Raw genomic sequence first — 56,893 nt, 5'->3', positions numbered from 1 at the left:
ATAAGGTTTGCCGCAACCGAATCTCCGAACAGCGCCTCGGCGTAGTGGTTTGCATCAAAGCCGAAATATTCTCCAGCCACAGAGCGGATACTGTCCGCGGTGGCGTCCGCAGGAAACGCCAGCTCATTGTTACGCACAAATGCAGCCACCGGAACTTCGGCGGTATTAACCAGTGCTTTCATGCTGCCACTGGCAAACTTGTGGCGCTGCGCCGCCGCGGTCACCATATCGAAAGCGAGCAGCAGGTCGGCGGCACCATCGCGAATGCGCGCGGTGGTGATGTCTTCCGGCGTGTTCCCCACTTTCACATGCGCCACGACCGCGCCATTTTTCTGCGACAGCCCGGTGAAATACAGAGTGGTACTGCCCTTCTGTTCCAGGTGCGCAGCCATGCCCAGCAGCGCGGCCACGGTAAGTACACCGCTACCACCGATACCGGCAACCAAAATGCTCAGTGGCTGCTCGAGTTCTGGCGCCGGGGCATCCCGCAGATTTTCTGTGGCACGGTCAATGGCCTCAGCCAGCGTATCCAGTGCCGGTTTTTTCAGTTCGCCGCCTTCCACACTGACAAAACTCGGGCAGAAGCCGTCGGCACAGCGCATATCCTTGTTACAACTCGACTGGTTCACCTGGCGCTTGCGGCCAAACCCGGTTTCAAGCGGTTCCACGGCAATACAGCTCGACTGCACGCTGCAATCGCCGCACCCCTCGCAAACGCGATGGTTAATCAGCAGGCGTTTTGCCGGGTCCTGCATCTGCCCCTTTTTGCGGCGGCGGCGCTTTTCCGCCGCGCACACCTGCTCGTAAATGATCGCGGTGACCCCGGCCGTATCGCGCAACCGGCGCTGCACCTGATCCAGTTCGTCGCGATGGAATATCTGCAGGTCCGCCGGCAACAGATCGCGATGCTGCCGCCAGTGATCGGGGTTTTCACTGACCAGACACACCTGCCCCACTCCTTCCGCCAGCAGCTGCCGGGAGAGTGTGGGTACGGTGACTTCACCATCGGCAGGCTGGCCACCGGTCATGGCCACCGCGTCGTTCAACAGGATCTTGTAGGTGATGTTGATCCTGCTCGCCACCGCCTGGCGGATCGCCAGCAAGCCGGAGTGGTTGTAGGTACCATCGCCCATATTCTGGAAAATATGCTTGTCACTGGAAAAGCGATGCAAGCCCACCCAGTGCGCGCCCTCGCCTCCCATATGGGAATAGGTATCCGTGCGCAATCCCTTGCCAAGCGCCATGATGTGGCAGCCGATACCGGCACTGCCGGTGCTGCCTTCCGGTAATTTGGTCGAACTGTTGTGGGGACAGCCGGCGCAGAAAATCGGTTCACGGGCGAGCAACCCGCTGGCTTTCTGCACCACATCTTTTCCGAGTTTTTCTGCCAATGGCGACAGGCGCGTCGCGAGTTCGGTATCCGCCAGCCAGCGCGCAATGGCCTTCGCCACTTGGTCTGGACCAAAACCCCAGACGGCCGGCAGCAGGTCATTGCCGTCGAGGTCTTTTTTGCCCACCACTCTCGGGCGCTGCTGATCCGGCCAGCCGTAGAAGAGGTTTTTCATCTGGTCTTCCACCAGCGGACGCTTTTCTTCCACTACCAGAATCCGCTCCATGCCGCGGGCGAATTCCGACATACCGCGGGGCTCCAGCGGCCAGCTCATGGCGACCTTGTGGATGGAAATACCCGCGTCCAATAGATGCTGCTCCGTTAGCTGCAGCAACTTGAGCGCTTCCAGCAGGTCGCCATGGGCCTTGCCAACAGTGACGATGCCAAAACGTTTTACCGGCGCTTCGATGATGGTCCGATCGAGCTTATTCGCATAGGCAAAAGCGCGCGCTGCAGGCAGACGCTCTTCCAACATGCGTCGCTCGTACTCGAGGCGCTCGGCGGGCCAGTTGAGGTGTAGATCGTAATTGAGACCGTGGGCCGGAACCGGGAACGAATCCGGCAGTACAAACCGAGGCAATCCCGGCACCACAATGGAAGCTCCGGATTCCACGGTTTCGGTGATGGTCTTGAAACCAACCCAAAGGCCGGAGAAACGGGAAAGCGCGATACCCGCAAGGCCCAGAGTAAGGTATTCGTCGATGGTGGCGGGAAACAGCAGCGGCATCATCACCGACTCGAAAATCTGGTCGGTGTTGTGGGAAAACATGGAGGACTCCGCGGTGTGGTCGTCGCCACAGAGCGCCAGCACACCACCGAGCTTCGAGGTCCCCTGGATGTTGGCCTGGCGGAAAACGTCGGCGCTGCGATCCACGCCGTGCCCCTTGCCATACCAGATAGAAAACACCCCGTCGCGGGTGGCCTGTTGGCGGTAGTGATCCAACAACTGGGTTCCCCAGATGTTGGTCGCACCAAGATCCTCATTGATACCAGGCTCAAAGTGGATATCCCGCTCGGCGAGCAGCTTCTTGTGGCGCCACAGTGCCTGATCGTATCCACCGAGAGGTGAGCCGCGATAACCGGAAATGAAACCGGCCGTGTTCAAGCCCGCCTGTTCATCCAACTGCTTTTGCATCAACGGCAGGCGTACCAGAGCATCGATACCTGTGAGAAACACGCGTCCGGATTCCCGGGTAAACGCCGCCGTCAGGGAGTACTCCCGGTCAAAGCCCAATTCCTGATCAGTTTCGACCATCGCCATGGTGGGGACCTTCTCGCTGTTTCCGGCGCCGGATGCAAAGGGGGGCAAGTCGGCGTAATCCGGTGATAATTTGTTGTTTTCCGTACGCTATCACCGGAAAGACGAGCAGGTCATACCAAATTCACTAGAAAACGCGAGCAAGACGGAAAGAATTCACCACTTCTCTACCGGTTTCTGCAATAATCAACAAGCCGTGGACAATTATTGAGAATCTTTATCAAATTGTGTCCCACCGCCGGTTTCAGTGCCTGCCCGAGCGCGGGTAATTGGCGATTCCCGATTGAACCAGTTCAACAATCCGGTCACGGGAAGTATGCTTTTCAAGACAATGTCCGCGGTGGCAGCTGTCGCATTCGCTACCAGCGCCACCTAATTTGCACCTAGATCAAAAACAGACGGAAACACCAGGACCCTCCTATGGCCTATATGCTGGACGCCATCGACAAGCACATTCTGGAAATTCTTCAGCAGGACGCGACCATTCCCAATATTGAGCTGGCGGAGAAGGTCTGTCTGTCTCCCTCCCCTTGTTCCCGCCGTGTGAAAAACCTGCACGAACAGGGCTTTATCAAGCGCGCCGTCACCTTGCTGGAACCGGATATGGTGGGCCTACCGGTGAGCGTGTTTATTCAGGTAACCCTGAATCACCAGGTAAAGAAAGAATTGCAGCACTTTGAGTCCACCATTGCGCAGTGGCCAGAGGTAATGGAGTGCTATCTGATGACCGGAGATTTTGACTACCTGTTGCGCGTGGTGGTGCCAAATCTGCATGCTTATCAGGAATTTCTTGACAAGAAATTGACCGAGTTGCCCGGTATCGACCATATCAAGAGCAGCTTTTCACTGAAACAGGTGCGCTACAGAACCGAACTGCCACTGGATCAGCTGCTGGAAAAATGAGTCAGCGGCGAAACAAGCTGAACAGTACACTCAACACCACGCTGATAATGATCATTGAGGTAATCGGAAAATAAACCCGGCTGCGCTCGGATTCGATTCGAATATCACCGGGAAGGCGCCCGAACCAACTGAACAGGCTCGGAAAGAAATGCAGCAGCACGCCGACTAATACCAGCGCACAGCCAAGAATGATCAGCCACTTTGACACGCTTCCGCCCCCTTCAAAGATTCCATTCAGTGTAGAAGTTTTTGCGCACTGCCGAGATAAAACAAAAAGGCCGCGATGTTTGCGCATCGCGGCCTTTTTGTTGAGCGGGTCAGCCCCGCAGGTTATTCACCCGCAGAGGCTGTAGCTTCTGCCTTTTCACCAGGGACGGGGAACCCGCGATCGCGCATCAGCGGCTCGATGCCCGCATCACGGCCACGGAACAAACGATAGGCTTCCGCCGGGTCGATGGCATTGCGCGGTGCGAACAGGTATTTCACCAGCTTGCCCGCCACTTCCTTGTCGTAGAAACCACCCTTCGCCTCGGCAAAGGCTTCAGCCGCGTCAGAGGTCAGCACGTCCGCCCACATATAACCGTAGTAGCCGGCGGAATAACCCTCACCGGAAAAGATATGACCGAACTGAGGCGTGCGGTGGCGCATCACCAGTTCGCTCGGCATACCCAGCGCGTCGAGTGTTTCACGCTCAAATTTATCCGGGTCAATACCTTTCGGATCGGTGGTGTGCAGCTTCATATCCACCAGTGCGGATGCCAGATACTCGGTAGTGCTGAAACCCTGGTTGAAGTTTGCGGCCTTCTTGATCTTTGCAACCAACTCCGCCGGAATCGGTTCACCCGTTTTGTAGTGCACAAGATAATTATCGATAACCGGATCCGTGCTCAACCAGCGCTCCAGCAACTGCGACTGGAACTCGGTGTAGTCACGCACACCGCTGTTCAACGTCGGGTAGGCGACGTTGGACGCGAGGAAGTGCAATGCGTGACCGAACTCGTGGAAGAACGTGGTCGCATCATCCCAGCTCACCAATACCGGCTCGCCCGGTGCACCTTTGATGAAGTTGGAGTTGTTGGAAGCAAGTACCGTTTCCTTGCCATCAAAGGTCGTGTGGTCGCGGTACATACTGGCCCAAGCACCGGAGCGTTTGCCGGCGCGGGCAAATGGATCGAGATACCACAGCCCGATGTGTTCGCCGGACGTCTTATCTTTGACTTCCCAAACTTTCACATCCTCGTGGTATACCGGCACAGAGCTCGCCTTCACTGGGGTAAAGCTGAAATTGAAGAGTTCCCCGGCCACATAGAACATGCCCTCGCGCAGCTTATCCAGCTGCAGGTACTGCTTGACCTCATCGGAATCCAGGTCGTACTTCGCTTTGCGTACTTTTTCCGCATAGAAACGATAGTCCCAGGGTTCGATCTTGATGCCGGCCTTTTCCGCATCGGCAACCGCCTGCATATCCGCCACCTCTTCGTGTACACGGGCAACCGCCGCCGGCCACACCGCCTCCATTAGTTCAATGGCATTCTCCGGGGTTTTGGCCATGCGGTTCTGCAGGCGCCACTCGGCGTAGTTATCAAAGCCCAGCAGACCTACACGCTCATCGCGCAGCTGCAGAATCTCAGCAATGATCGCGTTGTTATCGTGTTCACCACCGTTATCGCCACGGCTGTAGTAATTACGCCACACCGTTTCGCGCAGCGCGCGGTCTTCCGAATAGGTAAGGAACGGGTCCATCGACGAGCGGGTATTGGTGATCGCGTACTTGCCTTTCTGCCCCTTCTCCTCCGCCAGCGCAGCTGCCGCTTTGACGAAAGATTCCGGCAGGCCCTTCAACTGATCACTGCGCAGGAAAATATCGTAGCCCTCCTCATCCGCTAGTACATTATTGGCGAATCTGGTGTGCAGTTCTGCAAGACGCTCGTTTATTTCCGCATAGCGCGCCTTGGCTTCACCGGTCAGGGTGGCACCGTTGGTGGCAAACTCGTCATAGACCAGTTCAACCACGCGCTTCTGCTCCGGCGTCAGGTCTGATTCATTGCGCGTATCAAAAACGGTTTTCACACGCTGAAACAGCTTATCGTTTTGAATGATCTTGGAATTGAACGCTGCGAGCTGAGGCGCCATCTCAGCCTGCACAGCGCGGAACTCAGGAGATGACATGTTGCCACTCCAGATGCCCCAGTACGTAAATACCTGATCAAGCGCCTTGCCGCTGCGCTCCATCTCTTCAATGGTATTGGCAAAGGTGGCGGCATCCGGGTTGCCGGCAATCTGTTCAATTTCCGCAAGATTCTGCGCCATCGCGTACTCAAGCGCGGGCTTAAGGTCTTCCACCTTCATTTTGTCGAAGGCCGGCACGCCGCCATAAGGGCCGGCCCATTCCGTTAACAGTGGATTAGCATTGACAGCATCGGCTGCAGTCGCAGCGGAAGCCACCGCTTGCTCCGATGGCTTGGCCACCTGCGCCTGTTCGGAATCTTTACCGCAGCCCGCAAGGGCCGCGAGTGCGGCGGCAATGGACATCGCGATCAATGTTTGACGCATCGACTCGATCCTCTTCTATCTTTGGAAGTTTCTTTGACTATTTTTAAGATTGTTAAAATCCTGACCGGCCCGAGTGTACCCCGAGGCGGCAGATGTCGCTATGACGCACCGACCAGCCCGCGTTTTTGTATGGCGAAGCGAATTTCACACCGAACAACCCCCTGCTCCTGACCAACTTTGCGGAGAAAAGTCTGTGGGAGGAACCATTTCCATAATTTGATAACGGCTTATTAAGTGAATACTTTTAACCTGCTCATAGAAACCGGGCCTAAGCCCGGTTACACAAAAAAGCTCTGATCAGGCCCGGCGGTCGTCCACAATCGACCCGTACATTTCCAATTCGGCTTCGTGATCATGCTCGCGCCAAGTCTCACGAAGTGCGTCGGCAATCCAGGCCTGCAGGCCCGGCAGTGCCAGTATGCGCTCGCAATAAGCCATGGCCTCATCCCCGAGTGAGAGTTGATAGCCCCGCAAGCGTATGGCTACAGGTGCGAAAAATGCATCCACCGCGGTAAACGAAGCCCCTGCGAGGAAAGGACCTCCGAATTGCCTCAAGCCCTGCAGCCACAATTCCTCAATTCTGTCGAGATCCTTGCGGAGAGCGGTACTTACTTCATGCAGCGCCACGGTCACACCACAGTTCATACTGCACTGATTGCGCAATGCAGAAAATCCCGAGTGCATTTCCGCCGCCGCACTGCGTGCCCAGGCCCTCGCCTGCCGGTCCTGCGGCCACACACGGGGGAAAGACTCGTAGAGATATTCCGCGATCGCGAGAGAATCCCACACGGTGGTCTCTCCATCCACCAGGCACGGTACCAGGCCGGTGGGAGAAAACCTGCGGAACTTGCCCCAGCTGCCACCTTCATCAAACGGCACAAGCTCCTCTTCGAAGGGAATATCCAGTTGGGTCGCCAGCAGCCAGGGGCGCAGCGACCATGATGAATAATTCTTGTTGCCGATAAATAACTGATACATCGCACTCTCCCTTTCAAAAAGTTCGGGTTGCCGGGCAATCCGGCACGCTCAGCCTGAAGCCATCGTACCGATGCCCTGCCAGGTTTTCAGTGTTTATACGCCGCCGTTGCGGCCCTCGCGCAGCAACTCGGAAACGCAGAACGCCAGTTCGAGTACCTGGTCTGCATTTAACCGGGGATCGCACTGGGTGCGATAGCAGCTGGCGAGATCCGCATCGGAAATTTTCCAGGCACCGCCTGTACACTCAGTGACGTGTTGGCCGGTCATTTCCAGATGAATACCGCCGGGATGGCTACCCTCGGCGCGATGCACCGCAAAGAAGTCGCGAATTTCCCGCAGGATATTGTCGAAGTTTCGCGTCTTGTAGCCGCTCGATGCTTTCTCCGTATTACCGTGCATCGGATCGGTGCTCCACACCACCGAACGCCCTTCCCGTTCTACCGCGCGCACCAGCGCCGGCAATTTTTCGCCCAAAGTGTTCGCCCCCATACGGGTGATAAGCGTCAGACGCCCGGGCTCGTTGTTCGGATTCAGGCGGTCGATCAGCCGAATCAGTTCATCCGTGGCCATACCCGGCCCGACCTTGACCCCGATCGGGTTCCACACACCCGCGAGGAACTCCACATGTGCCGCGTCAAGCTGGCGGGTACGCTCGCCGATCCACAGCATATGCGCAGAGCAGTCGTACCATCGGCCGGTGAGGCTGTCAGTGCGAGTCAGCGCCTGCTCGTAGTTCAACAGCAGTGCTTCGTGCGAAGTGAACAACGTGGTCTCGCGAATGGCCGGAGTATTGGTGGAATTGATTCCACAGACTGCCATAAACTCCAACGCATCCTGCAAACGCTCAGCCAGTTGCAGATAGCGGTCCCGCTGCGGATTATTCTCCAGGTAGCTCAGATTCCAGGCGTGCACCTGGTGCAAATCTGCGAGCCCGCCCTGGGCAAAAGCACGCAGCAGATTCAGCGTGGCAGCGGACTGGTTGTAGGCCGTCAACATGCGTCGCGGGTCTGGCACCCGCGCCTGTGCGGTAAAGTCAATGCCGTTGATGATGTCGCCGCGATAACTGGGTAGCTCTACCCCACCGATATTTTCCATATCGGCAGAACGGGGTTTGGCATACTGTCCCGCCATGCGCGCAACCTTCACCACCGGCAGATTACCCGCAAACGTCAGCACTACCGCCATCTGCAACAACACCTTGAAGGTGTCGCGAATTCGATTGGCATTGAAATCGGCAAAAGACTCGGCGCAATCCCCACCCTGCAGCAGAAACGCCTTGCCTTGGGCGACTTCCGCCAACTGCCGGCGTAGCTCGCGCGCCTCGGCGGCGAAAACCAGCGGCGGATAGCTGGCGAGCTCACGCTCGACGGATTCGACTTCGGATATGGATTGATATTTCGGCTGCTGGTGTGCGGCAAGCTTGCGCCAGCTCGCCGGATCCCAGGGTTTGACTAAAGGCTCGGACACAGGGGCATCTACCTCAACTTCCATTTTCGGTTTCACTTCAAACGATATGCAGGTGTTGCACGGCGAAACCGCCGCGCAGCTCAATTATTGACGGGGGCTTAACAGGCCGCGCCGGCGGCGCGGCCGACATCCAGCGTCAGGATTCCAGAACTTCAGCAACAGACTGGCAGAAGTAGGCCATGTTGCTCTGGCTTAGACCGGCGATACTGATTCGGCTGGAATCTACCATATAAATGGAATAATCCCGCTGCAGTTTCTGCACCTGTTCTGGATTGATTCCCAGAAATGAGAACATTCCCTTCTGGTTCTGGATAAACCGGAAATCACCTGCTGCCCCTGCGGCCTGTAGACTTTCGACCAACCCTGAGCGCAGGCCGTTAATGCGCTCGCGCATTTCCGCGAGCTCCGCTTCCCAATTCGCGCGCAGACTGGCATCGGTCAGGATGGACTCGACAACGGCGCCACCGTGGTTGGGTGGCATGGAGTAATTGCCGCGCACTACATTCAGCAGCTGGCTCTGGCCACGATCCGCTGCGGCGGCATCGCTGTATATCACCATTGCCAGACCGACACGCTCGCGATAAAGGCCGAAATTTTTTGAGCATGAGGCTGCCACAAGCATTTCCGGTACTGACTCTGCCATCAGACGAAGACCATAGGCATCCGCATCGAGGCTCTCGCCAAAACCCTGGTACGCCATATCCACAAAAGGTGTGAACCCCTGTGTCTGCGCCATTTCTGCCAGTACTTTCCACTGCTCGCGGGAGAGGTCCGCACCGCAGGGGTTGTGGCAGCAAGCGTGGAACAATACCAGATCGCCTTCGCCCACATTCTTAAGGGTTTCCACCATGGCGTCGAACTGCAGACTGCTGGTAGCGCGGTCGTAATACGGATAGCTCTTGATCTGCAAACCCGCGTTGCCAAGTAGCGGAACGTGATTCGCCCAGGTGGGATCGCTCACCCAAATAGTGGCGCCGGCCTTGGCGCGATTGGTGAATTCTGCCAGCACACGCAGTGCACCGCAGCCACCGGGCGTCTGCGCAGAGCGCACACGATTGCCTACCAGCGCGGGGTGGCCCGCACCCAACACCAGCTCCTGCATAGCGCTGTTGAACCCCGGGGTACCGGCCGGGCCAATATAGGATTTGGTTTCTTCGCTTTGCAGCAGACGCGTCTCTGCTTCCTTCACCGCCTGCAGCACCGGTGTATGGCCCGCTTCGTCCTTATATACCCCCACCCCCAGGTCAATTTTGTTGGGGTTTTCATCGGTACGATAGGTGGCCAGCAGGCCGAGAATCGGGTCTGCGGGGAGGCTTGTCAGGTGATCGAACATGGTAGCTCCTGATAATTCATACTGGCGCGTCCAGAGGGCGCACCTCTTGCAATTTGGGTGGGGGCGCGAATGGCCAGGGCAACAAAAGCCCGGGTCAGTCGATAAGGCCGCGGTTGGCCCAGTCCTGCGCGCGCGCCATCAGCTTTTCGATGATGCTGTCGAGCTGTTGGCGCTCATCGGTCGAGAGCGATCCCATCAGGTCGTTCTCATACTGTTGCGCAAGCGGCACAATGCGTTCGTACACATCGCGCCCCAGCTCCGACAGATTCAGCACCTGGCGACGGCGGTCCGCGAGGTCTTCGCTACGGGTGATGTAATCGTTCTTGATCAGGATCGACACGGCGCGACTGATGGCCACTTTATCCATCGCTGTCTGCTCCACCAGATCTGCGGCGGAGAGATTGGAAAAGCGCCCCAGTATCGCCATCACCCGCCAGGCAGGGATAGTGAGGTCAAAACGCGCGCTGTAGGCATCCGCAATCGCGTTGCTCACTCGGTTGGAAAGTACCGACAGCCGGTAAGGCAGAAATTTTTCCAGACGCAGGTCGTCCGGACGCACAGCGTCAATAGGGTCCGCAATGGCGCTTGCCGGATCTACGCTATCGCTTCGTGTGTTATCTGTTGTCATCGCGGTTCATTCACCTGCTGAGGAACGGGTTGTACCAGGTTTCAAATGTAACTAAGATTGGTTTCAATTGTAACCACTGCCGCAGGAATTTTTGGCAGACACAGACTCCCGGCAGCCGCCGACAGGGACGAACGAGCATTGGCAACCCGCCCGGAGACGCTGACGGCTGCCCAGCCGGGTATTGTCCACTGACGAACAAATCGGCAATTGGGTACGGCCGTATAGCAGTTCAAGAAATCGGCCGCGCATTATACGGGATTTGACGCCATTTTTGTCAGCAATTACAGGGTTTCACGCAAACTGTTTGCGTCGATGTCTCCCAATGGCCTGCCGCAACACCATGGCACAGGGCCGGACTCGCGAATGCGACCTATCCGACGCTCAATAATCAGACAGGAAATCAGAAATGGAACTGCACGGCTACTTCCGATCCTCCGCCAGCTACCGCGTACGTATTGCCCTCAATCTCAAAGGGCTCCAATACGACTACCATCCGGTGAACCTGCTGGAAGGCGAGCAACGGGAGGCGGCTTACCGCAGCCTGAATCCACAGGGGCTGGTACCAGCCCTGGTCGATGCCGGCCACGTATTTACCCAGTCCCTCGCCATTCTCGAGTGGTTGGATGAGCAATACCCTGAGCCTGCGCTTTTACCCCGGGAATCACTCGCCCGCGCACAGGTGCGCGCCCTGGCCTATAACGTCGCCTGCGACATTCAGCCACTGCAGAATCTACGCGTGCTTAAATACCTGCAGTCCACACTGGGTGCGGGTGAAGAACAGAAAATCGACTGGATTCGCCACTGGATCGACGGAGGATTCCGCGCACTGGAACCGCAGTTGAGCTCAAGTGCCACACCATTTGCCGGCGGCGAGACCCCGGGGCTGTTTGAATGCTGCCTGATCCCGCAAATCTACAACGCCGAGCGCTTCGGACTGAAGGTGGATGACTACCCGCATATTGCGCGGATCGCCAAGGCGTGTGCCGCCCTGCCCTCCTTTGACCGGGCGAGACCGGAAAACCAGCCAGACAGCACGGTGTAAACCGCGCAGTATTTAACCCGGCAACATTTCATTGCCGGGTTAATTGCACCAACCTCTTACTTGCTGTGAGCCTCTTCCAACCTCAAGGGGTCTCTGAGCACCAGCGTCCGGTATGGGAAGGGAATTTCCATACCAGCGGCATCCAATGCCTGCTTGACCACACGGACTACCTCCCCCCGGGACTCCCGCTCTTGCAGTGGCGTTGAACCGCCCCACCAGGTGACCTCGATTTCGATACTGCTGTCGGCAAAAGCACGCGGAAAGATCTGCACCGGTTCGTCGTCGCGCACCGACTCACAGGACTCTACCGCCTGTGTAATAACGGTCACTGCGGCTGAGAGATCCACGTCATAGCTGACCCCCACAATGATGGTAAAGCGGCGTTTGCTGCGATCGGTGAGAATTTCCACCGGATTCTTGAACAGGAAAAGGTTGGGTACGATCACCAGCTCCCCAGTGGTGCGGCGAATTGCGGTATTGCGCACATCCACCTGCTCCACCCGCCCCTGCACCTCTTCGCACTTGATGACATCTCCAGCTTCGAAAGGAAAGCGCCACAGGATCAGGATGCCGGCGAAAAAATTCTCGAAAATATCCTTGAATGCCAAACCAACCGCCACCGACAGCAACCCCAGGCCACCCAGAGCGCGCGCCGGCGTTAAACCCGGGAACATGATCATCGCGGTAAACAGCAGCCCGATCACCCAAACCACGATCTTGGCGAGGCGCACCAGCAGATGTTGCAGAGAAGGGCGTTGAGTGGTTCGCCTGGCGAAGCGGAACACGCAACGCCCCACCAGCGTGGCCACCACCCAAGTCAGCACCAGCATCAGCATACTGGCGACGATAAACGGGATATGGCCGAGAAATGCCTTCCAGATGTTGAGAATAGAAGCCGTCACCGTATCCAGAATTTCCGGCAACGACGAAGGGGCGACCTCCGCGAGCTTCAGTGACTCCGCCAGCTCTTCCGCTTTGTCGCCCCCCGGGGGCTGCTCCTGCCCGCCCATCAGTCGCTCCGCGCCAGGTAATCCCCCAGGCGCAACCACTTGGTGGCAATCCATTTTTCCCCCGCCACCACGGGGCTGCCACCGTGTAGCGTCTGGTAATCCAGGCCGCCGGCATCATCGGCATAGGAGAAGAACAGGCCGCAGCCTTTCTTGGGCAGGATATCCAGGCCGATTTTGGGAAACACCGTAGAACCGCCGGCCTTTACATCGTTCAGGTAAATGATCAGGGTACCCACACGCTGCCCGCCCATTGACAGAACCCGCTGGTTTCCGGGGCGCGCCGGATCAAAGAAATCGTAGTGCGGCCGATATTCAGCCCCGGGCGGATAGTGAAGAATCTGCAGCGGTTCACCCCGGCTTTCGGCCACCCCCAACAGACGGGACAGGCGGGATTCGATGGCGGCGACCAGTGGGGTTTCCCCGCGCTGAAAGAAAGCCCCAGAGCTGGTGCGCACGTCGCGTTTAAGCTCGTAGGTTCCTTTGTCGGCATTGACCACGCGCGAAGGCGTAAGCTTCGGGCGCGACGATTCGATCAGGGCATCGCATTCCCAGTCACAGAGCAGATTACCAAACAGAACGACGTTGGGTTGCCGCATGGCCAGCAGCACCTCCACCTGGCGATCATTAAGGTCGATGCAATTTGCACTCAACTCAAACAGCCGAAAGCGCTTGCCATCCTCCACCGCGGTTGCAGATCCGTGCTCCGCGGCAGCCTCCGCCGTCACGGCACCGGTCTCATGGTCAGCCAAATCCTGACTGGCCAAACACTGTTGCACAGCGCGTTCAATCTCGGGCCGATACCCCGCTTTCAGCAGGGCATCCATCATTGCAGCGAGGCTCTGACCACGCTTTATGGCATCCCGTATCCACTGCTGCAGATCCGGCTGTAACTGCGCAAACTCCACAAGACACTCCTTTGCCCTACTTTGCCCTACGCCCCTCCAGTGTCGCTCCAAATTGACACCGTACTGGGACCAGAGTATAGCCCTGTGTACAAATCCCCGCGAAACCCGACGACTCAAACCGGGCTTCCCGGGTGCCCAGGTTGCCCGCGCGCTGAACCCTTTGTCGCGAATGCGGTCTTTTACCGACCAATCCAACCGTATCCCAAGGGGGAACAGTGAGTCATTTGCTTCCACTTTTTGCACGAATTAATCCGTCCGCCTACAAAGCGGTATGCCGGGCCATGAATGTACCCATTCTACTGGTCACTCTGCTGGTCGCCCTTTCCCTGCAGGGCTGCGCAACCCTCTCGCCGGATTTTGAAACCCCCGAGGTACAAGTGACGGCGCTGGAGCCCCTGCCGAACAACCACAGCGGCGATCTGCGTTTCCGCATCCATTTGCGAGTATTCAATCCCAATGACACGGACCTGGCGCTGTCCGGCCTCTACTACACCCTTAAACTGGCGGGACACAAAGTGATCACTGGCACGTCCAACACGCTACCGGTAATCCCGGCCTACGGACAGGAGGCCATTGTCGTCGACGCCTCCGCCAACCTGATGGGTTCATTTATGGCGGCCGCGGAATTGCTTCAGTTGCAGGGTAACACCGTGCCCTATGAGTTGGAGGCCAAGCTCGGGCTGCAGCGCACCCTCCTGCCCGCCATCCGCGTAACCAAGCGCGGCGAAATACCATTGGGGCAATACAGTCGATAAAGGGGGAGAGAGCAGAGACAAATAGAAGAGAGGTTAAAGCCGGAGGAAAACCTCCGGCTGGAAGGAAATTGCCGCCTGGACGCCGGGATCAGATCAGCGCCGCGCGGCCAGAATTCCGCCAGTCATGGCAGCCATGGAACTCGCAATGCTCAGGCCCACCAGGCTGTACAGGCTGATGCTCTGCTCCGCCAGTGACGCCAGTACCTGATCGAGCGGGAACTGCCAGCAGACGATGGCGGAAGCAGCCACCACCGCCGCATATTGAAAGCGGGAGGCTCGACGCTCTGCGCGCTTCGCCGGAACCGGAGGCAAATCTGCCATCACCCGTTCGCAAAAGCCATCATCGTCCAGATGCGGTTCGTTGAACTGCAGTTGCTGCGACAGCCAAGTGTCAAAATCCGGCTCACCGTCTGTCATATCCGGCCGCAGCCCGGGCTGCGTGAAACCGTCTTTGGTAACCATGCCTTTACTATCACTCCCAGAAGCATCACCAGATGTGTTTCGGGGTTGTGCTGACTGCTGTTTGAAATCAGCCATTGACTACCTCCTCTCGCCAGGCCTGCAGTAGGGTCTGCAGTTTGGCCCGCGCGCGATTGACGTGGGATTTTACCGTGCCCAGCGGCAACTTCATAATGCTCGCGGCCTCTTCGTGTGAAAAGCCGCGCTGCATGCACAGATGCACCGCCTGCCGCTGGACGTCACTCAATTCCCCCATAGCCGAATTCAAATCTCTGGCCATCCCCAGCTGCAGCGCTTCTTCGACGCTCTCGCTGGCCTGGGCCCGATCTACCGCATCCTGGTCCACGTCCGGCGCATTCTTGCGCTTGTGACTCATGACCAGATTGTAGGCGATGCGATACAGCCAGGTGCTGAATCGCGCATCCCCCCGAAAAGCAGGCAGCGCCTTATAGGCTTTGATAAAAGCCTCCTGCGCCATATCGTCGGCGAGCGCCTGGTCGCCATCGCACAGCTGACGAAGCGAGAAACGCAGCCGTGACTGATAGCAACGAACCAGCTGGGCATAGGCCCGCTGGTCCCCGTCTTCGACGACGCGCCGGATCAGGTCCTCATCATTGAGGCTCATGGATGGCCGTCCTTAACCTGCTTGCTGCTGCTGATCGAGTTTCCAGTTGATATAGCGGGCTATACCGATGAACAGCGGAATCAGGCCCAGGCTACCGACCCCCAGGCCAGCGGTCGCGGTCAGCCAGATAAAGATCGCAGCGCCCACAGCAATCAGTGTAAAGCCCCGGTCCTTGGTGTTGCGGCGCCCTTCACCTTCCATCGCATCGAGGAGTTCCGGCGGAATATCGCGACCTTCCGATACCAGGCGGTTGATGTTCTCCATCACCAGTTGCTTCTTGCGGTAGCTGTTGCGGGTCACCAGCCACACGATCAGGATCGGCATACCGAAAAATCCCAGAATGGCGAAAATGCCGATCAGCCACTCCATGTCCCGCGGGCGATATTGTTCGATATCGTGCCCATGATGCATATCTCGTTCCGCACGCTCGCGAGCGCGTTCGGCCCGCTCCCGCGCGCGTTCGGCCTGTTCCATCTCGGCCTTGATACCGATTTCGATGTTGCGTGGCACGGATTCCAGCGCCTCATCCACCACCAGGCCCTTCTCATCGAGAATGCCCTTCTCCTCAAGCTTCTCGTAGATCCGGCGGGTTACCGCACCGCCAAACTCCTCGCCGAGGTTGATCTCCACATTGGCACTCTCGCCATTCTCATCACGGGCGTGAATACGCAGACTCCCGTCCTCCTGGCGCAGAATCCTCACCTGCTTGGAGACCTTCGCCTCAGGTGCCGGCGCCACTTCGGGTGCGGGCGGCACAGGAGGTACTGGTGCTGCCGCCTCCCCCGCTTCTTGGGCAACCAGGTTTCCGGACAACCCCACAGCCAGGGACGCCGCCAACGCGAAGCCCCAAACCGGTGACCGGCGCTGAACATGTGAATTGCTCGCTCTCATTCGTGTTATCTCGCTCTTACTCAAATTGGTCCTGGAAGCAGTACCGGGAAACAGCCCGCAGGCATATATTCCCGCGGCAAAGGCGCCGCACTGGCACCAGATTGTACCTTTTTCGATCACTCCGCATCAGGGGGGCGACTACTGGCCATCTGCCCGGCCCCGGGGACCGAATGCGTCTTACCCGTTCAACAGATGGACGCGGGAGAGTTCCGTTTTGGATGCAATGGCCTCGAGAAATTCTCTCGCTGCGAATCTCCCCAATCGGTTCACCGGGGCTCAAATCGCGGTTGACACTGGATACCTATACAGTTACCTTGTGTGCATCCCGGCCAATAACAAGTTAACCAATGTTTGCGGGATACAGCCTGCGACTGCACTGGTCAGCAATCAGCCAAGACAATTTTTCCAGAGCAATTTTTCCAGAACAACAGGAGGCCCTTATGGCGGTAGTAGCCGTTTGGAAATGTGATAGAGACGGAGCCATGTTCGACAACAAGAAAGACGCCGAAGAACACGACAAGATGCTGGAACTGGCCGCAAACATCACCGCGCTGATCGAGCGCCATGTTGCGGGCGTTTCCGAGCAGGCAAGCGAAGAAATTGGCCTGATGCTGGCGAAGCGTCGCGAAGTCCTGGCCCGGGCGTGCAAGGGCAAGCCGGAAGACCTGCTCACTGAGGATGAAAGCTTCAACGAATCAAATGCCCAGAGCGAGAACGTAACTCCGCTCGCGGCAAACCAGTAATTCGCGCCGCCCGGCCTGTCCCCCGTTGGCCGGGCGACCCGATCCCGGGGCATCCCTCTCCTCTGGGGAGAATGGAAGCCTCACCTTTTTCCATCCCTGTACTCTGCCCGGCCCCCGCCGGGCTTTTTTTGTGGCCGCGGAATAATGGCCGCGCGCGTAGCGGTCACTCGATCAGAGCACAGCGGCGATATCTATCAGCGCCAGAGTGGCGATCACCAGCCAGGTCAGCAAGGTGCCGAAGAAGCGCCCCGGATGGTAGCCTCCCTTGCCGCCGATCAGACCGATAGCATGCAGCAGTCTCGCGAACACCAATGCGCCGCCGAGACAGTGCAGCCACAAGGGCGCCAGGCCGTTAAGCTCGGCGATCAACATCAGGATCAGCGCCAGTGGGATATATTCCACCGCATTGGCATGGGCCCGGATCAGTATCGAGCCCTCCTTGTCGCCGCCAGTGCCGATCCCCACCTTCTTTCCTCGGCGAAAACCCACCACTTTGAATGCCAGCGCAAGCACCAGCAACGCACACAAACCCGCATAGAGTGCGGTAATTTCCACATTTTGCATTTTTATTCCTTACTTCAGTTTATAGCCATGCCCGGTACCGGCCTGCGGGTGCAGATAGCGGTCACGCAGGCGCGTCGAGCGGGTTACCAATGACTGCGGCTTGCCGTCAATCAGCACCATTTCCGCGAAACTGGTGACTTCCAGCGGATCGCCACTCCACAGCACCAGATCCGCCCGGCTACCGGGGGCCAGAACCCCGCCCTCCAGGCCGAAGATGGTCGCGACATTGGCACTGATGGCCCTCACGCCCTCTTCAAATGGCAGACCGTAAGCCACGGCGTTGCCAGCCCCCTGGCGGGACAGGTAACTGTTATGAGAACCCGCGTAACCCGGGCCACTGATCGCCACCAGTACACCGGCTTTCTGCATCAGCGCGGCGTTGTCCAGGCGTGCGCCGAGTTTCTCGAACGCATCGGGAGAATTCCCCAGCGCGTCAATCACCACCGGCACCCGCGCGGCGGCCAACTGGTCCGCCACCATCCAACCTTCCGCGGCGCCCTGAATGATAAGCTTTAGATTGTATTTTTTGGCCAGCGCCAGCATCTGCAGCAGATCGCTGGCTCGGTTGGCACTGACCAGCAGCGACTGCTCGCCTTCTATCAGCGGTTGCAGCGCCTCGAGATCCGCGATGGAGAACTCCAGCTCCCGCCATGCACCCTTACGAATGGCATCGCGATTGCGGTTGTACTCCACAGCCTGTTGCAGTGCACCTTCAATCTGCTCGTAGGCCCGCGCGCGACTGCCACCCGCCAATTGCGCACCGTACTCGCCGAAATACACCTTTTGCACCAGCCCGGTGTCGATAATACTGTCGAATTCGCCGGTAAGTTTGATGGCGAAGCCCTGCCCCGCGAAGATTTTTTCCTCACTGCTCGGCACTACGACGGCGCGGGTCAGACCACCAGCCCGATTGAACGGGATCAGGGTCGAGCGCGGGTTGTAGGCCACCGACGGATCGAAACCCGCCCCAATGGCGCTATCCAGCACCGCGCCATCGTTGGTGGAGGCGGCGGCACCGATTTCGGTCAACCCGAGTTCACTGCTCGGCGCAATCAGGCCGGGGGTTATCACCTTGCCGTAGCCATCGATGATCAGGTCCGCGTTCAGGTCCCCCAGATTGTCGGCGATCTGTTCAATGCGCCCGTCGCGCACCAGCAAATCCGCGGACGCCAGGGTACCCTGGTCCGTCAGCGTGACGATCTTTGCATTTTTGATCAGCACCGTCTGTGCCTGCGCCGCAGCCGCCAGCACCATGGCCACCAGTGAAACCAAAGCGAGCCGCGCGGCAATCCCGCAACGCTGTTTAACGCCGATCATTGTGCACCTCCCTGGGTTTCCACATCGCTGCCGGACAGTCGCACACCTTCCGCATCCATAATGCCCAGCTCAAAGTCACTGTGGGGCTGACGCTCGGGATTGCTGCGGTCGTACATCAGGTTGCCGTCAATAAATACCTTTTCCGCCTTGGCGTACACGCTGAACGGATTGCGGGACCACACTACCAGGTCCGCCATCTTGCCCTTTTCCAGGCTGCCGGTAACGTCGTCGATGCCCAGCGCCTTGGCCGGGTTGAGAGTCATCCACGCCACTGCATGACGTGGTTCGATCGCAAAACCGGCGCGCTGACCAGCCACCATGGCCTTGGCGGTTTCCTCGTTCAGGTGCTGGATACCGATTTCGGAATCCGAGTGGATCATGCCGCAGGCCTTGGCCTGGTCAATAATGGCGAGATTGGCCTCGGTCATGTCGAAGGCCTCGTGCTTGAAGCCCCACCAGTCGGCCCACACCGCGGCGCAGACATTGTTCTCCGCCAGCAGGTCCGCCACTTTATAGGCCTCCACTGCGTGGTGGAACGCGGTAATCTGGAATCCGAATTCCTTAGCCACGTCCATCATGATGGCCATTTCCTCACCGCGGTAGCAGTGGTTGTGCACCAGGATTTCGCCATTCAAAACGCCGGCAAGGGTTTCCAGCTGCAAGTCACGCTCCGGTTCTTCACCGCCATTTTTTTCGTAGTCGTCCCACTTGTCGCGGTAGGCCGCCGCGTCGATCCAGGCCTGACGATAACCCGCCACATTGCCCATACGCGTGGATGGAAGGGTTCCCTTGCCACCGTACACCCGCTTGGGATTCTCCCCGCAGGCCATTTTCAGACCATAGGGCGCACCGGGGAATTTCATATCCTGCACGCTGCGCCCGGGAACGTTTTTCAGGGTCACGCCGCGGCCACCAAACAGGTTGGCGGAACCGGGAAGGATCTGCAGGGTGGTCACGCCGCCGGCGAGCGCCAGTGCGAACTGGGGATCCTGGGTCCAGACCGAGTGCTCCGCCCACACCTGCGCCGTGTTGGGCGCGGTCATCTCGTTGCCATCCTGGGAGGATTCAATAGAGGGTGCGGGATAATTCCCGAGGTGGGAGTGCACGTCGATAATCCCCGGGGTCACCCACTTGCCGGCGCCCTCAACTACCATGCCTTTTTTCGGGGCCTTCAACCCCTCGCCGATGGCCGCGATCTTGCCATCTTTCAACAGGATATCGGCGTTGACCATCTGCTCACCGGTGCCGGTCAGGAGTGTCGCACCGCGGATCAGCACCGGCGCAGCCTCGTCTGCCTTATAGCTGGAAGGAAAAGCGCCCTGACGGGAAAAGTCCGGCCCCTCATGTTTTTCCGCCTTGCCACCACCGCAGGACACCAGTGCCGTTACCAGCAGCGCACCGCACACCACAGTCGACAAATGCCGCGCGGCGATATTCGAGTTCAGAGTGAACCGCATTCCCCCTCCTATGTCTTGCTATTATCAGGAAACCATGGTGAAAACTTCGCCATGCTAGCAGCAATTCGGGAATGCGCCAGTTGCCGCATGCATCAATTGGCAACGTAAATTCTGACTCAACAGATATTGGGAAGCGCAGGCGGAGAAGCCTGCGGATAGCCGGCGAGTTCGAAGGTCAGTAATGCAGGATTTTGATAATGCGTTCGCCGTTATCGCATTCGCCCACCACTTCCGGCTCAGAGAGCAGCGCCCCCGCCTGAACCACTTTGTTGGACGGGTAGGAAATAAAGCAGGCAAAATTGAAGTTCACCGCCCAGTTGCAGCGCAGCAGTCCGTCGTCCTGTTTGAAGAACCGCTCCTGGCAGAAGGCCAGGCTCGGGCTCTGGCCTCCCCGCTGCTGCTGGCCGCTTTCCACCGTCTGGGAAACTGCCGCACCCGACATCACGCAGCCGATCACGGCACCGGCCGCTGCGTAAACCTGGAACGATCCGGAGCAGAGGGGCCAACATTTCATATAGACGATACCCGCGCAGTCGTTTACCACATTCTTAAGCCTAGCAGCTGTGGCGCGCCCTTCCCTCCCATAATTGACCTGCCAGTCTCACGCGCCGCTGTTATCATGCGCGCAAGTTCCTATATTCCGCCGATCATTCCACAGATCACTCATGTCTCAACGCTATGCCCCAACTCTATGTCCCAACTCTGCCACTGCTGCTCCGGTAAACCTTTCGCCCACTGCTGCGGCCTATATCTCTCCGGTCAGGCCTATCCCAATACGGCGGAAGCACTGATGCGCAGCCGCTTCTCCGCCTATGTGACCGGCAATCTGCCGTACTTACGCAAAAGCTGGCACCCGGACACCTGCCCGGACCTGAGCGCAGACGACCTCAACACCGACTGGTGCCGGCTGGAAGTCGTCAAGAGCAAACAGGGGCTGAAGAAATCCGTGGTCGAGTTTACAGCCTGGTTCCGCAATGGCGACGGTAGTGGCGAATCCGCTCTGCACGAAATCTCCCTATTCAAGCTATACAAGAAGCGCTGGGTCTATGTGGAGCCGCTCAGTGACTGGCCCTGAGTTCGCAGCTCCGGGGGACATGCCGAAGCTGATTTTCGAAGACGAGTACCTTGTCGCCGCTTATAAGCCCGAGGGCTGGCTGGTGCACCGCTCCGATATCGACCGCCACGAAACCCGCCTCCTGCTGCAGACCCTGCGAGACCTGACCGGCTGCCATCTATACCCGGTGCACCGGCTGGACAAGCCCACCTCCGGCGTCATCGTGTTTGCAAAAAGCAGTGATGTAGCGGCGCGATTGCAGGCGCAGCTCGACAGCGACACGTCGGTTAAACAGTATCTGGCGGTGTGCCGCGGCTACTGTCCCGAACAGGGTGTTATCGACCACCCACTGCCTCCGGTGGCGGACTTTAAACACCAGCGTAAGCGCCCCAAAAGCGAACTGCCTCGCCAGGATGCCGTCACACTATTCCGCAGGCTCAATACGGTTGAAATTCCGATTGCCGTAGACCGCTACCCCAGCAGTCGCTACTCCCTGGTGGAAGTACAGCTGAAAACCGGGCGTCGCCACCAGATACGCCGTCACTTCAAGCACATCCAGCACCCACTGATTGGCTGCCCCAAATACGGGAAATCGGTGCATAACCGCTTCTTTTCGGAGCATTTCGGCTGCGGGCGATTGCTGCTGCACGCGCACCGGCTGGAGCTGGTTCACCCTGTCAGCAATGAACGACTGAAGCTGGAAGCACCGCTACAGGGGTGCTTCCGTTCATTGGCTGAAATCCTGGACTGGGATATTCAATAGTCCGGGGTATCGAGTGGAAATCAGAGAATGATGTGTGGCAGATAACGGCTGGAGTCCAGTGTGATCAGGCCGCTGTCTTCGCGAATGGAAATACCGGCGGCCTCGTCGTCGATCAGCCAGCTACCTATCAAGGTGTAGTTCTTGCCGAATTTTGGCAAGGGGTACATGGCCTGATAGATATAGCCCTCCTCTCCGTAAGGCCCATCTGATAAAACCTCTGTCTTGTGGCCGGCCCGATCGGAAGACGCGGATTTGACGATGGAAATATTGGCCCCCTCCCGGGAGAAAATCGGCTTTTTCACCAATTCGTCAAATTCCGCCGCCTGATCCAGCTCGTCTTCAAAGAATGCCGGCAACAAGTTGGGGTGCCCCGGAAACATGCGCCACAACATGGGCAACAGGGCCTTGTTGGAGAGAATGGCCTTCCACGGCGGCTCCAGCCAGCGGATATTGTTGCCACCCAGGTAATCGCCGAACTCTTCCCGGAACATAAACTCCCAGGGGTAGAGCTTGAACATCCAGCTGATCACCTGATCCTGCAAATCCGTGAAGCGCCCTTCCGTATCGCGGCCGATATCTTCAATAAAGACAAAGTGCTCTTCGATGCCCGCTTCCCGCGCACAGTCCTGCAAATACTGCACGGTACCGCGATCTTCCTCGGTACCTTTGCAGCAGGCAAAGTGCAGCGCCCGGCCGGGGGTCAGAAACTGCAGATCGCGAAAGCGATTGACGAGCTTTTCCTGCAGGCTGTTGAACTGATCGGCCTGACGAGGCAAGGCTCCCCGGTCGACATTGTCCTGCAACCACAACCACTGCCAGAAGCCAGTTTCAAACAGGCTGGTGGGTGTATCGGCGTTGTTCTCGTAAAGCTTTGCCGGGCCCTTGCCGGTATAGGCAAAGTCCAACCGGGAATAGAGGCTGGGATCGCCGCTCTCCCAGGAGTTGCGCACAAAATCCCAGTGGCGCTCGGGGATACAGAAGCGACGCATGAGTTCGTCGTCCGCTATCACGCGGGCCACGACCTCCAGGCACATCCGATGAATTTCTTCACTGGGATCTTCCAGATCCCGCTCTATCTGCTCGAGGGTGAACTGATAATAGGCACTTTCATCCCAGTAAGGCTCGCCGTACATGGTATGAAAGCCGAAGCCGAACTCCCGCGCCCTTTCCTTCCAGTCCGGGCGCGGGTTGATGGGCATACGCAGCAAAGCTTAGCCTCCCCAACCCCCGGAACGGCCGCCACCCCAGCTGGACTTGGCGGACGCAACGGAACCAAAGCCACCGCGGGACACAGTTTTGGTCACCGTGGGTTTGGGCTTGGTCGCCGTGGATGGAACCGTGTAGTTCACCTTGCCGGAACGGCCGATTACGCTGCCGTCGGAGGTCATCAATCGGTCGTAATGCCCGGAGTAAGGATTGGTGTAACGATAAACCGGATTGTAGTATTGACGGCGGTCGCGCCCATCCAGCATCTGTCCGACCATAAAACCGGTCATCAGCGGCAGGAAAAAGCTGCCGGACTGGCGGCAATTGCCAAACTCCGCCTCACACAACTGGCGCGAATCGTATTTCGGGCCGGTGCGCTCGGCTTCCTGCAGGGCCTGCTGATACGCGGCCTCGCACTGGGCCTGATCGAGCTCGGTCTGGTCGACACAGTCCGCTACAGAGGCGACAACTTTTACTTCCTCCTTGGAACTACAGCCCATCAGCGCCGCCACGATGCCAAGGGCGATGGGACGCAGCACAAAATTGCGGCCCGGATTTTTGCGCATCCGGTCGAGGTTGATCGCCGCTGTACGTTTCAATGATTTCATTGCACGGCCTCCGTTCAGTAGGACATGCAGGCAGCGTTCAGTACGCCTACCGCAATGGTGGTCGCAGCCAGCATGACGCCCGCGCTGATCTCGCCCTCTTCAATACGGGACACGATGCGCGGCATAAACAGGAAACGAATAATGGCGAACGCCAGCAACTGCGCAACCAGAGCGATCAGCGCCCAGGTAGCAAAGTCCAGCAGGGAGACGGAATTGCTCGCGGCACCCCCAAGGGCAATCGCAAAACCCAGCACGGCACCACCAAAGCCAATGGCCGCTGCCGTATTTTTGTCTTCACGGATCAATTTCCATTCATCATGGGGTGTGACCAGTGCATACAAAAATTTGAATGCGATCAACAACACCAGCGACAGGCCGAAATAAGCGGCAAAATGCAGGATGCCAGCCAATAAATCGTAAGACTGCTCCATGGGTACTACTCCTTGTTATCCGTGAATTGTAATTTGTGAAGGTGTGAGAGAAATGCCGGTACTGAGTACCAGACAGCGGCTGAGGTAACCCCCAGCCTCCAGTTTTTCTTCCGCAGAAAGAAATAAGGATTCGGTGCGCTGATCCGACAGCGGACGCTCAAACAGCATGGTGAACTGATCTGTGCTGGAGTGGCTGCCGTCTTCGTCGTAGGTGGTTTCCACCATATGCACCGGGTTGTGGTAATCCCCGGTGGCCGTCCATACGCGTTCGTAATTGCGACCATCCAGCATATAGCTGGCAGCGCCAATTTCGCGGTTCAGCAGGTTGTTCCAGGTGCTCTCTGTGGATACATCGCGGGTGTCGTAAAAATGGAAGAGCTTTACATCTACCACGTTTTCGTCCCGCCGACCGCCTTCCGCGACCACCTGCAACCAGGCATCGTCATCGGTATAGAAACGGTATACCCAGGTACCATCCAGTTCGACCACACCGGCCGCCTTGATGATCTGGGTGGGTTCGAAGGTCTCAATCGCCAGCTCTTCCAGTATCAGGCGGATTGCCAGCGGATCGACTTCAAAGCTTGCACCCATCCGCAGCCCCATAATTTCCGGGGTTTGCGGCTTCACTTCGGGCTTTTTGAATTTATTAATCAGCTTGTCAAACATTCCCCGAGCGCTTCCCTTTCGGTAATTTTTACGTCGAAACAGCGTTTTTCCGGCAAACGCTCCGCGGCGATGTAATAGAGGGTATCGCCGGCGGCGACATTCTCGTTCAGTGCCGGATTAATCGCAATCGTCTGTTCACCGGCCCGGCGCACACCGATCAGGGTTGCAGACAGGCCGTGCTTGAAATGATCAAACAGCGCACCCACCGAAAGCGGCTGCTCACCGCGATATTCCACACTGTACTGTGTCATACCGTAGGTGCTATCCAGCAACTGCCGGTGCAGACGCGCAGAACCGGGATCGAGAGAGGACTTGGCGAGTAGCTCGACCGCGACAGACGGAATACATTCGATTTTCGGGCAGTGGCCACGCAGCAACTCCCCGACATTTTCGTCCTGAAAGTAAGCCGTTTTGTGGCTGTTCGGGCTCATTTTGTCGCAGAACAGGGCCGTAGTCAGGGTCACATCATCCAGCGGATTGTCGATGATGATTCGCGCTGCTTTATCCAGGCTGGCGCGCTGCATGCTTTCTGCGTGAGAGAAGGATTCCACCCGCACGAAATCAATCTGTTTCGGCATGGGGTTTTCAATTTCCGCCTCGACACAAAGCACTATCTCCGACGCATTGCCGTTGGTTTTGGACAGCAACAGTTCGATCAGGCGCAATGTGCGGGTGCCGTTCCAGCCGATGATAACGGTATGGTTTTGATGGTTCATTTTGCGTAAACCTTTCTTGCCCCGCTGTACAAATTCAGAAATACCAAAGCCCACACGTGTGACAATCATCGCAAATAGGCTCAAGCCCAGAGGAATAACCCAGAGACTGACCGCCAACTTGCCCACCGGCGTACTTGGAGAAAAATCCCCGTAGCCAACGGTGGAGGCAGTCACGACCAGCCAGTAGAAGAAATTCTCCGGCGCAACTATCTCCGCCTCACCGGCAAAAGTAAGCAGCAGATAACTGCTCAGTACATATACTGCCGCAGCAAGGATGACCGTGGTTCCGGAAGCCCTAATAAAAAGCGACGCCAAAAGGCGTCGCACTTTATACAGAACCATGTTTTAAGCCTGGGTGCGCTTGGCCAGCAGTTGAGCCAGCTTATCGCTACCGCTCACCTGGCCGCCCGGGGTAATACCAGCCTGCTTCAATTTGGCATCCAGACTGGAACCACTTTCTTCAGTGGCCAGCTCTTCCGCCGCTTCCAGCTCCGCCGCACGCTGCTGCTGCTTCGCCTTGATACGCTCCATGCTATCCAGCGCGGTCTTTACCTTGCTGTTGGCACCCATATGGCGGGAGGAGACCGCTATCTGGGCTTTCTGCACAGACTCAGTCGCCTTGATCTGGTCGATCTGCTGTTCCATGCGGCGCACATTGGCCTTTGCCTTGGAGATGTTGCTCTTCAGGGTGACCTCGGAAGATTTGAAGCCCTGCAGAATGCTCTGCTCCATTTCCAGCTGGGACTCCAGATCCGCAACCCGCTCGGCACACTCGATGGCCAGGGCATCGTCGCCCTTCTCGCTGGCCGCGATGGCGTGGTTGGTGTAATTGTCGATATCCGCCTGCAGGGCCTTGGCCTTGTTCTCGGCCAGCTTGCGCTTGGCCATGATCTTGGTCAGATTTTCGTCGCAGGCTTTCAGCTCGGTTTTAGCATCGCGCAGCTCCTGGTCCAGAATACGCAAAGACTGGCTGTCAGCAACAGCTTCAGCACCTTCATTGACCGCGCCGCGCAGTGCGGTCCAAAGTTTTTTCAGGCTCATGCTACACCCTCCAGTTCAAAATGTGCTGAGTACAAATCCAGGAAGTCACCCACGTTACCAAACAGGGTTTCAATTTCTTCAATCACCACTTCATCCTTACTGGACACAGACAGCGCCCCGAAAGCCACGTAGTAATCTTCACCGCCGATATGCTTGATGGCGACAGTGGTCAACGGCACCAGCTGGTGCGTTTGCAGGATCAGCTTGTTCAGTGCCGCCGCGTCTTCTACCTGGCTGACAGGAAACAGGATGCTCTCTACTACGATCTGCCGCTCGCCCACATAAACAAAGGCGTCGACGCCCTCGTCATTAGAAACGCTCAGGCAATCGCCCTCCGCCTCGACCACCCAGTCCGGGTGCTGCTCGGCCAGCTGGCGCAGGTTTTCGTTGTTCCAGGTCATTTCAACTCCCTTGTTGATGTGGAATATGAGTCACAAATATAACAGTAAAAATTGAGCGGTCAACACCTATACGGCACTTTTGTTGCAAATAAGACACGTAAGGTTATCATGAGCAACAAATATGAGCGGACAGTTGGATTACAAACAATGGATCACAAGCAAAGCCTGGAGAACCACCGCGCCCTGACCCCCTACAAGCAGGCCATCGCCCGCTATGTGCGCGCCTCGATGGCACTGAAAAATGTACGCTACAACGACCTCGCCGATGCCCTGGCTCAGCGGGGGATCACCGTCACCCCGGAAAACCTGCGCAGCAAAGTCAGCAAATGCATGTTTTCTGCCGACCTGTTTGTCGCGATTATCGATGTCCTCGGCGTCGAGAGCAGCGCGGTGCCCGATATTCTCAAGCAGACGCAGGAATTGCAAAACAAGGATTAAAAACCAGATCTGTGCAGCTTTTATTACCGCCCTACTCGGCACGCTGATCTCAGTTACCACGACGGCCTCTGAACTCGCCGCCCACAGACCCAAGTGCATGCCCGGCGCGCCAGTGAAACACCGGACCTCAACGTATACGGCAGCAAGCCCTTCAAGGTCATGGCCTACGAGACAAGAACAAACCCCATCAGTGGTACGGAAAAATGGTAACGAGTGGATTCCAGGAAATTTTCAAAAAACACTTGACTCACCCAGGCGCAATCCATATTGTTCGCACCCCAACGCACTCGTAGCTCAGCTGGATAGAGTACTCGGCTACGAACCGAGCGGTCGGAGGTTCGAATCCTCCCGAGTGCGCCATATATAAAAAAGCCCGATCCGCAAGGATCGGGCTTTTTTGTTTCTTCGCTACATATTGGGCTTCACCCGGCCGGGGGACAAACCTCCCGGTTCGATCAACTCGCAAAGCGAGTTGATCCCGAGTGCAACTAAGCCCGAAGGGTCACAAAACACCAGAGTGTTTTGTAAGTCCACTCTCCCCCCCGAAGCCATCGCTGTGCGCTGCGCGTTCCGACGTACTTGCCAGCCGGTGATCCCTTGCCAGCACGCTGTACAGGGTCGGCAGTACAAACAATGTGAACAAGGTTCCGATTAGCATTCCCGCCACAACCACTACGCCGATAGAGAAGCGGCTCGCTGCACCGGCACCCCCCGAGAACAACAGAGGAATCAGCCCCGCTACCATCGCCGCAGTGGTCATCAGGATTGGACGCATACGAATGACGGCAGCTTTGCGGATGGCATCCACCGGCGCCTTTCCTTCACGCTTTTGTATATCGTTGGCAAAAGAAACCATCAGGATCCCATGTTTGGAAATCAAACCGATCAATGTCACCAAGCCGATCTGCGTATAGATATTCATGGTGGCATAACCCAGCCAGAGCGGCAGTAGTGCACCACAAATCGCCAGTGGTACCGTGACAAGAATCACCAGTGGATCCCGGAAACTCTCGTACTGTGCAGCCAGAACCAGGAAAATCACCACCAGCGCAAATCCGAAGGAAAACACCAGTTGATTGCCCTCCTTCACAAACTGGCGGCTATCGGAAAGCCAATCAATGGAGGCACCAGCAGGCAGCGGCTGACTTTTAAGAAAGTCCACCGCCTGCCCCATAGTGACGCCGGGCATCAACACCGCGGACAGGGTTATCGAGTTCATCTGGTTGAACTGCGGCAATCGGTTTGCTTGCGATTCCACGTTTACCTCCACCACTGTAGACAGCGGTACCAGCTTGCCGGACTGCGCGCGCACATAGTAGCCGGTGAGGTCATCCGGGGTACGCCGGTTTTCCTGCAGCACCTGCGCAATCACATCGTAGGAACGGTCGAACCAGTTGAACCGGTTGATATAGTTCTCGCCAACCAGAGTGGCGAGGGTCTCGGCAATCTCATTCATGGTCACCCCCATTTCCCCAGCCTTGGCGGTATTGATCTTCAGCCTGGCCTGGGGGCTGTCGAAGGCCAGATCACTGTCTACATAGGCAAACAGCCCGCTGCCCCAGGCAGCTCCCTTGATCGCTTCCAGGCTGCTGTACAGTTCGGAAAATGCAATGGGCGCACGCAACACCATCTGGACAGGCAATCCACCACTACCCGCAGGTAGCGGTGCCGGTTGGAACGCGGTCACTGCGGCACCGGTAACACCCGCACTCTGACCATTGATCGCCCCCTCCACCTCAGAGGCCGACATTTTTCGGTCTTTCCATGGCGTCAGCACAATGCCACCAAAGGCATTGTTCTGTCCGCCCATACCGTTGACAAAGAAGCTGGCCTGATAATCCGGCATGGTGCGGAAGATACTTTCGACCTGATCGACGGATCGCTCGGTGTAATTGAGGTTCGCGTATTGCGGCGCCTTCACCGAGGCAAACACATAACCCTGGTCCTCACCGGGCGCCAACTCACGTTTGGTACCGAGAAACAGCACCACAATCGCGCCCATGATCACAACACACAACACCAGCACCGCAGCGCGCGCGTTCAGGGCATGCCCCAGCATACTCTCGTAACGGGTCGACAGGCGGTGCATGGTTTTCTCCACGCTTTGCGCAAAACGCCCTTCGGACAGTTTGCTGTCGAGCAGGTAACTACTCATCATCGGCGACAAAGTCAGCGCGACAATGCCCGACACGATCACCGAACACGCCAGGGTAAACGCAAACTCCTTGAACAGCGCCCCGGTCAATCCACCCATCAAGCCGATGGGCGCGTACACTGCGGCCAGAGTGATAGTCATCCCAATCACGGGCCAGACAATTTCCCGCGCACCGATCAGCGCTGCCCTGACCGGTGACAACCCCTCCTCGATATGCCGGTGAATATTTTCCACCACAACAATGGCATCATCGACCACCAGGCCAATAGCCAAAACCATCGCCAGCAATGTCAGCAGGTTCAGGGAAAACCCGAACATCATCATCAATACCGCGGTACCGACCAGAGACAACGGAATCGTAACGATGGGAATGATGACCGCGCGCAGCGACCCCAGAAAGAGGTAGATCACGGCAATAACGATAATCACCGCTTCGAGCAGCGTCTTGATTACTTCATCGATAGAAGCATTCACAAAGCGCGCCGTATCGAACACATTGGCAATTTGCACACCGGGCGGTGCGGATGCCCGCAGGTCCGGTAGCAGATCTTCTACGTCCGCCACGATATTGAGTGGGTTGCCATCAGGCGTCGGAGTAATCCCCAGGGAGACAGCGGTCGAGCCACTGCCGTAAAAACTGGAGTCGTAGTTGTGTCCGCCCAGCTCGACGGTCGCCACATCGCTCAAGCGCACGATACTGTTGTCCGCGCGCTTCACCACCATGTTGCGAAAATCCTCGATGCTGCGCAGGTCCGTGGCCGCGGTGATGGGAATCAGCGTATCCCTGCCGCGCAATGCCCCTGGTGCCGCCTGTACGTTGTTGGCCCGCAGTGCGTTGGTCAGATCTCCCGCGGTCATTTCGTGGGCGGCCAGTTTAATGGGATCCACCCACAGGCGCATGGCAAAAGTCTGGCCACCGGAAACATCTGCCGAAGACACCCCGGAAATGGAAGTGATCAGCGGTTGCACTACCCGGGAAACATAGTCGGTAATTTCCGGAACACTCAGTTGATCACTGGTAAACGTCAGATACTGTACCGCCGAGACCCCGTCCGTCATTTTCTGCACACGGGGATCCGATGCGCCTTCAGGTAGCCGGAACTTCACCTCCTGCAGTTTTGCCAGAATTTCCGTCATCGCCCGGTCGGCATCCGCGTTCAATACCAGCTTCGCCTTGATCTCACTGGAGCCCATGGTGGACGTGGAGGTGAGATATTCAATCCCACTCGCGGTCGCCACTGCCTGGGAAATGGGCGTGGTAACAAAGCCCTGAATGACCTCCTGGGAGGCGCCCGGGTACTGTGTAGAGATCGCGATAGTGGCACTTTCCATTTGCGGATACTGCCGGACCGGCAGCGAGAAAAGCGCAGCAAACCCGGTTAATAAAATCATGATACTGACAGTGATCGACAGAATCGGGCGCTGGATAAACAGGTCGGTAAACTTCATGGCGCGTTTCCTTGCTGGGCAACCGCCTCGGCATTGCCATTGACGATCTTCAGCGCACTGCCCTTCTGCACACGCAACTGCCCCTCGGTAACAATCACGTCACCTTCAGCCAGCCCCCGGTTTACCATGACACGGTCTCCGATTCTCCGACCAATGGAGACCGGTACAAAGTCTGCCGTTCCAATCTTGTCTGCGGTGAGATCCCGCACCACGAGCACCGTATCGCCGGAAGGTGATGCCAATACCGCGGATGCCGGCAGCATCAGTGCGTTGGATTCAGGTGGCATGGCAACATGCACGGTGGCGTACATGCCCGGCTGCAGATTGTGCTGCCTGTTATCTACGATGCCCTGTACTGTCGCGTTGCGTGTATCGCGCCCCACTTGCGGTTCGATAGCACTGATCGTCGCCGGCACCGTGTCTATCCCGGGAGTACCGACACTCACTGCCAGAGACTGCCCCACCTTCACACGGTTGACGACCTGCTGCGGAATATCAAAGTTTACGAACAGTTGACCGGCGTCCGTCAACGAAGCCACCTCGTCGCCGGCATTAAGATACTGCCCAAGATCCACGCGGCGAAGCCCCACTTCGCCAGCGAAGGGGGCCACTATGCGCTTTTGCAGGATGCGCGCCTCCAACTGCTTTACCCTGGCCGTGCTTTGATCGAATTCGGCCTGGCGCTGTTGTAGCGTTTCCTTGGTGATGGCGCCGCTAGGGGCAAGCTCTTTTGCCCGGGTGAGTTGCTGCAAGGCAAACGCCTCGCTGGCTTTGGCGGCAGAGAGATCCGCCTGTTCGATAGAATCATCGAGCTGTACCAGCAGATCACCGGCGACGACCTGCTGGCCCGCAATAAAGTGAATGGAAGCGACCCGGCCAGACACCTCAGAAGCCAGGTCCACCTGCTGCACCGCGCGCAATTCGCCCAACGCCTGGAGGCTCACCTGCACTTCCTCGGGCTGGACCGTTTCCGCAATCACGTGGACCGGCCCGCGGCTCCAAGCCGCATTGGAAGATTTACTCACCCGCCACGCCCACATCGCGAAGGCGATCAAACTACACATCAGCAATACCGCGGCAATTGAAATCCATCGATTGCCACCGCTGGAAGATACAGCTCTTGTCAGTTGGTCACTCATTCATCACCCCTGGAAAACTCCGGTTAAAAGTCGCGATACCGCGTCTAGGGGCGCTTTATAAAACATCAACCTAAGTTAAGGTAAAGGGCCAATATCAAGTTTTTGACGGCCTTTCCAGAATTCTGGCTCCCGGGCCCTCCTTGCCGAGCACGTCGTCGGGATTTCTCAGGGGGCAGCATTTCAGCGACAGGCAGCCGCAGCCGATACAGCCGTCGATCTCGTTGCGGAGCCGCAGCAGGGTTTCGATGCGCTGGTCGAGGCTGTCCCTCCATTTGGAAGCGCTCGCCTTCCACTGAGTCGCGCACATCTTGCGACCATAGTCATAAGTTCCCAGTACCTCCCTGATCTCCTCGAGCGAGATACCCACCCGCTGCGCAACCTTGACAATGGCAAGGTATCGCAACACACCGGGGGAATACCGGCGCTGGTTGCCCGCATTGCGACAACTGTTGATCAGCCCCTTGGACTCATAGAAATGAATGGCGGAAACAGCAACACCCGCACGGCGTGCAACCTCTCCCACACTCAACTCACGCGCCTCGGCATTGACCGCTTTTGCTTTGGCCCCGGATTTCGCCTTTGATTTCATTACCGCCATAACTATAAAACCTCAATGTTGATTGAGGTTTTATAAATAATCAGAGAGTACTTTGGCAAGATGGCGGGACGTATTTTTGCAGACCAAGGCGTGATGCTAGATGGCCCGAGGGAGCGCTCGCCCCCAACGTCTCCTCCAGTCTCACCCACCACTCAATGCGGCTTGAGTACAAACCTTCCATAAGCGATAACCCCAGCTATCGCGGCAACAACCAGCCAGTAAACCACCGAGCTGTAACCCGCCTCGCCCGAAGCAAAGTGCAGCGCGCAGAAAAGCAACATCTCCATCGCAATCAAGACCGCGGCAATTGGCACAAGGACGGCCAACGGCTTATAGAAGGCCGGAAGCACCAGACACAAACTCAGTATCAGTTCCACAACCCCAAGCGCCAACCAGGCCCCGTGAGGGATCGCCCCGAGGGAAGGCACGCTCTGTGCCGTGTTGGAAAACTTCCACACTGCACCTGTTGCCGTGTGCAGGGCGAGGAGCACCTGAAGAACCCACAAAAATATATTCACTTTGCCTCCAATTAACGTTCAAATTTCCAATGACAACACCTGACCGGTGCCCAAAATCGGTATCTACAACCCTGTCACGAGCGTTCCAGGACGCCCTCCAGCGCTGAGAAAAAGTTCCTCCATCCAAACTTGGCACCCTGATAAGCCTGCTTCTGATGCGGCCTGAAACCCCGCTGCTCCATGCGTAGTCGTGTACCCGTATCCGTGGGCGTCAACGTGAATGTCACCACGCTCTCCAGATTGAATTCCTGATTCTCGTGCGGAAAATTCCAGGTATAGGACAGCCGCTTGTTCTGCTCGACGATCAGCACCTCGCAGTCCAGCACTCCGCCCCACTCGCCCTGAAGATTGAAGTGATGCCCCTGCACCGGCCTGAAATTATTTTTCATCAACCACTCTTCAATCAGATGCGGCAACGTCAGCGCGCGCCAGAGCTTTTCGGGTGGATGCGAAAACTCCCGCTCGACCACAACAGTGCGCTCGTCGCCCGTCATAATATTGCTTGCTCTACTCTGCACTTCACTCATTATTCCGCCTTATTTCCGTTACTGGTCCATTCGTTTCAGAAGATCTTCCAGATCATCAAAGCGCCGCTCCCAGAAGGCTGCCATTTCACTGGTCCAGTCGAGCAGTGGCGAGAGAGCATCGGGCTGGGGTCGATAGTGCGTTTCCCGCCCTTCTCGGCGATCGCGCACCAAACCCGCCTGCTTGAGCACTCCGAGATGTTTGGAGACCGCCGGTTGAGAGACTTTGGCATGCGCGGTCAGCTCTCCTACCGTCTGTTCACCGCCGCGGCACAACTGCTCAAACAGGGCCCGTCGGGTCGGGTCGGAAAGCGACTTGAACAATGCATCACGCGGATCGGTCATCTCAAACTCATAACTAGCTGGTTATGAGACAAAGCATAACCATTGGGTTATGGATCAGTCAAGCAGTCAGTAGTGGGAAATCACTTGCCACTTACCTACAATGCCCCGCTTTCCCTCCAAACAAGCCCCTTACGCCATGCCCGACGATAACAATACCCGCGCCCCGAATACCTCCGCCCCGCGCGATTTCCAGTCGCTGCCGTTGCAGCCCTCACTCCTGCAGAACCTGCAGGACCTCGGCTTCAGGCAGCTCACCGAAATCCAGGCCGCGGCCCTGCCCGCCATCGTGGAAGGACGGGACGTTATCGGCCAGGCCAAAACCGGCTCGGGCAAAACCGTCGCCTTCGGCCTCGGTGTACTGCACAAACTCCAGCCCGAGCGTTTCCGCGTGCAGGCACTGGTGCTGTGCCCTACCCGCGAGCTGGCCGACCAGGTGGCGCGGGAACTGCGCAAGCTGGCACGCGCCATTCACAACATCAAGATCCTCACCCTGTGCGGCGGCATGCCGTTCGGGCCTCAGATTGGCTCGTTGAAACACGGCGCCCATATCGTGGTCGGCACACCTGGCCGTATTGAAGACCATCTGCGCAAAGGCAACCTCAACCTCGGTGATGTACACACTCTGGTGCTCGACGAAGCCGACCGCATGCTGGATATGGGTTTCCAGGCGGTGCTGGACCAGATCCTCGCCGAGTTGCCAAAGCAGCGGCAGACCCTACTGTTCTCCGCCACCTACCCGAAAACCATCGACGCCCTGGCAACGCGGGTGCTGCGCGACCCCGTGAAAGTGGAAGTGACCACCGCCCACACCCAAAGCACCATCGAACAAAAATACTACCGGGTAGAAAACGAAGAGCAGCGGCCCACCGCGTTGCACCAGCTGCTGGCCAGCCATTCCCCGTCTTCCGCGGTAGTGTTTTGCAATACCAAGAAAGAAACCGATGAGGCCGCCCAGTCCCTGAAAAGCGCCGGCTTTGCCGCCCTCGCTCTGCACGGTGACATGGAACAGAAAGACCGCGACCGCACCCTTGCCCTGTTCGCGAACGGCAGTGCCACGATCCTTGTTGCTACCGACGTAGCCGCGCGCGGGCTGGATATTGAAGAATTGCCCATGGTGGTGAACTACCACCTCTCCCGCGACCCGGAAGTGCACGTGCACCGTATCGGCCGCACCGGTCGCGCCGGCCAGAAAGGCATCGCCCTTACCCTCGTGAGCAAAAAGGAAATCTATAAAGTAGAGCGGCTGGAGGAATTGCAACAGCAACCCATCACGCTGCTCGAAATACCAACCCTACCTAAAGGCTTCGGCCCACCCCGGCCATTAATGTCCACCCTGCAGATCGACGGCGGAAAAAAACAGAAGGTGCGCGCGGGCGACGTGGTTGGCGCTCTGACCGGCGAAGGCGGGATCGACGGCAACCAGATCGGTAAGATTCAGATTTTCGACTTTTCTACGTTTGTTGCAGTGGAGAGACCTGTGGCTAAGGTTGCACTGAACAAGCTTGGCCGTGGAAAAATCAAGGGCCGAAATTTCCGCGCGCGGATTGTTAGTGTGTGATTTACTGTTGAAAGATTAACCTGAAATATGGGCAAATAAATCGCTTACCAGCGCAACAAAAACGACTCTCCACCGTCTGATAATGCCAGCGTCGCCCCTAGCAGATGACATTCGCGACCCAGGGTTCCCAGCAGCCAGTCGCGGTCGGCAGCGGCGGGCGCACGCAGGCGAAATCGACACGTCTCCCACGGAATCAATTCCAGCCCGCCCAGTGCACCACTCTCGCGCTTGAGATCCACGCAATACAGCAGCCGCAAGTGCGAACGATAATTCTCGTGGCCGCCGATACCTTCATAGTCGTTGATCAGGTCACCACAGCCATAGAAGATGGCGCGCTCACGATACACTTCAATGCCCATAGGGTGGTGGGACGAGTGGCAGAATATCAGGTCCGCGCCGCCATCGATCAAGTGATGGGCGAATTCCCTTTTACTGCGCTCAATAGCATAGCCCCAGTTTCCACCCCAATGAATGGAAACAATCACTAGATCTCCCGGCTGGCGGTAGCACTCCCACTGCCGTGTAAGTGCTTGCGCCGTTTTCGCAGACAGATCGTCAATAAAATTCACTCCGGCTTTGCCGGTGGTCGCGGCCCATTCCGCCGGAATTCCGCTGCTGTGGTGGCCGACCGCAAATACCAGCAGTCGATTGTTCCCGATGTGCATGATGGCCGGTGACGCGGCCGCATCTCTGTCGCGACCGGCTCCGACCGTTTTCACGCCAGCGCGCTGCAGGCTATGCAGGGTTTCCGCGAGTCCGTCGTAGCCCCAATCCAGCACATGGTTGTTGGCAAGGCTGCAGATATCGATTCCGGCGGAGGTGAGAACCGGAATATTGCCAGGGTGCATACGGTAGTTGATCCCCTTCCCTGGCCAGGCGTCATCGCAGCGGGTAACCGCGGTTTCCAGGTTAACGAGCCGGCAATCCGGCTGTCGCGTCGCCATAGCCGACAGCGCGCCACCCCAAACATAGGTAAAAGGTACCGGGGCCGGGATCCGGCCATTAAGCGCCTCGGCCAATGCCACATAGCCCTCCGCCGAGCGCAGATAGGATTCGTAGATTTGCGGGTCGCCGGCGCACGGCAATATCTGGTCGATACCGCGGCCGGTCATAACGTCGCCCGCGAGTATCAAGCGAACACAGGGCGGCTTGCGCACAGCCATAGTGTCTCAGCCTTTGATACAAATACGCGGCTCCATCCGCGCCACCTTGTGCGCCAGGCCGGCGTTTTGCGCGGCATCCACCACGGCGCGCACATCCTTGTAGGCACCTGGCACCTCCTCGGCGACACCACGTACTGACACACAATGTCTACGGACTGCAGCGGCGCCACCCTTTCGAGCTCGGTAACCGTTGCCGTCAACGCCAGCGCCATCTGCTCGAACGCCTGTGCCTTGCTATCACCATAGCCCCGCAGCCCCATGTCCGCCGCATGGCTGAAATGTTCCCAGTGGGCTTTCATCGTTCACCTGCATAGAAAGTTAAGCGCCGGTTTCATTGCCTCCGTACTTCACGGTAACGCGAAAAAGAAAGAGCACGCGGCCGCACCTCGTTAGCAAACAGGCATCTATAGGATAGAACGACAGGAAGATGGAAAAACTTTCAGGCGCGAATTGTCGGGATCTGAGTCTGCAACCGGACCAAATAGGGTGCCTATAATCAGCCTTGCTAACAGGAGGCGAATCATGAGCGAATATCAACCACTGAATTGCGATCAGCACGACTTCCTGGAGATCGCGTGCATGCACCGCTACCGCCTGCAGGTCGAGTTAATGGACGGGACAAGCTTTGTGGCCAAGGCACTGGATACGCGCACAGCACCAAGCAAGGAGGAGTTTCTTATTCTGGAAACGGACGAAGGCCGGCAGGAGGTTCGCCTTGATCGACTGTTGGCGATCACGCCACTGGATCAAGATGCCAGCTTCGGTCGCGTAGTACTGGCGGAAGATAACGGCAGGCTCTGAAACCGACCGCGGGAGCCTTCCCACTCCCGCGCCGCCTTTCTGGTTTGTTGTTTGCTGTTAAAGCGCTCGGCGGATTTTGCCCGGACGTGGGCGCCGCCTTTGCGCAACAGAGGATTCTGCGCAACCGGATTACCCGGCGCGCGCACTTCATTTGCGGAAATAGTAATGGAAATTTTCCGCGCTGCTTTTTTCTTCACTAACGTCTCCTTATAAAATTGCTCACCCCTTGATACAGATCACCTGCTTCAGGGTATGCACTACATCCACCAGGTCGCGCTGGTTTTCCATGACCTGATCAATGTCTTTGTAGGCCGCGGGAATCTCATCGATCACACCCTTGTCCTTGCGACACTGCACACCGCGGGTCTGGTCCTCGAGATCCTCGCGAGTAAAACGCTTGCGCGCGGCCGTGCGGCTCATACGTCGCCCTGCGCCGTGTGCACAGGAGCAGAAGGATTCCGCATTGCCCAGGCCGCGAACGATGTATGAGCGCGCCCCCATGGAGCCGGGAATAATACCCAGCTGATCTTTCTGCGCGCTGATCGCACCCTTGCGGGTGACAAATACATCGCGCCCGAAGTGCTGCTCCCGCACCACATAGTTGTGGTGGCAGTTGATCGCCTCAGATTCCAGCGTAAACGGCGGCAGGTGCTGCAGCAGCACATTCACCACCAGCTTCATCATCTCCTGCCGGTTCACCCGCGCGTATTCCTGGGCCCAGTGCACCGCTTCGATGTAGTCATCGAAGTGTGTATTGCCCTCGCTGAAATACGCCAGGTCGCGATCCGGAAGGTTGTGCATGTGCCCTTCCATATCGCGCCTGGCCAACTGGATAAAGTACTGACCGATGGCATTGCCGATGCCACGGCTGCCGGAGTGCAGCATGATCCAAACCCGATTGTTTTCATCGAGACAGATCTCGATAAAGTGGTTGCCACCGCCCAGGGTGCCCAGCTGGGTTACCCAGGTCTCCCGGGGGTTGCGCAGCCGTTTCAGCAATTGCGGATGCTTGGCAAACAGCAGATCCGCACCGGCAGCCAGCCTCTGTGCAGCCGCCTCGCGGGCACTGATCCGCTTGTGGCTGGCGAATCCTACCGGCACACGCCGCTCAATCGCCTCCCGCAGCACCTTCAGATTGTCGGGCAGCTGATTGGCATGCAGGGAAGTGCGCACCGCATTCATACCGCAACCGATATCCACACCCACCGCCGCCGGAATAATGGCGCCGACCGTGGGGATCACCGACCCGACAGTCGCCCCGATTCCCATATGCACATCCGGCATCGCCGCCACATGGGAGTGGATGATGGGCAGCTGGGCAATATTTTTAAGTTGTTGCAATGCCGCGTTTTCCACGTCGTTCGTGTAAATTTTTACCGGCACCGTGCCGGCGGGCGCATTGCTGTTGAGTACCATTTTTACAGGCATAACTCGTCCCTGGATTTCTCCACGTATATATTCATTTGCCTTTCAGAAAACCGGGAAGCAGAAACAAAAAACCCCGGCTATTGCCAGGGCTTCAGAGAGATCTGGCTTGAAAGGCGGTATCACCTTTCAAGCGCGAGCACATGAAAGGTCGTTCAGTTAGAACTTGGTTTGCGACTCCGTAATGACATTTCATGGCTCCTATAAAGTGTGTGGGTTAACTGCGGCAAAGCATATTGCCTTAAATTTTTGTGTCAACCTGTTTTTGGAAATTTTACATGTGGAACTGCTACTAATTTAACGCGCTCAACATTCCCCGTACCACCCCGGTGTCTGCCCCCTCCCCCAATACACTATCGCGTCAAGCACGTCCTTGTGGAAGAATACGCCACCTACAAAAATGACCAGCTAATGGGGATATAACGTTGTACAAGGTATTTATAGCAGCCATCGCTGCGAGCGCATCCATCTCAGCCAATGCGCAAGTCAGCGACCAGAGCCCGGGCTTCCTGGACAAAACCTACCTCCGCAGCAGCATCGGGGTAGCGAGCCTGGAGCTCGACGAAAAGGCCGAAGACTTTACTAAGGACCGCAGTTTCGGCTTCTCCGTGGTAGGCGGCTATCAATACAACCGCTACATCGCCTTCGAACTCGGCCTGTACGATATCGGCGAAAGCGACACTCGCGTAGATTACGAGTATGGCGACCTCGAGCTCATTGGCCAGGAAGGCAGAGTTCAGGGAACCATGTCGTTCGCCGGGCGCGCACTCGGAGCATCCGTCCGGGTGCACACCGACATGCAACAACCCTTCTATGTCGGATTCTCGGCCGGATATCAATATTGGAGAATCGCTACATATTCCAACTTGATACAGGAATACACATACGACCCCGGCTTTTTTTATGAAGAAGACTCGGAAGAACCTCCGGTATCCGGAATCTATAGGTATGAAGGCACGAGAAGCGAAAACGGCCAGGATCCCTTCTACGGTGTATTTGCCGTATGGAACGCCCCAATCGGGGAACTGGGGCTGGAATACACCCAGTTCGCGGTAGATGGTGACCGACCTGCTTTGCTAACTGGGTCCTATACCTTTCGGTTTTAATGGAACAGGCTGATGACAACACAAGGGGGCCACGAGCCTCCTTTTGGGGGGACATACGACATCCCCCTTAGTCGTAGAGATGCACGCAATTCTGCGGGATTTCCTCCAACAGTGAGCGAATCATATCTGTGTACTCGACAGTACCCAGATCAGAACCATTAGCTGGAAATTCTCCGAAAAATTGGCGTGCGCAGTCATATGAAGCTTGTATTTTTAGAACGCCAGAATTCATATCACTACCTAATTGTTTTCCATTTCACCTAATCGGAGACGGCTTCAGCTGAGTTGCTTTCCAACAGAATTTCTCTTTGCACCTTTAATTTTCGAGTCTTTTCCAAGTGCTGCTCGAGTGCGAGGTGGAGTTCCTCAAGAGCTTTTGCACGATTGGTCCACCAGTCCGTGGACCAGACACGGAACAGGGTCCAGCCTAACCCTTCAAGCATCCCCTGGCGGATTTTGTCCCGCTCTCTTGCGTAGGCTGAGCTGTGGTACATCGCACCATCGCACTCGACGCCGGCCAGATAAATACCGGGCTCGTCTGGGTGAACAATGCCGAGATCGATGCGGTAGGCAGATACTCCGATCTGGGGATGTACCGTCCAGCCTTTGTCCTGGAGTCCTCGAGCAACCGCCACTTCGAATGGCGATTCAAAATCCCCAACAGATCCCCGTACCGCTGCAGCCAGGGCAACAGGGCCACGCTCCGCGTATTCCAGGAAGTGTTTGAGATCGGCGACGGCGCGGGCCTTGGTGCGCGAAAGGTCTATGCGTTCCGGTGATATGGTGGCGAACACGACCATCTCTGAGCGCGCGCGGGTCATGGCGACGTTCAGGCGCCGCTCACCGCCGGTGCGGTTGAGGGGGCCGAAGTTCATGGTCATATGGCCCGTTTCATCCGGGCCGAAGGTGATACTGAACAGGATTACATCCCGCTCATCCCCCTGCACGGTTTCCAGATTCTTAACGAATACCGGCTCCAGGATTGTCTCATCGGAGAAGGCCCACTCGATGGATGGGTCTTCGGCGCGGGCCTTGTCCAGCAGGTCTTCGATCAGTGTCTGCTGTTCGGTATTGAATGTCACCACACCAATGGACTGGCTGCGCACCGCCACATCCGGCGAGGTGAGGCGCCGCACGATTTCGGCGGCGATGGCCTTGGCCTCACCCTGATTGTGCCGCGCCTTACCGCGCGCGTAGAAACCTTCGGGGCGCACCAGCGATACACCTTTATCGGGATGCACCGGGGCCGGGAAGGTAATCAGCGAGCTGTCGTAGTAGCGGCTGTTGGAGAATGCAATCAGGCTCTCGCGCCGTGAGCGGTAGTGAAGATTGAGTACGCGCTGTGGAATGCTCGCCCCGATCAGCTCATCCAGAATACTTTCCAGATCGCCTTCGGTTTCCTGTTCATCATCCGGGTCATCATCGGCGCGGGCAAAGAAATTGGTGGGCGGCATCTGTTTCGGGTCGCCGGCGATGATCACCTGCTTGCCCCGCGCCAGTGAGCCCACGGCATCCCAAACGGTGATCTGGGAGGCCTCGTCGAAAATCACAACATCAAACATCGCCTGCCCGGCCGACAGGTACTGGGCAATGGACAGCGGCGACATCATCAGGCAGGGTGCGAGAGAGGTAACCACATCCGGAATTTCTTCCATCATCTGCCGCACCGGCTTATGCCGGGTCTTTTTCTGCAGCTCGTGACGCAGCACGCCCCAGGAGGAACTGCGTTTGACATCGTCCGGATTCGGGACCTGTCCGCCCAACTTCGCGGCAATGTACTGAGCGGTCAGTTTGCTGAACTGGGTATCCAGCACACGGAAGTTTTGAATCGCGGATTCATGTTCTGGAGTCGAGAATGTCCTCAACACGTCATCTTCACCGATGACTGCCGACGACCACCAGGCGCAGTAGGCCGCCTCGAACACTTCGACCACTTCTCCCGGTTCTACACCGCCACTTTCGATAGCCGCAACCAGAGGACCCATCTGGTAATCCAGCGCCTCGGCGCGCCTGCGCACCCAGGCACACCAGTCTTTCAGGGAGATATGGTGGTCAATAATCTGCTGGCAAAGCGCGCCGACTGCCGGGAGCGTCCGAGAATTCCCCTCCCAATCGTCCTCCAGCCCGCTTCCGATCAGCGCTTCGAATTTTTCTCTGACGGCATTGAAGCGCTTCAATGTTTCCAGGAATTGCACTACAGCGCGACCGACAGACGCCTCCGGCGCAAGCAGATCATTGGCATCGAACAACAACCTGCGCACAGCCGCGCGAAGTGTTCCCAGGGATTCGGCATCGTCAGCGAGTTTACCAACGGCCGTGCGAGCGCGGGCGCCGAGTTGCTGGAGCGATGCGATATCGTCCGGATTGGAGTTATAGGAATTCCATGCACGCAGCCCCGTCAGTGTGCTGTCGAGTTTGTCGATCCGGTTGCCGGTTTCCCGCAATTGTTTCAACACCGGGATATCGTTCTCCGGGTCCGGCTCACCTAGGGCGCCATTGCTGCAGATATTTTTAATAACCTTGCGTTTGGCAAAGAAGCTTTTTGGCCACCAGGTCTCGTTGGCGTCACGCAACGCCTGCTCCAGCGCATCGGCATCGAGCTTTTTCCAGGCGAGATCTTCATAGCGGCAACTCAATTGCGACTGCTGGGTGATATAGGCTTTGAGCTGGGTAACCGCCTCCTCCAGCGCATCCAGGCGATCGGCTGCATCCGGCTCCAGCGCAAATGCCGCCTGCTTGCGATAGGCATCCAGCAATACCTGCCCGAGTTCCGCCACCGCCGCGAGCCTTGATAGATCCACCTCTCCAAAGGCGAGTCCTGCAGCCTTCTGCAACGCCGCCAGGCTGCCAGCTACCTGCTGAGCACTGGCCTTCAGCAGTCCTGTGGCCTTTACTACAGATTCCTGCCACTGTGGGCGCCAGTCGTGATTGGCTATCAGTTTGAGTGGATGGTCGGCGAGGTTGCCCACTGCCCTGGCCTGTACACTCAGCAGCCCGGCCATTTCCCGCAGTTTCTGCAATTGCGCCTGATCGTGATGGTCTGCACAGGGCCAGCTGAGTTTCACCTTCGCCGCCAACGCTTCATCGCGCACCTTAACGCCGATGGCGTAGTGCGCGGTCAATCCATTACGTCGAGGTGTATGCAGGGCGTTGACGACCCGGTTCAGGCGATCGCGCAATGCCTTGAGGCGATCCGCCTCCACCAGCCAGTTGTTGACGCCCGCCTGGGAAAAGCTGTTCCAGGAACTGCCCAGCTGCGCCAGCACGTCGGCCTTTTTCGCCTTACTGGAATGCAACTCCAGGCAGAACTGTCCAAGGCCGATGTCCTTCAGGCGACGGTGCACCACTTCCAGTGCTGCGGTCTTTTCGGATACGAACAGCACTTTTTTGCCGGTGCCCAGCATGTGCGCAATCAGATTGCTGATGGTCTGGCTTTTGCCGGTTCCGGGCGGGCCGATAATCACAAAATCCTTGCCGCGGTCTGCAGTGGCGATCGCCGACATCTGTGACGAATCTGCGGGCAGCGGCGTCAGTAAATCCGCCGGCGTGTATTCGCGGTCGATATCCCCGGGGTCGACAAAGCGGATATCGCTCTCGTAGGGCTCGCGGGGCGTATCCAGCAGATGCTTCACCACCGGGTTTTCTTTCAGGGCATCGGCCCGATCCACCAGGTCTTTCCACATCAGGTACTTAGCAAAGGAGAAATGGCCAAGCGCCACATCTTCGATCACTTCGAACCCAGGTACATCCTTGATCGCGTGGCGCACCCGGTGCCAGATACCCGCCACGTCGATACCGCTGTGATCCTGTGGCAGGGCACCCTGTAAACCGCCGATCTCGATGCCGAAATCCTTTTTCAGTAGTTCCAGCAGAGTAGTGTTGAACCTGGGTTCATCTTCGCTCGCAACCATCTTCACGCCACTGCGCACGGATTTGCGCTCCAGGGAGACGGGCAACAGGATCAGCGGCGCGCGGTAGCGGCGGTCGCCCTTGTCCTGCGGCTTCCACAACAGAAAGCCGATGGCCAGAAACAGCGTGTTGGAACCGCCTTCTTTCAGTGACGTCTGTGCCTTGCGGTAGATTTCCACCGCGCGCTTCTCCAGCTCCTCACCGGTGAGCTCCACCAGCAACTGTTTCTTGTCCAGCGCGTCCCGCGCGTATTCGTGCTTCAGTTCCTGACCGGTGCGCTGACGGAAGATATCCTCGTCCTGATCCTGCCCCTGCAATTTCGGGAAGGGCGAAATAGAAATGCGCGCGCCGGTGGCCAGCACATCTTCCAGCGCACCCGGATCGTTACAGACAAACGTGAGGCTGGTTTTACCCGGCTTGTGATTGAGCAGCGGATTGCGCGCGGAAAGATCCAGCAGCTTGCGCTGCCAGCGATCCAGGCGGCCACCGGGTGTGTTCACGGTGGGATCGTCCGGTTCAGATACGGGAAAATCCGGCAAATCGGGGGCCGCTTCCAAATCGGGCTCGATAAACTCAGAATCAATACCGTCCGTTGCGGGAGAAGCAGACGGCGCCTTCAGACTGATCGGATGAATGCAGTGCGCCCGCGCACGGCGGATATCCACCACCGCAACGAACTCCTTCTCCTTTTCCAGCGCTACCGCTTCAGCCCCCTGCTGTACTGCTTTGGAAAAAGGGACTGCCGGATGAGACGTGACGAGCGTGGTTTCAATCAGGATCAACTCCTTCAGAGGCAGCCGCTGGCGCAGCACTTCGCCCTCGGTGACCACCACGCTGGAGAAATTGTCTGGCTGTAGCCAGAGACCGACGAGCGCATGCCCCTCGACCAATACAACCATCGGATTGAGCCCCGCCTGCTCAAACGCCGCGGCGAATAGCAGTGTGGAATCCAGACAAGTGGCCAGTTTGCCGCTCTCAATCTGGGCGGGTAGACGAATTTTCTGGCCATTACGCTCAAAACTGGAAGGTGGCAGCGCGTAACCCAATTGCAGTTTGACGACGGCGGAGTAGATGGCCGACGCCATCAGCCACACGGCTTCGCGACTGCCTCCCTCGTAGCCATTGATGGCGGCGGGTTTGCCGGCCTTTTTCAGAATCTGGCTGGCCTGCCCCAACACACGGTCTACCGCCGGGTCGTTCGGGGTACTGAACGCGGCCAGCAGTTCCGGCATATAAGCCGTGCCACCCCACTCGTTGCAGGCCAGCAATTGCACCTCGATACCTTGCTCCGCCAGCAACGCTCCAGCGCGCTGTACGCGAACATACACAGTGCCCCGCATGGATTCCGTCAACCCGAACAGAAAGCCGCCGTCGAGTTGCAGATCACGATCCTTGACCGCCAGCTCGCCACCGGCAGAGATCCGGTCGATCGTCCAGGTCTTCGGCTTCAGGAAGGCCGGGGAAGCCTCCAGTGTTATCACCAGATCAGACAGATCCTGTGTTTCATCCAGATTCTCGACTTTCAGCGAGCGCAGCACCGCGAAAGCGCTCTGGTGGCAGGCGAAGTTAATTTTTTCAACAAGCACTGCGTGGATCTTGACGGTTGATGGCTGTTGGTCGGTCATGGTTTTACCTGCATTTATTGTTAGGCGACGTCCAACGCCTCGAACTCGAGCCCTGTGAAATTGTGGTTTTCGATCAGTTGACGGAATGTGTACGTGCAATAGATGGCGGTGTAATTATCTTCGCGCAATTTGAACACCGGGTTATCTGTCAACTTGTCTGCGGTGAATACAGGATGTGAAACGCCACCAAAATGATTTAAGCTGCTGCGGTCCCTATCAAGCACGTTCGCCACATTGGTAACGTTCCACAACCAAAGCCTGCGCTCACCATATTGCCAAGGCAATAAATGGCCGTACCGTTCAGCAATCTCTTTCAGCTCCGACCATGCCCCCTCGGTTAACACCAGTGAACAGAATGTCAGTATTCCGATATCTGCCTCGGTTGCACCATCCCTTTTGTAAATTCGCCTGCACATGATTTAAGAGCGGGCAAATTTACAGAAGGGATGGTGCACTAAGTGGCCAATCGATCTTGGGGTATTTTATTGTTGTTCCGCCTAGATAACCTTGTGATATTAATCACAATTGATACTGAATTAAACCTTCATCCGCCAATCATTGCTGGCGATTGGAGAGTGAGGATTTATTGGCTAGAAAAAGTCTGATCGAATGCAGACAGCGAAGAGACTCAACGGATGCAACACTGCGCGAGCAATTGAATTCGAGAAACAAAAAAGCCCGCATAGTTGGGCGGGCTTTCAAGTCGTTGATTGCTCAACGTGAATAATGGTCGGAGTGGCCGGATTTGAACCGACGACCACCACACCCCCAGTGTGGTGCGCTACCAGGCTGCGCTACACTCCGATAAGAGCAAATCAAGCAGGCTAAAAATCACCTAAGTGCTTGATTTATAAGGGGCATCGCTTGGCGATGAGGCGCAAATCATACTGAATTACCGGGGGATTGCAAGTCCGATTTACACCTTTTTGAATCAGGCGTCAGCCCCGAGTAATTCCAGTACGCCTTCGAGCTCGGCGATCATCTGCGGGATCACCTGCTGCAGTTGTACGGTCTGCACCTTCTCGGAGTTTCCGGTTTCCATCTGCAGGCGGGCGCCGCCGATGGTGTAGCCCTCCTCATACAGGAGCGCGCGGATCTGACGGATCAGGATGACATCCTGATGTTGGTAATAGCGTCGGTTGCCGCGACGTTTTACCGGGCTGAGTTGCGGGAATTCCTGTTCCCAGTAGCGCAGTACATGAGGTTTGACTGCGCACAGCTCGCTGACCTCACCGATGGTGAAATAGCGTTTCCCCGGGATTACGGGGAGTTCGCTGTTATGACTCGCTTCCAGCATCTTCTTCTACTCGTGCCTTGAGTTTTTGCCCTGGCTTAAAGGTAACCACCCTTCTTGCGGATATGGGGATTTCTTCGCCTGTCTTGGGGTTCCTTCCCGGGCGCTGGCTTTTGTCACGCAGATCGAAATTGCCAAATCCCGACAATTTGACCTGCTCGTTATTTTCAAGGGCGTTGCGGATTTCCTCGAAAAAGAATTCGACGATTTCCTTGGCTTCGCGCTTGTTGAAACCCAGCTCTTCGTACAACTTCTCGGCGAGCCCGGCTTTGGTCAGTGCCTCTGTCATTGGTTCCTGCCCAACAGATTCAGAGACGTCGACTCCCGGTGTTTAAGCCTTGTACCGCATTGGCTTGTAACCCGGAGGCATACGCTCTCGGGATACGCTCGTCAGTGTGCGTACCCCGGAGCATAGACCGGTTTAGCGCAAACTGGCGTTGTATTTTTGTTCCAGTTGACGGACGACCGCTTCTACAGCGGCATTGATTTCTTCGTCGTTAAGGGTGCGCGAGGGATGCTGAAAGGTCAAGCCCATCGCGACACTTTTTCTATTAAAATCAATGCCTTTGCCCTGATAGACGTCAAAAATATTGAAGTCTGTCAAAAATTCGCCGGCGGCTTCAACGGCGGCCTGGGCGAGCTCGCCGACGGGCGTTTGCGCATCCGCCAGTACCGCCAGGTCGCGGCGCACTTCCGGGAACTTGGACAGCGGGCTGAAGGACGGAATCACCGCCTGCCCAAGACCGTCCAGGCTGAGTTCGAACACGTAGGCGGACTTGGGCAGGTCGTAGGCCTGCTGCAGCTGCGGGTGCAGTGCGCCGATGTAGCCCACCGCTACGCCTTTGCGCAGGACCTGTGCGCACTGGCCGGGGTGCAGCGCCGGATGCTTGGCCGGGGCGAAGCTGAACTCGGCACCGGCATCGTAGTGCGCCAGCAGCGCTTCCACATCGGCCTTGATGTCGAAGAAGTCCACCAGGTCCTTGCTTCCCGCCCAGCCTTCCGGGTGGCGGGTGCCGTAGATCAGGCCGGCGATCATGCGCTCCTGTTTGAGCTCTGCCAGCGACTGACCGGGCACGAAACGCAGGCCGGTTTCAAACAGGCGCAGGCGGTCCTGCTGGCGGTTGAGGTTGTATTGCAGGGCTTTGACCAGGCCCGCCATCAGTGTGCTGCGCATAACGGAGAGTTCGGCGCTGATGGGGTTCTGCAGGGCCACCGGGTCCACTTCCGGATCGAAGCGCGCGGCGGTGTCGCGGTCGATGAAGCTGAAGGTGATGGCTTCCTGGTAGCCACGCGCCAGCAGGGTCTGTTCCAGGCGGGACTGGGCCACGGCGGCTTCCGCGCGCGGCACGACATCCAGCGCGGCGTTGAAGCTCACACTGGGGATGCGGTTGTAACCGTAGACCCGCGCAAGCTCTTCCAGCAAGTCGGCTTCGATGGAAATGTCGAAGCGGAAGCTCGGCACCAGGAAGCTCCAGCCCTCTTCGCTTGCAGAGAGTTTCTCCAGGCCGAGACGGGTGAGAATCTCGACGATTTCACTGTCCGCCAGGTCGATGCCAAGGCCGGTTTTCACGCGCGCGCGGCGCAGGGTGATGCGGCACTCGGCGGGCATGGCTTCGGCCACTTCGCGCAGGTGCACCGGGCCCGGCTCGCCGCCGACGATATCCAGCAGCAGCTTGGTCGCGCGCTCGATGGCTTTCTCTTGCAGGCGGTAATCCACGCCGCGTTCAAAGCGGTGGGAGGAATCGGTGTGCAGGCCGTAGGAGCGGGCCTTGCCGGCGATGGCCAGCGGGCTGAAGAAGGCGCTTTCGAGGAAAATGTCTTTGGTGTTTTCGGTCACGGAGGAGTCGAGGCCGCCCATGATACCGGCGATGGCCAGCGGGCCTTTCTCGTCGGCGATCAGCAGTGTGTCGGCTTTCAGCTGGACTTCTTGCTCGTCCAGCAGGGTGAGCTTCTCGTCCTGCTCTGCCATACGCACCCGGATGCCGCCGCTCAGTTTGGCGAGGTCGAAGGCGTGCATGGGCTGGCCGAGTTCCAGCAGGACGTAGTTGGTGACATCCACTACCGGGTCGATGCTGCGCAGGCCGCTGCGGCGCAGACGCTCCTGCATCCACAATGGAGTGACGGCGGTAATGTCGATGTTGCGGATGACACGACCCACATAGCGCGGGCAGGCATCTTCTGCCATCAGGGATACCGGGAAGCTGTCGTCGATGGTGGCAACCACCGGGTCGATGGCGGGCTCGGTGACGGCGCAGCGATTCAACACTCCGACCTCACGCGCGATGCCGGCAACGCCGAGGCAGTCGGAGCGGTTGGGGGTCAGGTCTACTTCGATGGCGCTGTCGTCCAGCAGCAGGTATTCCCGCAGGTCGGTGCCGGTGGGCGCATCCGCCGGCAGCTCCCAGATACCGTCGTTGTCGGTACCCAGCTCCAGCTCGGTCTGAGCGCACAACATGCCGAAGCTCTCGACGCCGCGCAGCTTGGCTTTCTTGATTTTGAAGTCGCCGGGCAGTGCCGCGCCCACCAGGGCGAACGGGATCTTGATGCCGACGCGGGCGTTGGGGGCGCCGCACACCACCTGCATCTCGCCTTCCGGGTGGCCCTTCACTTTACACACGCGGAGTTTGTCGGCGTCCGGGTGTTGTTCGCAGGCGACGATTTCACCCACGACCACGCCGGAAAAATTGCCCGCGACCGGTTCCACGGCGTCCACTTCCAGGCCCGCCATGGTGATCTGGTCGGCCAGCTGCTGTGCTGTGAGGTCCGGGTTTACCCACTCCCGCAACCATGCGTTGCTGAATTTCATTGTGCTGTCTCTTTATGAATTCTGGTTTGCGCTATTCGCGGTTCGCCGGGCAGATTTTTGCTCCTGCAAAATCTGCATTTCCGCCATCCATGGCGGTCACTGCCAGGCTCCTACAAGTGTGCTTCGTTAGTGCCGCAGGTTGGGCAGTGTGCAACCTGCCCAAAAACCTGCATCAGAACTGCTTGAGGAAGCGCAGGTCGTTGTCGAAGAACAGGCGCAGGTCGTTGACGCCGTAGCGCAGCATTGCCATGCGCTCCACACCGAGACCAAAGGCAAAACCGGAGTATTTTTCGCTGTCGATATCGCAGGACGCCAGGACGTTCGGGTGCACCATGCCGCAGCCGAGAATTTCCAGCCAGCCGGTGCCGGAGCACACGCGGCAACCTTCACCGCCACAGTTAGTGCACTGGATATCGGCCTCGGCGGAGGGCTCGGTGAACGGGAAGTAGGACGGGCGGAAGCGCACCGGTACGTCGGCTTCGAAGAAGGCTTTCAGGAACTGGTCGATGCAGCCCTTCAGGTGCGCGAAGCTCACGCCCTCATCCACAACGAGGCCTTCCACCTGGTGGAACATGGGCGAGTGGGTGACGTCGGAATCGCAGCGATACACACGGCCCGGGCAGATGATGCGCAGGGGCGGATTGGTTTTCTCCATGGTGCGGATCTGCACAGACGAAGTGTGCGTGCGCAGGACCGTGGAGGGATCGATGTAGAAGGTATCGTGCATGGCGCGCGCGGGGTGGTGCGCGGGAATATTCAGCGCTTCAAAGTTGTAGTAGTCGCCTTCCACTTCCGGGCCCTGCTCTACGGAGAAGCCGAGGCGCTGGAAAATCTCTTCGATACGGCGCAGGGTGCGGGTGATGGGGTGCATGCTGCCCTGGTGCTCACCGCGGCCCGGCAGGGTGACGTCGATGGTTTCTTTGGCCAGTTTTTCTTCAATGGCCGCTTTTTCCATCGCCTCGCGACGCACGTTAATGGCGTCCTGTACCTGCTGCTTGGCTTCGTTAATTTTGGCGCCCGCCGCGGGGCGCTCTTCGGCAGACAGTTTGCCGAGGCCTTTCAGCAGTTCGGTGATCGGGCCTTTCTTGCCCAGGTACTCTACCCGCACCTGATCCAGGGCCGCCAGGTCTGCGGCCTCTTCTACCAGTGCCAGCGCCTGCTCGGTGAGGGACTGCAACTCTTGCATTGAAATCTTCTCGTTGTGATCAATGAGTGACAAGTACTGTTATACACGCAGCCGGTGATACGCGCCGGAAGCGTTTGGAATCTTTGCGTCAAACCAATAAAAAAATAGGGAAGAGCTGAACAGCCCTTCCCTATTCTTAAAGCACAAATCCGCCCTTCCGGGCCGATTTATTCTGCAGGCGCTAATTAAGCTGCCAGGGCTGCCTTGGCTTTTTCAACTACGGCAGCAAAAGCGGCTTTGTCGTATACCGCCAGATCAGCCAGAACACGGCGATCCAGAGCGATATCCGCCTTTTTCAGGCCGGCAATCAGTCGGCTGTAGCTCAGGCCTTCAGCGCGGGACTGGGCGTTGATACGCGTGATCCACAGAGCGCGGAAGTTACGCTTCTTAACGCGACGGTCGCGGTAAGCGTACTGACCAGCTTTGATGACTGCCTGCTTGGCTACGCGGAATACACGCGAACGCGCACCGTAGTAACCTTTAGCCTGCTTCAGAATTTTCTTGTGACTGCGACGCGCCACTACACCACGTTTAACACGGGCCATACTTCTATCCTCTTAAACCTTTGCGAATGGTGCCAGTGTTATCTGGCGCGCATCATACGATCGACCAGGGTGGCATCAGACTTGTTCAGGGTCGAGGTGCCGCGCAGCTGACGCTTACGCTTGGTGGTCATCTTGGTGAGGATGTGGCTCTTGTTCGCGTGCTTGTGCTTGTAGCCCGCAGCCGTCTTCTTGAAGCGCTTGGCAGCGCCACTGTGTACTTTTGCTTTCGGCATTTTGTACTCCAAAGTTTTAAAGGTTCACCTGCAAGCAGGCTACTACGTTGATATTGGCCGCCCCGAAAGACGGCTTGCGGGAGTGAGAAGGCAGCCGTCGCCCGATCACTTCCCGAAAAGAAGACCCTGGTACCAGGTACTAGTACCGGGGGCTTACTTTTTCTTTTTCGAGGGCGCGATGACCATGATCATCTGGCGGCCTTCCATTTTCGGCCGCTGCTCCACGACACCCAGCTCCTCGAGATCTTTCTCGATACGCTGCATCATTTCCATCCCCAGCTCCTGGTGGGCCATTTCACGGCCGCGGAAGCGCAGGGATACTTTGGCCTTGTCACCGTCTTCCAGGAAGCGGGTCAGGGCGCGCAGCTTGATGTTGTAGTCCCCGATGTCGGTACCGGGGCGGAACTTCATTTCCTTGATCTGCTGCTGCTTTTGTTTCTTCTTGGCCGCATTCTTGGCTTTCTTGGCCTCGAATACATGCTTCCCGTAGTCCATGATTTTACAGACGATGGGATCTGAGTCCGGAGCGATTTCCACGAGATCCAGGCTGGCTTTCTGCGCCGCTTCCAGCGCCTCTTCCAGAGAAACCACACCTACCTGCTCACCATCCGCACCGATCAGACGTACCTGTGATGCTTCAATCTGATCGTTGATACGGGCCTTCTTGGACCGTCCTTTCATATCTCGGTTAATAACTCTCGTCTCCGGTTACCCAATAAAAATGTCTTTGGGGCGCTTATTCTTGTGCGCCCGCAATAGACGAACGGCCGCGGCGAGCGACATCCTCGCGAAGGATCTCAAGGAACGACTCGTAAGTCATGGTTCCCAGGTCTTCTCCGCTGCGGGTGCGCACGGCGACCGTCTGGTTTTCCACTTCCTTATCGCCAATAACCAGCAGATAAGGGACACGCTGAAGCGTGTGCTCGCGGATTTTAAATCCGATCTTCTCGTTTCTCAAGTCGGCGGCGGCGCGGAAACCTTCAGCGGCCAGTTTGGACTCGAGCCCGCGGCAATATTCCGACTGGCGATCGGTGATATTAAGCACCGCCACCTGCTGCGGCGCCAGCCAGGTCGGGAAGGCACCCTCGTAGTTTTCGATCAGGATGCCGATAAAGCGCTCGAACGACCCGAGGGTCGCGCGGTGCAGCATAACCGGTGCCTGGCGCGAGCCATCTTCCGCCACGTACTGGGCGCCGAGGCGGCCCGGCATGGAGAAATCCACCTGGATGGTGCCGCACTGCCACACCCGGCCGAGGCAATCCTTGAGGGAGAACTCGATCTTGGGTCCGTAGAAAGCGCCCTCACCCGGCAGCTCTTCCCACGGCAGGCCGGCGGCGTTCAACGCATCCGCCAGTGCCATTTCCGCCTTGTCCCAGCTTTCGTCGGAGCCGACGCGCTGCTCCGGACGAGTAGATAAACGATAGATCACTTCCTCGAAGCCAAAGTCCTTGTACACCGCGTGCAGCAGGTCCATGAACTCGGACACTTCGGATTGAATCTGGTCTTCGGTACAGAAGATGTGGCCATCGTCCTGCACGAAGCCGCGCACACGCATCAGGCCGTGCAGGGAGCCGGAGGGCTCGGCGCGGTGGCAGGAACCGAATTCCGCCAGGCGCAGCGGCAGGTCGCGGTAGCTGCGCAGCCCCTGGTTGAACACCTGTACGTGACAGGGGCAGTTCATGGGCTTGATGGCGAACTGGCGCTCTTCACTGGTCAGGGTGAACATACCGTCGGCGAATTTTTCCGCGTGGCCGGACTTTTGCCACAGGGAGATATCCACCAATTGCGGAGTTTTGATTTCTTTGTAGCCGCGCTCGCGCTGGCGATTGCGCATGTACTGCTCGATGGCGCTGTACACGGTCCAGCCGTTCGGGTGCCAAAACACCATGCCCGGCGCCTCTTCCTGAATATGGAACAGGTCGAACTTCTTCGCCAGCTTGCGATGGTCACGCTTTTCCGCCTCCGCAATGCGGTGCAGGTAGGCATTCAGCTCTTTCTTGCTGGCCCACGCGGTACCGTACACACGGGTGAGCATTTCATTTTTGGCATCGCCGCGCCAATAAGCGCCGGCCACCTTGGTGAGCTTGAAGGCCTTCAGCTTGCCGGTGGACGGCACGTGCGGGCCGCGGCACAGGTCTTCGAAGTCGCCCTGGCGATACAGGGAGATATCTTCATTGGTGGGAATACTGGCGATGATTTCCGCCTTGTACTCCTCCCCCATCTCGCGGAAATATTTCACCGCTTCATCCCGGGGCAGCAGGCGACGGCTGACCGGAATATCTTCCTTGGCCAGCTCTTCCATGCGCGCTTCGATCTTCTCGAGATCTTCCGGGGTAAATTGACGCTCGTAGGCAAAGTCGTAGTAGAAACCGTCTTCGATCACCGGGCCGATAGTGACCTGGGCGCCCGGGTACAGCTGTTTTACCGCCTGGGCCAGCAGGTGCGCGGTGGAGTGACGGATAACTTCCAGCCCTTCCGGCTGGCGGTCGGTCACGATAGCGAGATTTACGTCGCGATCGATAACAAAACTGGTATCCACTTCCTTACCGTCGACCACACCAGCCAGCGCAGCCTTTGCCAGGCCGGGACCAATATCGTTGGCGACATCGAATACGGAAACAGGAGCGGAGAATTCGCGACGGGAACCGTCAGGGAGGGTGACAACAGGCATTGCACTTCCTTATTTATCAGTGGCGATCCCTACGAAAGACCGCGTGATTCACAGTGGTGATGGCGGGCACGGCGCCCGAAGCGAGCCAGATCATACTCAGTGAAATAGCTCGCAGGAAAATGGTAGACCCAAGCAGACTCGAACTGCTGACCTCTGCCATGTCAAGGCAGCGCTCTAACCAACTGAGCTATGGGTCTGGAGAGTAGCAGACCAGGGAAGCACCCCGCTGCAGAGGACGCGAACTTTAGCACCGGTTTTCATGCAAATCAACAACTTAGGGATGACATTTTCACACCTCTCCAGCCGCCCCACCGCGAGCAGCGGCACAAGATCTACACCTTCAAGAGAGAGCCGCAAAACAGGCAAGCCCACCGCCACCCAAACCTGTTACCCTTGCCCACCCTACGCAGGGCAATGCAGGTGCCGCTGGCAGCCCGCAAGGCTCGGCTGTCAGCCGCCTACACAGGAGCTATAAACGGATGTTGTACAAAGGAAAAGGGGCGATCCTCGGCTATCAGGAGAATGGCTACCTGCTCGCCTTGGCCGCGGCTGCACTGTTTTCCATCAAAGCCATATTCATCAAGCTCGCCTACCGCTATCAGGTGGAGGTCGACACATTTATATTGCTGCGCATGCTGCTGGCCCTCCCCTTTTATCTGCTCATACTGGGGCAACTTAAAAACAGAAACGAATGGCGGCCAGTTTCTGCACGCAACGGACTGCTGGCGGCGGCTCTCGGAATCTGCGCTTACTACGTGGCAAGCTTTCTGGATTTACAGGGCTTGCGTTTTATCAGCGCCAATTTCGAGCGACTGATCATTTACCTGTACCCGACGCTGGTGCTACTCCTGGGCTGGATGTTTCTCGGCAGACGGGTTTCACTGCGACAGTTGCTTTGCATCCTGTGCGCTTATGCAGGAATTCTGCTGATCTTCTGGCAGGATCAGCACTTTGACACAGGTATTCCCGCGCCCGACTGGGTTGGACTTTCACCTACCAGCTGGGGAGCTCTACTGACGCTCGGCAGCGCGCTGGCTTTCTCCATCTACGTGGTGTTCAGCGAGGATGTGATCAAGGCACTCGGCAGCCGACAATTTACCGCGCTCGCCATGATCGCAGCGAGTGCGGCCATTGCCGTACACTTCTTGCTCAAGGGGGAATGGAGCCGCCTGCAGCAGCCTTGGCCGGTCTATGGTTATGCGCTTACCGTGGCCTTCGTCTGCACGGTAATTCCTTCCTTACTGATGAGCGCCGCGATACAAAAAGTCGGATCTGCCACCACCGGCGCAATAGGAACCACTGGGCCAATCGTGACGCTGATCGCCGCCGCATGGGTGCTTGGAGAACCATTTGGCAGCATGCACCTGATAGGAATGGCGATCATTATCGGGAGCCTGCTGCTGATGAAAAAGGCACCGGCAAGACCAAGTACCGCCACACCAACATCCGCACCGCAGGCAAAATCACAAGCCGATTCAGGCTGAGGACAAATCGCCGGGCTCTTTAAGCCTGGCGATTTCGTCACGCAACTTGGCAGCGGCCTCGAATTCCAGATTCTTGGCGTGGTTGTACATCTGCTCCTCCAGCTCCTCAATACGCGCCCACCGCTGCTTTTCGGTAAGCGGTTTCTGGTCCACCCTGTAAGAACCGCCCTTCTCTGCCACTTTGCGCCGTCCGCGCGCTGGCACCCCGGGCGCAACAGCGCCCTCCAGAATATCTGCAACACTTTTGCGAATCCCCACCGGGGTGATGCCATGCTCGGCATTGTGCGCCAGCTGCTTTTCCCGGCGGCGCTCGGTTTCGTCCAGCGCACGCTGCATAGAATCCGTAACCCTGTCCGCATACAGGATCGCTCTGCCCTCCAGGTTGCGCGCAGCGCGGCCGATGGTCTGGATCAGCGAGCGGTCGGAGCGCAGGAAGCCCTCCTTGTCTGCGTCAAAGATCGCCACCAAAGCGACCTCCGGCATATCCAACCCCTCCCGCAACAGGTTGATGCCCACCAGCACGTCAAACTCGCCGATGCGCAGATCGCGGATGATTTCAACCCGCTCCACGGTGTCGATATCCGAGTGCAAATAGCGCACCCGCACCTTGTTGTCCTGCAGGTATTCGGTGAGGTCCTCCGCCATGCGCTTGGTCAGAACGGTAATGAGGACGCGCTGATCAGCCGCAACACAGCGATGAATTTCCGACAGGGTGTCGTCAACCTGGGTGGCCGCGGGACGCACTTCCACCACCGGA

53 protein-coding genes, 3 tRNA genes and 2 pseudogenes (2 of these 58 cut by a window edge) are annotated in these 56,893 nt (G+C 57.6%); 12 read left to right on the top strand and 46 right to left on the bottom strand.

Annotation, left to right across the window (positions count from 1 at the left end):
* On the bottom strand, positions 1-2,699 hold the 5' portion of the coding sequence (locus FDY93_RS09070; RefSeq protein ID WP_246068524.1) for an indolepyruvate ferredoxin oxidoreductase family protein. Its footprint begins 874 nt before the window's first position; 2,699 of the gene's 3,573 nt are visible here — the first part of the coding sequence; it begins with the start codon at positions 2,697-2,699; its stop codon lies beyond the left edge, outside the window.
* 369 nt (positions 2,700-3,068) lie between these two features.
* On the opposite strand from FDY93_RS09070, the gene FDY93_RS09065 reads away from it, so the two are divergent.
* The gene (locus FDY93_RS09065; RefSeq protein WP_138235407.1) at positions 3,069-3,551 is read left to right on the top strand and encodes an Lrp/AsnC family transcriptional regulator; all 483 of its coding nucleotides are present in this window, start codon (positions 3,069-3,071) and stop codon (positions 3,549-3,551) included.
* Position 3,552: 1 nt separating this feature from the next.
* Here the strand turns inward: FDY93_RS09065 and FDY93_RS09060 are convergent, their stop codons facing one another.
* The 6 genes from FDY93_RS09060 to FDY93_RS09035 form a co-directional block, all read right to left on the bottom strand.
* Positions 3,553-3,846: a DUF2905 domain-containing protein gene (locus tag FDY93_RS09060; RefSeq protein ID WP_246068523.1), complete on the bottom strand. Its 294-nt coding sequence runs from the start codon at positions 3,844-3,846 to the stop codon at positions 3,553-3,555.
* Between the two features lie 35 nt (positions 3,847-3,881).
* Entirely contained in the window at positions 3,882-6,104 is a 2,223-nt protein-coding gene (locus tag FDY93_RS09055; RefSeq protein WP_171018945.1) for a M3 family metallopeptidase, read from the bottom strand.
* 297 nt (positions 6,105-6,401) lie between these two features.
* A complete protein-coding gene (locus tag FDY93_RS09050; RefSeq protein ID WP_138235405.1) occupies positions 6,402-7,082 on the bottom strand; it encodes a glutathione S-transferase family protein in 681 nt (226 codons plus the stop codon).
* 93 nt (positions 7,083-7,175) lie between these two features.
* Positions 7,176-8,549 carry a class II 3-deoxy-7-phosphoheptulonate synthase gene (locus FDY93_RS09045; protein WP_246068522.1) on the bottom strand — a complete coding sequence of 458 codons (1,374 nt, stop codon included), beginning with the start codon at positions 8,547-8,549 and terminating at the stop codon, positions 7,176-7,178.
* A 136-nt stretch (positions 8,550-8,685) separates the two neighbouring features.
* Positions 8,686-9,882 (bottom strand): amino acid aminotransferase, encoded by a 1,197-nt coding sequence (locus tag FDY93_RS09040; RefSeq protein WP_138235403.1) that lies wholly within the window; start codon positions 9,880-9,882, stop codon positions 8,686-8,688.
* 94 nt (positions 9,883-9,976) lie between these two features.
* The gene (locus FDY93_RS09035) at positions 9,977-10,510 is read right to left on the bottom strand and encodes a MarR family winged helix-turn-helix transcriptional regulator (protein WP_138235402.1); all 534 of its coding nucleotides are present in this window, start codon (positions 10,508-10,510) and stop codon (positions 9,977-9,979) included.
* Positions 10,511-10,916: 406 nt separating this feature from the next.
* On the opposite strand from FDY93_RS09035, the gene maiA reads away from it, so the two are divergent.
* A complete protein-coding gene (maiA, locus tag FDY93_RS09030; protein WP_138235401.1) occupies positions 10,917-11,552 on the top strand; it encodes a maleylacetoacetate isomerase in 636 nt (211 codons plus the stop codon).
* 56 nt (positions 11,553-11,608) lie between these two features.
* Here maiA and FDY93_RS09025 read toward each other — a convergent pair whose 3' ends face one another.
* Both FDY93_RS09025 and FDY93_RS09020 read right to left on the bottom strand, forming a co-directional pair.
* The gene (locus tag FDY93_RS09025; RefSeq protein ID WP_138235400.1) at positions 11,609-12,562 is read right to left on the bottom strand and encodes a mechanosensitive ion channel family protein; all 954 of its coding nucleotides are present in this window, start codon (positions 12,560-12,562) and stop codon (positions 11,609-11,611) included.
* On the bottom strand, positions 12,562-13,467 hold the full coding sequence (locus FDY93_RS09020) for a 2OG-Fe(II) oxygenase (RefSeq protein ID WP_220446143.1): 906 nt from the start codon (positions 13,465-13,467) through the stop codon (positions 12,562-12,564). Before FDY93_RS09020 ends, FDY93_RS09025 begins: the two co-directional genes overlap by 1 nt.
* Positions 13,468-13,748: 281 nt before the next feature.
* Between FDY93_RS09020 and FDY93_RS09015 the strand changes: the two genes are divergently transcribed.
* A complete protein-coding gene (locus tag FDY93_RS09015) occupies positions 13,749-14,222 on the top strand; it encodes an LEA/WHy family protein (protein ID WP_138235399.1) in 474 nt (157 codons plus the stop codon).
* A 93-nt stretch (positions 14,223-14,315) separates the two neighbouring features.
* Here the strand turns inward: FDY93_RS09015 and FDY93_RS09010 are convergent, their stop codons facing one another.
* The 3 genes from FDY93_RS09010 to FDY93_RS09000 are packed head-to-tail and all read right to left on the bottom strand — an operon-like array spanning position 14,316 to position 16,062.
* Positions 14,316-14,759 carry a hypothetical protein gene (locus tag FDY93_RS09010; protein WP_138235398.1) on the bottom strand — a complete coding sequence of 148 codons (444 nt, stop codon included), beginning with the start codon at positions 14,757-14,759 and terminating at the stop codon, positions 14,316-14,318.
* Positions 14,752-15,306, bottom strand: coding sequence for a sigma-70 family RNA polymerase sigma factor (locus FDY93_RS09005; RefSeq protein WP_138235397.1), 555 nt, complete (start codon positions 15,304-15,306; stop codon positions 14,752-14,754). The genes FDY93_RS09010 and FDY93_RS09005 overlap by 8 nt, the downstream gene beginning before the upstream one ends.
* 12 nt (positions 15,307-15,318) lie before the next feature.
* Positions 15,319-16,062 carry a DUF6249 domain-containing protein gene (locus FDY93_RS09000; RefSeq protein ID WP_246068521.1) on the bottom strand — a complete coding sequence of 248 codons (744 nt, stop codon included), beginning with the start codon at positions 16,060-16,062 and terminating at the stop codon, positions 15,319-15,321.
* A gap of 575 nt (positions 16,063-16,637) precedes the next feature.
* Here FDY93_RS09000 and FDY93_RS08995 point away from each other — a divergent pair.
* On the top strand, positions 16,638-16,940 hold the full coding sequence (locus tag FDY93_RS08995; protein WP_138235395.1) for a YebG family protein: 303 nt from the start codon (positions 16,638-16,640) through the stop codon (positions 16,938-16,940).
* Between the two features lie 171 nt (positions 16,941-17,111).
* On the opposite strand, the gene FDY93_RS08990 is transcribed toward FDY93_RS08995, so the two are convergent.
* From FDY93_RS08990 to FDY93_RS08975, 4 genes are all read right to left on the bottom strand, one after another.
* Positions 17,112-17,504, bottom strand: a complete 393-nt coding sequence (locus tag FDY93_RS08990) for an MAPEG family protein (protein WP_138235394.1) — start codon at positions 17,502-17,504, stop codon at positions 17,112-17,114.
* Positions 17,505-17,513: 9 nt separating this feature from the next.
* Entirely contained in the window at positions 17,514-18,821 is a 1,308-nt protein-coding gene (locus FDY93_RS08985; RefSeq protein WP_246068520.1) for an amidohydrolase family protein, read from the bottom strand.
* The gene (locus tag FDY93_RS08980) at positions 18,818-20,278 is read right to left on the bottom strand and encodes an amidohydrolase (protein ID WP_171018944.1); all 1,461 of its coding nucleotides are present in this window, start codon (positions 20,276-20,278) and stop codon (positions 18,818-18,820) included. The genes FDY93_RS08985 and FDY93_RS08980 overlap by 4 nt, the downstream gene beginning before the upstream one ends.
* Before the next feature lie 175 nt (positions 20,279-20,453).
* Positions 20,454-20,792: a hypothetical protein gene (locus FDY93_RS08975; protein ID WP_138235393.1), complete on the bottom strand. Its 339-nt coding sequence runs from the start codon at positions 20,790-20,792 to the stop codon at positions 20,454-20,456.
* A gap of 105 nt (positions 20,793-20,897) precedes the next feature.
* Between FDY93_RS08975 and FDY93_RS08970 the strand changes: the two genes are divergently transcribed.
* Positions 20,898-21,353 carry a YchJ family protein gene (locus FDY93_RS08970; protein WP_246068519.1) on the top strand — a complete coding sequence of 152 codons (456 nt, stop codon included), beginning with the start codon at positions 20,898-20,900 and terminating at the stop codon, positions 21,351-21,353.
* Positions 21,354-21,372: 19 nt separating this feature from the next.
* A complete protein-coding gene (locus tag FDY93_RS08965) occupies positions 21,373-22,095 on the top strand; it encodes a pseudouridine synthase (protein ID WP_138235392.1) in 723 nt (240 codons plus the stop codon).
* Positions 22,096-22,115: 20 nt separating this feature from the next.
* On the opposite strand, the gene FDY93_RS08960 is transcribed toward FDY93_RS08965, so the two are convergent.
* Genes FDY93_RS08960 through FDY93_RS08930 form a run of 7 tightly spaced genes read right to left on the bottom strand, consistent with a single transcriptional unit; the run spans position 22,116 to position 27,164 of the window.
* On the bottom strand, positions 22,116-23,294 hold the full coding sequence (locus FDY93_RS08960) for a glutathionylspermidine synthase family protein (RefSeq protein ID WP_246068529.1): 1,179 nt from the start codon (positions 23,292-23,294) through the stop codon (positions 22,116-22,118).
* Positions 23,295-23,306: 12 nt separating this feature from the next.
* Positions 23,307-23,909 (bottom strand): DUF1190 domain-containing protein, encoded by a 603-nt coding sequence (locus FDY93_RS08955; protein ID WP_138235390.1) that lies wholly within the window; start codon positions 23,907-23,909, stop codon positions 23,307-23,309.
* A 14-nt stretch (positions 23,910-23,923) separates the two neighbouring features.
* Positions 23,924-24,340, bottom strand: coding sequence for a DUF350 domain-containing protein (locus FDY93_RS08950; RefSeq protein ID WP_138235389.1), 417 nt, complete (start codon positions 24,338-24,340; stop codon positions 23,924-23,926).
* 15 nt (positions 24,341-24,355) lie between these two features.
* A complete protein-coding gene (locus FDY93_RS08945; RefSeq protein WP_138235388.1) occupies positions 24,356-25,006 on the bottom strand; it encodes a YjfK family protein in 651 nt (216 codons plus the stop codon).
* Positions 24,991-26,064 (bottom strand): potassium channel family protein, encoded by a 1,074-nt coding sequence (locus FDY93_RS08940; protein WP_138235387.1) that lies wholly within the window; start codon positions 26,062-26,064, stop codon positions 24,991-24,993. Before FDY93_RS08940 ends, FDY93_RS08945 begins: the two co-directional genes overlap by 16 nt.
* Before the next feature lie 3 nt (positions 26,065-26,067).
* A complete protein-coding gene (locus FDY93_RS08935) occupies positions 26,068-26,763 on the bottom strand; it encodes a PspA/IM30 family protein (RefSeq protein WP_138235386.1) in 696 nt (231 codons plus the stop codon).
* Entirely contained in the window at positions 26,760-27,164 is a 405-nt protein-coding gene (locus FDY93_RS08930) for a DUF2170 family protein (protein ID WP_138235385.1), read from the bottom strand. The genes FDY93_RS08935 and FDY93_RS08930 overlap by 4 nt, the downstream gene beginning before the upstream one ends.
* A gap of 147 nt (positions 27,165-27,311) precedes the next feature.
* Here FDY93_RS08930 and FDY93_RS08925 point away from each other — a divergent pair, with 147 nt between their 5' ends.
* Together FDY93_RS08925 and FDY93_RS08920 are read left to right on the top strand one after the other, a co-directional pair.
* On the top strand, positions 27,312-27,602 hold the full coding sequence (locus FDY93_RS08925) for a DUF6471 domain-containing protein (RefSeq protein ID WP_138235384.1): 291 nt from the start codon (positions 27,312-27,314) through the stop codon (positions 27,600-27,602).
* A gap of 283 nt (positions 27,603-27,885) precedes the next feature.
* A tRNA-Arg gene (locus FDY93_RS08920) sits at positions 27,886-27,962 on the top strand.
* Positions 27,963-28,104: 142 nt separating this feature from the next.
* Here FDY93_RS08920 and FDY93_RS08915 read toward each other — a convergent pair.
* The 6 genes from FDY93_RS08915 to FDY93_RS08890 all read right to left on the bottom strand — a co-directional run bounded on the left by FDY93_RS08915 (position 28,105) and on the right by FDY93_RS08890 (position 34,330).
* Complete coding sequence (locus tag FDY93_RS08915) at positions 28,105-31,206, bottom strand: efflux RND transporter permease subunit (RefSeq protein ID WP_138235383.1); 3,102 nt, start codon at positions 31,204-31,206, stop codon at positions 28,105-28,107.
* Positions 31,203-32,270, bottom strand: coding sequence for an efflux RND transporter periplasmic adaptor subunit (locus tag FDY93_RS08910; protein ID WP_220446142.1), 1,068 nt, complete (start codon positions 32,268-32,270; stop codon positions 31,203-31,205). Before FDY93_RS08910 ends, FDY93_RS08915 begins: the two co-directional genes overlap by 4 nt.
* Before the next feature lie 169 nt (positions 32,271-32,439).
* The gene (gene soxR, locus FDY93_RS08905; RefSeq protein WP_281282509.1) at positions 32,440-32,943 is read right to left on the bottom strand and encodes a redox-sensitive transcriptional activator SoxR; all 504 of its coding nucleotides are present in this window, start codon (positions 32,941-32,943) and stop codon (positions 32,440-32,442) included.
* A 152-nt stretch (positions 32,944-33,095) separates the two neighbouring features.
* Complete coding sequence (locus FDY93_RS08900; RefSeq protein ID WP_138235381.1) at positions 33,096-33,461, bottom strand: DoxX family protein; 366 nt, start codon at positions 33,459-33,461, stop codon at positions 33,096-33,098.
* Positions 33,462-33,535: 74 nt separating this feature from the next.
* Entirely contained in the window at positions 33,536-33,988 is a 453-nt protein-coding gene (locus FDY93_RS08895) for an SRPBCC family protein (RefSeq protein ID WP_220446141.1), read from the bottom strand.
* Positions 33,989-34,006: 18 nt separating this feature from the next.
* Positions 34,007-34,330: an ArsR/SmtB family transcription factor gene (locus FDY93_RS08890; protein WP_138235380.1), complete on the bottom strand. Its 324-nt coding sequence runs from the start codon at positions 34,328-34,330 to the stop codon at positions 34,007-34,009.
* Between the two features lie 136 nt (positions 34,331-34,466).
* Here FDY93_RS08890 and dbpA point away from each other — a divergent pair, with 136 nt between their 5' ends.
* A complete protein-coding gene (dbpA, locus tag FDY93_RS08885) occupies positions 34,467-35,888 on the top strand; it encodes an ATP-dependent RNA helicase DbpA (protein ID WP_138235379.1) in 1,422 nt (473 codons plus the stop codon).
* A gap of 44 nt (positions 35,889-35,932) precedes the next feature.
* On the opposite strand, the gene FDY93_RS08880 is transcribed toward dbpA, so the two are convergent.
* The 3 genes and pseudogenes from FDY93_RS08880 to FDY93_RS19955 all read right to left on the bottom strand — a co-directional run.
* Entirely contained in the window at positions 35,933-37,051 is a 1,119-nt protein-coding gene (locus FDY93_RS08880; protein ID WP_138235378.1) for a CapA family protein, read from the bottom strand.
* 6 nt (positions 37,052-37,057) lie between these two features.
* Positions 37,058-37,201 (bottom strand): annotated as a pseudogene (locus FDY93_RS19760) (RtcB family protein); the annotation flags it as partial.
* Positions 37,202-37,248: 47 nt separating this feature from the next.
* Positions 37,249-37,311: pseudogene (locus FDY93_RS19955) on the bottom strand (hypothetical protein); the annotation flags it as partial.
* 262 nt (positions 37,312-37,573) lie between these two features.
* On the opposite strand from FDY93_RS19955, the gene FDY93_RS08865 reads away from it, so the two are divergent.
* Positions 37,574-37,852 carry a Rho-binding antiterminator gene (locus FDY93_RS08865; RefSeq protein WP_138235376.1) on the top strand — a complete coding sequence of 93 codons (279 nt, stop codon included), beginning with the start codon at positions 37,574-37,576 and terminating at the stop codon, positions 37,850-37,852.
* A 219-nt stretch (positions 37,853-38,071) separates the two neighbouring features.
* Here FDY93_RS08865 and FDY93_RS08855 read toward each other — a convergent pair whose 3' ends face one another.
* On the bottom strand, positions 38,072-39,280 hold the full coding sequence (locus FDY93_RS08855; protein ID WP_138235374.1) for an RtcB family protein: 1,209 nt from the start codon (positions 39,278-39,280) through the stop codon (positions 38,072-38,074).
* Between the two features lie 422 nt (positions 39,281-39,702).
* Here FDY93_RS08855 and FDY93_RS08850 point away from each other — a divergent pair, with 422 nt between their 5' ends.
* A complete protein-coding gene (locus FDY93_RS08850; RefSeq protein WP_138235373.1) occupies positions 39,703-40,383 on the top strand; it encodes an outer membrane beta-barrel protein in 681 nt (226 codons plus the stop codon).
* Between the two features lie 260 nt (positions 40,384-40,643).
* On the opposite strand, the gene FDY93_RS08845 is transcribed toward FDY93_RS08850, so the two are convergent.
* The 12 genes from FDY93_RS08845 to FDY93_RS08790 all read right to left on the bottom strand — a co-directional run bounded on the left by FDY93_RS08845 (position 40,644) and on the right by FDY93_RS08790 (position 54,849).
* Positions 40,644-45,917, bottom strand: a complete 5,274-nt coding sequence (locus FDY93_RS08845; RefSeq protein ID WP_138235372.1) for a DUF4011 domain-containing protein — start codon at positions 45,915-45,917, stop codon at positions 40,644-40,646.
* 20 nt (positions 45,918-45,937) lie between these two features.
* On the bottom strand, positions 45,938-46,261 hold the full coding sequence (locus FDY93_RS08840; RefSeq protein WP_220446139.1) for an imm11 family protein: 324 nt from the start codon (positions 46,259-46,261) through the stop codon (positions 45,938-45,940).
* A gap of 383 nt (positions 46,262-46,644) precedes the next feature.
* A tRNA-Pro gene (locus FDY93_RS08835) sits at positions 46,645-46,721 on the bottom strand.
* Between the two features lie 127 nt (positions 46,722-46,848).
* Positions 46,849-47,214: a MerR family transcriptional regulator gene (locus FDY93_RS08830; protein WP_138235370.1), complete on the bottom strand. Its 366-nt coding sequence runs from the start codon at positions 47,212-47,214 to the stop codon at positions 46,849-46,851.
* Complete coding sequence (gene ihfA / locus FDY93_RS08825) at positions 47,195-47,500, bottom strand: integration host factor subunit alpha (RefSeq protein WP_010131375.1); 306 nt, start codon at positions 47,498-47,500, stop codon at positions 47,195-47,197. The genes FDY93_RS08830 and ihfA overlap by 20 nt, the downstream gene beginning before the upstream one ends.
* Positions 47,501-47,632: 132 nt before the next feature.
* Positions 47,633-50,017 (bottom strand): phenylalanine--tRNA ligase subunit beta, encoded by a 2,385-nt coding sequence (pheT, locus tag FDY93_RS08820; protein ID WP_138235369.1) that lies wholly within the window; start codon positions 50,015-50,017, stop codon positions 47,633-47,635.
* A gap of 172 nt (positions 50,018-50,189) precedes the next feature.
* On the bottom strand, positions 50,190-51,203 hold the full coding sequence (pheS, locus tag FDY93_RS08815) for a phenylalanine--tRNA ligase subunit alpha (protein ID WP_138235368.1): 1,014 nt from the start codon (positions 51,201-51,203) through the stop codon (positions 50,190-50,192).
* 185 nt (positions 51,204-51,388) lie between these two features.
* Entirely contained in the window at positions 51,389-51,748 is a 360-nt protein-coding gene (gene rplT, locus FDY93_RS08810) for a 50S ribosomal protein L20 (protein ID WP_010131381.1), read from the bottom strand.
* Positions 51,749-51,786: 38 nt separating this feature from the next.
* Positions 51,787-51,981, bottom strand: coding sequence for a 50S ribosomal protein L35 (gene rpmI, locus FDY93_RS08805; protein WP_105104586.1), 195 nt, complete (start codon positions 51,979-51,981; stop codon positions 51,787-51,789).
* 153 nt (positions 51,982-52,134) lie between these two features.
* On the bottom strand, positions 52,135-52,662 hold the full coding sequence (gene infC / locus FDY93_RS08800) for a translation initiation factor IF-3 (protein ID WP_138235367.1): 528 nt from the start codon (positions 52,660-52,662) through the stop codon (positions 52,135-52,137).
* Between the two features lie 55 nt (positions 52,663-52,717).
* A complete protein-coding gene (gene thrS, locus FDY93_RS08795) occupies positions 52,718-54,652 on the bottom strand; it encodes a threonine--tRNA ligase (RefSeq protein ID WP_138235366.1) in 1,935 nt (644 codons plus the stop codon).
* Positions 54,653-54,772: 120 nt separating this feature from the next.
* A tRNA-Val gene (locus FDY93_RS08790) sits at positions 54,773-54,849 on the bottom strand.
* 282 nt (positions 54,850-55,131) lie between these two features.
* On the opposite strand from FDY93_RS08790, the gene FDY93_RS08785 reads away from it, so the two are divergent.
* A complete protein-coding gene (locus tag FDY93_RS08785) occupies positions 55,132-56,136 on the top strand; it encodes a DMT family transporter (protein ID WP_138235365.1) in 1,005 nt (334 codons plus the stop codon).
* Here FDY93_RS08785 and uvrB read toward each other — a convergent pair.
* Positions 56,128-56,893 carry the 3' end of an excinuclease ABC subunit UvrB gene (gene uvrB / locus FDY93_RS08780; RefSeq protein ID WP_138235364.1) on the bottom strand. It continues 1,259 nt past the right edge of the window, so only the last 766 of its 2,025 coding nucleotides appear in the window; its start codon lies off the right edge, out of view; it ends in the stop codon at positions 56,128-56,130. The genes FDY93_RS08785 and uvrB overlap by 9 nt on opposite strands.

Origin of the sequence: Microbulbifer harenosus, assembly GCF_005771435.1 — a bacterium.
Taxonomy (GTDB): domain Bacteria; phylum Pseudomonadota; class Gammaproteobacteria; order Pseudomonadales; family Cellvibrionaceae; genus Microbulbifer; species Microbulbifer harenosus.
The sequence above is the reverse complement of the archived record's forward strand: the minus strand, read 5'-3'. Positions and strand labels throughout refer to the sequence as shown.

What these genes read in the sequence shown, in the direction of transcription:
- thrS (WP_138235366.1), bottom strand. Translation starts at nt 54,652, where the DNA reads ATGCCTGTTGTCACCCTCCCTGACGGTTCCCGTCGCGAATTCTCCGCT.
- FDY93_RS08940 (WP_138235387.1), bottom strand. Translation starts at nt 26,064, where the DNA reads ATGGTTCTGTATAAAGTGCGACGCCTTTTGGCGTCGCTTTTTATTAGG.
- FDY93_RS09040 (WP_138235403.1), bottom strand. Translation starts at nt 9,882, where the DNA reads ATGTTCGATCACCTGACAAGCCTCCCCGCAGACCCGATTCTCGGCCTG.
- FDY93_RS08950 (WP_138235389.1), bottom strand. Translation starts at nt 24,340, where the DNA reads ATGGAGCAGTCTTACGATTTATTGGCTGGCATCCTGCATTTTGCCGCT.
- ihfA (WP_010131375.1), bottom strand. Translation starts at nt 47,500, where the DNA reads ATGACAGAGGCACTGACCAAAGCCGGGCTCGCCGAGAAGTTGTACGAA.
- FDY93_RS08925 (WP_138235384.1), top strand. Translation starts at nt 27,312, where the DNA reads ATGGATCACAAGCAAAGCCTGGAGAACCACCGCGCCCTGACCCCCTAC.
- FDY93_RS08830 (WP_138235370.1), bottom strand. Translation starts at nt 47,214, where the DNA reads ATGCTGGAAGCGAGTCATAACAGCGAACTCCCCGTAATCCCGGGGAAA.
- FDY93_RS08985 (WP_246068520.1), bottom strand. Translation starts at nt 18,821, where the DNA reads ATGATCGGCGTTAAACAGCGTTGCGGGATTGCCGCGCGGCTCGCTTTG.
- FDY93_RS08910 (WP_220446142.1), bottom strand. Translation starts at nt 32,270, where the DNA reads ATGTGTAGTTTGATCGCCTTCGCGATGTGGGCGTGGCGGGTGAGTAAA.
- soxR (WP_281282509.1), bottom strand. Translation starts at nt 32,943, where the DNA reads ATGGCGGTAATGAAATCAAAGGCGAAATCCGGGGCCAAAGCAAAAGCG.
- FDY93_RS08960 (WP_246068529.1), bottom strand. Translation starts at nt 23,294, where the DNA reads ATGCCCATCAACCCGCGCCCGGACTGGAAGGAAAGGGCGCGGGAGTTC.
- FDY93_RS08995 (WP_138235395.1), top strand. Translation starts at nt 16,638, where the DNA reads ATGGCGGTAGTAGCCGTTTGGAAATGTGATAGAGACGGAGCCATGTTC.
- FDY93_RS09065 (WP_138235407.1), top strand. Translation starts at nt 3,069, where the DNA reads ATGGCCTATATGCTGGACGCCATCGACAAGCACATTCTGGAAATTCTT.
- FDY93_RS08785 (WP_138235365.1), top strand. Translation starts at nt 55,132, where the DNA reads ATGTTGTACAAAGGAAAAGGGGCGATCCTCGGCTATCAGGAGAATGGC.
- FDY93_RS09010 (WP_138235398.1), bottom strand. Translation starts at nt 14,759, where the DNA reads ATGGCTGATTTCAAACAGCAGTCAGCACAACCCCGAAACACATCTGGT.
- rplT (WP_010131381.1), bottom strand. Translation starts at nt 51,748, where the DNA reads ATGGCCCGTGTTAAACGTGGTGTAGTGGCGCGTCGCAGTCACAAGAAA.
- FDY93_RS09055 (WP_171018945.1), bottom strand. Translation starts at nt 6,104, where the DNA reads ATGCGTCAAACATTGATCGCGATGTCCATTGCCGCCGCACTCGCGGCC.
- FDY93_RS08945 (WP_138235388.1), bottom strand. Translation starts at nt 25,006, where the DNA reads ATGTTTGACAAGCTGATTAATAAATTCAAAAAGCCCGAAGTGAAGCCG.
- pheS (WP_138235368.1), bottom strand. Translation starts at nt 51,203, where the DNA reads ATGCAAGAGTTGCAGTCCCTCACCGAGCAGGCGCTGGCACTGGTAGAA.
- FDY93_RS08855 (WP_138235374.1), bottom strand. Translation starts at nt 39,280, where the DNA reads ATGCCTGTAAAAATGGTACTCAACAGCAATGCGCCCGCCGGCACGGTG.
- FDY93_RS08930 (WP_138235385.1), bottom strand. Translation starts at nt 27,164, where the DNA reads ATGACCTGGAACAACGAAAACCTGCGCCAGCTGGCCGAGCAGCACCCG.
- dbpA (WP_138235379.1), top strand. Translation starts at nt 34,467, where the DNA reads ATGCCCGACGATAACAATACCCGCGCCCCGAATACCTCCGCCCCGCGC.
- FDY93_RS08895 (WP_220446141.1), bottom strand. Translation starts at nt 33,988, where the DNA reads ATGAGTGAAGTGCAGAGTAGAGCAAGCAATATTATGACGGGCGACGAG.
- infC (WP_138235367.1), bottom strand. Translation starts at nt 52,662, where the DNA reads ATGAAAGGACGGTCCAAGAAGGCCCGTATCAACGATCAGATTGAAGCA.
- FDY93_RS08975 (WP_138235393.1), bottom strand. Translation starts at nt 20,792, where the DNA reads ATGAAATGTTGGCCCCTCTGCTCCGGATCGTTCCAGGTTTACGCAGCG.
- FDY93_RS09025 (WP_138235400.1), bottom strand. Translation starts at nt 12,562, where the DNA reads ATGGGCGGGCAGGAGCAGCCCCCGGGGGGCGACAAAGCGGAAGAGCTG.
- FDY93_RS08845 (WP_138235372.1), bottom strand. Translation starts at nt 45,917, where the DNA reads ATGACCGACCAACAGCCATCAACCGTCAAGATCCACGCAGTGCTTGTT.
- rpmI (WP_105104586.1), bottom strand. Translation starts at nt 51,981, where the DNA reads ATGCCGAAAGCAAAAGTACACAGTGGCGCTGCCAAGCGCTTCAAGAAG.
- FDY93_RS09015 (WP_138235399.1), top strand. Translation starts at nt 13,749, where the DNA reads ATGAATGTACCCATTCTACTGGTCACTCTGCTGGTCGCCCTTTCCCTG.
- FDY93_RS08935 (WP_138235386.1), bottom strand. Translation starts at nt 26,763, where the DNA reads ATGAGCCTGAAAAAACTTTGGACCGCACTGCGCGGCGCGGTCAATGAA.
- FDY93_RS08990 (WP_138235394.1), bottom strand. Translation starts at nt 17,504, where the DNA reads ATGCAAAATGTGGAAATTACCGCACTCTATGCGGGTTTGTGTGCGTTG.
- FDY93_RS09060 (WP_246068523.1), bottom strand. Translation starts at nt 3,846, where the DNA reads ATGCGCAAACATCGCGGCCTTTTTGTTTTATCTCGGCAGTGCGCAAAA.
- FDY93_RS08865 (WP_138235376.1), top strand. Translation starts at nt 37,574, where the DNA reads ATGAGCGAATATCAACCACTGAATTGCGATCAGCACGACTTCCTGGAG.
- FDY93_RS08915 (WP_138235383.1), bottom strand. Translation starts at nt 31,206, where the DNA reads ATGAAGTTTACCGACCTGTTTATCCAGCGCCCGATTCTGTCGATCACT.
- FDY93_RS08880 (WP_138235378.1), bottom strand. Translation starts at nt 37,051, where the DNA reads ATGGCTGTGCGCAAGCCGCCCTGTGTTCGCTTGATACTCGCGGGCGAC.
- FDY93_RS08955 (WP_138235390.1), bottom strand. Translation starts at nt 23,909, where the DNA reads ATGAAATCATTGAAACGTACAGCGGCGATCAACCTCGACCGGATGCGC.
- FDY93_RS08970 (WP_246068519.1), top strand. Translation starts at nt 20,898, where the DNA reads ATGCGCGCAAGTTCCTATATTCCGCCGATCATTCCACAGATCACTCAT.
- FDY93_RS09050 (WP_138235405.1), bottom strand. Translation starts at nt 7,082, where the DNA reads ATGTATCAGTTATTTATCGGCAACAAGAATTATTCATCATGGTCGCTG.
- FDY93_RS08980 (WP_171018944.1), bottom strand. Translation starts at nt 20,278, where the DNA reads ATGCGGTTCACTCTGAACTCGAATATCGCCGCGCGGCATTTGTCGACT.
- FDY93_RS09035 (WP_138235402.1), bottom strand. Translation starts at nt 10,510, where the DNA reads ATGACAACAGATAACACACGAAGCGATAGCGTAGATCCGGCAAGCGCC.
- FDY93_RS08890 (WP_138235380.1), bottom strand. Translation starts at nt 34,330, where the DNA reads ATGACCGATCCGCGTGATGCATTGTTCAAGTCGCTTTCCGACCCGACC.
- FDY93_RS09005 (WP_138235397.1), bottom strand. Translation starts at nt 15,306, where the DNA reads ATGAGCCTCAATGATGAGGACCTGATCCGGCGCGTCGTCGAAGACGGG.
- pheT (WP_138235369.1), bottom strand. Translation starts at nt 50,017, where the DNA reads ATGAAATTCAGCAACGCATGGTTGCGGGAGTGGGTAAACCCGGACCTC.
- FDY93_RS08965 (WP_138235392.1), top strand. Translation starts at nt 21,373, where the DNA reads ATGCCGAAGCTGATTTTCGAAGACGAGTACCTTGTCGCCGCTTATAAG.
- maiA (WP_138235401.1), top strand. Translation starts at nt 10,917, where the DNA reads ATGGAACTGCACGGCTACTTCCGATCCTCCGCCAGCTACCGCGTACGT.